This is a genomic window from Billgrantia saliphila, from assembly GCF_002930105.1.
Lineage (GTDB): Bacteria > Pseudomonadota > Gammaproteobacteria > Pseudomonadales > Halomonadaceae > Halomonas > Halomonas saliphila.
The window spans coordinates 54,455-112,125 of record NZ_PJRN01000001.1; the positions used below are offsets into that span (position 1 = coordinate 54,455).

Consider the following 57,671-nt stretch of genomic DNA (forward strand, 5'->3'; position numbering starts at 1 on the left):
CGCAACGCCTCAACAACGATGACAAAGAGTTCAGCATGTCACTGAGACTTGAAAACATCGACCATGTGGTCAATGGAGCCACCCACATCGAGGGTATCAGCCTCGAACTGGCGCCTGGCTCCTTCAACGTGCTGCTAGGCCGGACTCTGGCCGGCAAGACGACGCTGATGCGCATCATGGCCGGCCTCGAGACGCCGACCAGGGGCAAAGTCCTGATGCATGGCGAGGACGTGACGCGAACCTCGGTACGCAAGCGTAACGTCTCGATGGTCTATCAGCAGTTCATCAACTATCCGGGGCTCACGGTCTTCGACAACATCGCCTCGCCGCTCAAGCTGGCGCGGGTGGCTCGCGAGGAGATTCGCCAGCGCGTCCACGAGACGGCCAGCATGCTGCACATCGAGCACCTTCTCGATCGCTATCCCGCGGAACTCTCCGGCGGTCAGCAGCAGCGTACCGCCATGGGCCGGGCGCTGGTCAAGGATGCCGATCTGATCCTGTTCGACGAGCCGCTGGTCAACCTCGATTACAAACTGCGCGAGGAGTTCCGCGAGGAGTTGCGAGAGCTGTTCAAGGCGCGCAACTGCATCGCCGTTTATGCGACCACCGAGCCCAACGAGGCGTTGGCGCTGGGAGGCCATACCGCTGTGCTTCACGAGGGGCGACTGCTGCAATACGGCCCGACCGAGGATGTCTATCATCGTCCGCGCGACGTCCTCACCGCCGAGATGTTCTCCGAGCCGCCGATCAACGTCGTCCCGGCGATGGTCTCGGACTCGGAGGTCACCTTCGATCGCGACGTCCATTTTCCGCTCAATCGGGACCTGGCGAGCCTGGCCCCCGGTCATTACCAGTTCGGCGTGCGCGCCTCCCATATCGGGCTCGCGCCGCAGGGGGAGGATGACCTTGAGCTGACAATGAAGGTCGATATCGCCGAGATCAGCGGGTCGGAAACCTTCCTGCACGTGCACAACGATCTCTGCCACCTGGTGCTGCACCTGAGCGGTATCCATCCATTCGCCGTCGATCAAGAGATCAAGGTCTATTTCCCGACCCACAAGATCTACGCCTTCGACCGGCATGGCGACGTCGTGCATATTCCCGCACGCCCAGGAGCGCACTGATGGCCCAGATCACTCTCAAGTCGCTGGCGCACAGCTATGCGCCCCATCCCACCGGTCCCGAGGACTACGCCATTCGCGAGATGGATCATGTCTGGCAGCAGGGGGGTGCCTATGCACTCCTGGGGCCGTCCGGTTGCGGCAAGTCGACCCTGCTCAACATCATCTCGGGCCTGCTCACGCCCTCGGACGGCCAGGTGATGTTCGACGAGCAGGTGGTCAACGAGCTGCCGCCCGAAGCGCGCAACATTGCCCAGGTGTTCCAGTTCCCGGTGGTCTACGACACCATGACCGTATACGACAACCTGGCTTTCCCGTTGCGCAATGTAGGCAAGCCAGAGGCGAAAGTTCGCGAGCGTGTCAATGAAGTGGCCGCCATCCTCGACCTCACCTCGCTGCTCAAGCGCAAGGCGCGCAACCTCACCGCCGACGAGAAGCAGAAGGTCTCCATGGGACGTGGCCTGGTGCGCGACGACGTCTCGGCGATTCTCTTCGACGAGCCGCTCACCGTGATCGATCCGCAGTTGAAGTGGAAGCTGCGGCGCAAGCTCAAGGAGATCCACGAGCGCTTCAACATCACCATGATCTACGTGACCCACGACCAGCTCGAGGCTTCCACCTTCGCCGACAAGATTGCGGTCATGTACGACGGACAGGTGGTCCAGTTCGGTACTCCGCGCGAACTCTTCGAGACACCGGCTCATACCTTCGTCGGTTACTTCATCGGCAGTCCCGGCATGAACTTCGCCGAGATCGCGCGCACCGACAGCGGTGCGCGCACCGGCACCGTCGACCTCACCCTGCCGCCGGCCATGCTCGATATCATTCGCCAGACCCGCTCGCGCAATCTCAAGCTGGGCATTCGTCCCGAGTTCGTCGAGGTGACGAATGTACCCGGAGACGACACCTACGAAGTGGAAGTCGGCATGACGCAGGATCTCGGTACCTATCGAATCGTGTCGTTTACCTTCGCCGGCGAGACGTTTCGCGCCCGCCTGGGAGAAGACCAGCCTCCGCCGGGGCGCATCGCCCACGTTCGTTTTCCCGAGGCGTGGCTGAACCTGTACATCGACGAGTGCCGCGTGGAGGTGGGGCAATGAACAAGGTCCAGAACAATCGGGCGTGGTTCCTTATCCTGCCCATGCTGTTGCTGGTGGCCTTCTCGGCCATCGTGCCGCTGATGACGGTGGTCAACTACTCGGTGCAGGACGTTTTCGACGCCCACACGCGCTTCTTCACCGGCACCGAGTGGTTCGAGGCCACTCTCAACGACCGCTCCCTGCAGGCGGCGCTGCTGCGCCAGTTCGCCTTCTCCTTCACCATTCTGGCGATCGAGGTGCCGCTCGGCATCGGCATCGCGCTGCTGATGCCCAAGCGTGGCTGGCAGGCTTCCGCGGTGCTGATCCTGATCACGCTGCCGCTGCTGATTCCGTGGAACGTGGTGGGCAGTATCTGGCAGCTCTTCACTCGTGGCGATATCGGCCTGATGGGCGTGGGCATCCGCGAACTGGGCTACGCCTACAACATCACTCGCAACCCCACCGATGCCTGGGCCACGATCATCCTCATGGACGTGTGGCACTGGACGCCGTTGATCGCGCTGCTGTGCTACAGCGGCCTGCGCTCTATCCCGGATGCCTATTACCAGGCGGCGCGTATCGACCGCGCCTCGCGCTGGGCCGTCTTCCGCTATATCCAGCTGCCCAAGCTCACCAACGTGCTGGTGATCGGCGTGCTGCTGCGCTTCATGCACTCCTTCATGATCTATGCCGAACCGTTCGTGCTCACCGGCGGAGGACCGGGCAGTTCCACCACCTTCCTCAGCCAGTCGCTGACTACCATGGCCATCGCGCAGCAGGACCTGGGCCCCTCAGCAGCATTCTCGCTGATCTACTTCCTTATCATCCTGCTGGTCTGCTGGGTGTTCTACACCGCGATCATGAACAGCCAGAAAGACACCACGACCCAAGGAGAGGCCTGACATGACCGGTTCCTTGCCGACCACACCCGCGAGCGTACGCCAGCAGGCCGCGGCGGCGGCCGCCAAGCGTCGCAAGCGGGCGCGTTCCACCGGTACTCGCTGGCGCCGCCGCACGCTGCTGGCGCTCTATCTCGTGTTCGTGATGCTGCCGATCTACTGGCTGCTCAACCTGTCGTTCCAGTCGAATAGCGAAATTCTCGGCAGTTTCTCCTTCTGGCCCCAGCAGTTCACCCTGGGCAACTACGTCGGCATCTTCACCGACCCCAACTGGTACATGGGCTACGTGAATTCTCTGGCCTACGTGCTCATGAACATGCTGATCAGCATCTCGGTGGCGCTGCCGGCCGCCTATGCCTTCAGCCGCTTCCAGTTCATCGGCGACAAGCACCTGTTCTTCTGGCTGCTGACCAACCTGATGGCGCCTCCGGCGGTGTTCTTGCTGCCCTATTTCCAGCTCTACTACTCGGTGGGCCTGTTCGATACCCACATCGCCGTGGCGCTGGCTCACTGCCTGTTCAATATTCCACTGGCGGTGTGGATCCTGGAGGGGTTCATGAGCAGCGTGCCCAAGGAGGTCGACGAGACCGCCTATATCGACGGCTACAGCTTCCCAGCATTCTTCGTGAAGATCTTCATTCCCATGATCCGCTCGGGAATCGGGGTGACGCTGTTCTTCCTGTTCATGTTCTCCTGGGTCGAGCTGCTGCTCTCCCGCACCCTGACCGCCACCAATGCGCAGCCGATCGCCTCGATCATGACGCGAACCTCGACCGCCTCGGGGATCGACTGGGGCACCCTGGCCGCCGCCGGCGTGCTGACCATTCTTCCGGGTATCGTGGTGGTCTATTTCGTGCGCAATCATATCGCCAAGGGCTTCGCCCTGGGCCGTACCTGAAGGGGAGGAAGCCACAATGGAATGGATGGTCTGGACCCTGCCCACGGCAATCTTCTTCTCAGTCATCGCCGCCATTCTGCTCGGCATGACGGCTTGGGAGCTGGTCTCTCCGACAGTGGAGCGGCGCGGTTTCCTGCCGATCGCCACCACCCGCGGCGACCGGCTCTTCATCGGTTTACTTTCAGCGGCCTATATCCACCTGGTGACGGTCGGCTTCACCGAGCTCTCGATTTGGTTTGCCCTGGGGATCTCCGTCCTCTGGTTGCTGGTGCTGATGCGCTGGGGCTGAACCAAGGCAGTACGGACGATAACCGTGTCAAGGATGACGACCACACGCAGAACGAGGTCAACATGAAGAACAACAGGATCAAACTGACGGCGCTGGCGGGCAGTCTTCTACTTGCCTCCGGTGCCCTGCACGCCGACTCCCACGATGCGCGCGCGATCGCCGAACGACTGGTCGACGAGCACTTCCAGAACTCGACGCTCTCGCGCGAGGAGCAGATCGAGGAGCTGCTGTGGTTCGCCAAGGCCGCCGAGCCGTTCCGCGACATGGAGATCAACACCGTCGCCGAAGGTCTGACCACTCATGTCTGGGAGCGCGACGTGCTGGCGCCGGCCTTCGAGGAGCTGACCGGCATCCGGGTCACCCATAACATCATCGGCGAGGGTGATGTGGTGGACAACATGCAGACCCAGATGCAGACCGGGCGCAACATCTACGACGGTTACGTCAACGACTCGGACGCCATCGGCACGCACATCCGCTACGGGGTCACCATCAACCTGAGCGAGGCGATGGAGAACGAGTGGGCCGATTACACACTGCCGACGCTGGACCTCGATGACTTCATCGGTCTGCAGTACGGCACCGGACCCGACGGCAACCTCTATCAGCTGCCCGACCAGCAGTTCGCCAACCTCTACTGGTTCCGCTACGACTGGTTCCAGCGCGAGGACTTCCAGGAGCAGTTCCGTGAGATATACGGCTACGACCTCGGCGTCCCCACCAACTGGACCGCCTACGAGGACATCGCCGAGTTCTTCACCGAGCACGTGGGCGAGATCGACGGCGAGCAGGTCTATGGCCACATGGACTACGGCCGTCGCGACCCCTCGCTCGGCTGGCGTTTCCACGACTCCTGGCTCTCCATGGCCGGCATGGGCAGCCCCGGCGTGCCGTTCGGCAACCCGGTGGACGACTGGGGTATTCGCGTCGACGAGGAGAGCCGCCCGGTCGGCGCCAGCGTCAGCCGCGGCGGGGCGACCAACTCGCCGGCTTCGGTGTTCGCCGTGACCAAGATGGTCGAATGGCTCGACAAGTATGCGCCGCCCGAGGCGCAGGGCATGACCTTCGGCGAGGCCGGGCCGGTGCCTGCCCAGGGCAATATCGCCCAGCAGATCTTCTGGTACACCGCCTTCACCGCCGACATGACCGACCCGGGCCTTCCCGTTACCGACGAGGAGGGCAATCCCAAGTGGCGCATGGCGCCATCACCCACCGGACCGTACTGGGAGGAGGGCATGAAGGTCGGTTACCAGGACGTGGGCTCCTGGACCTTCTTCGACTCCACTCCCGAAGACCGGCGCACCGCGGCGTGGCTGTTCGCCCAGTTCACCACCGCCAAGACAGTCTCGCTGGAGAAACTCATGGCCGGCCTCACGCCGATCCGCGAGTCCGACATCTTCTCCGACCAGATGACCGAGCTGGCACCCAAGCTGGGCGGACTGGTCGAGTTCTATCGCAGCCCCAACGAGTCCAACTGGACGCCGTCTTCCACCAACGTGCCTGACTATCCGCGCATGGCACCGCTGTGGTGGCAGAACCTGGCACCCGCCGTCAGCGGCGAGGTCACGCCCCAGGAGGCGCTCGACAATCTGGCGGGAGAGCTCGACAGCATCATGGCGCGCCTGGCACGAGCCAACGTGTTCGAATCCTATCCCCCGGTGTTGAACGAGGAGCGCGACCCGGAGGAGTGGCTCTCCCAGGAAGGTTCGCCCAAAGCGAAGCTGGATGACGAGATGCCGCAGGGGACCACCGTTCCCTATGACGAGATGATGGAGGAGTGGATGGCCGCCGGTACACGTCAATAAAAAAGCCGGCGTCGGGCAGAGCGTCCGACTCGGCTCAGGCCCGGCACATTGCCGGGCCGCATCGAAATACGTGTTTCCGGTAGCCCGTCCGGGTCATCCCAGGCCCCGTTCGGCGCTCGCCGAGCGGGGCTTTTGCTTGCAGAAGGTCCGCACATGGAACTGCGTAGCAGCAACATCGACAGACTCGACGGCGAGGAGTTCGACGTCCTCATCGTGGGCGGCGGCATCAACGGGGCAGCCTCGGCGGCCGCCCTGGCCGGCAAGGGCGTGCGGGTCGCGCTGATCGACCGCGGCGATTTCGCCGGCAGCACCAGCATGCACTCCTCCAATCTGGTCTGGGGCGGCATCAAGTACATGGAAAGCCGTGACTTCGCCCTGGTGAGAAAGCTGTGCAAGAGTCGCAATCACCTTATCAAGAGCTATCCCGCTACGGTGCAGGAGATCCGTTTCCTTACCACCATCGCGCAGGGCTTTCGCTACCACCCGCGCTATCTCTGGGCAGGCGCCTGGCTCTACTGGCTGATCGGCAACGGTTTCACCCGCATACCGCGCTTCCTCTCGCCGCGGGCGATCCGCGACAGCGAGGCGATCATCGACATCCGCGACGCCGTGGGAGGCTTCGAATACTCCGATGCCTACCTGCACGACAACGACGCGCGATTCGTCTTCAACTTCGTTCGCGGTGCGCTCAACTACGGCGGCGTGGCGGTGAATTACGTCGAGTCGCGGGGAGCCCGGCGCCAGGGGAACGTCTGGGTCACCAGGGCGCGCGACGTGATCGACGGCAACGAGGTCGAAATCCGTTCGAAGGTGCTGATCAATGCCGCCGGCCCCTGGGTCGACGAGCACAACGGATTGACCGGCCAGGCCACGGATCATCGCCATGTCTACTCCAAGGGCATACACCTGATCGTGCCGCGGCTGACCGACAGCCGGCGCGTGCTGGCGTTCTTCGCCGACGACGGTCGACTGTTCTTCGTCATTCCCATGGGGCCGAGGACCTGCATCGGCACCACCGACACCCGCGTCGAGCGCCCCGAGGTGACGGCTACCGACGCCGACATCCGCTTCGTCCTCGACAACATCAACAAACGGCTGCGGCTCGACGAGCCGCTGGGCAACGAGGACATCATCTCCATTCGCTGCGGTGTGCGTCCCCTGGCGGTCAAGGCCAGCGGCGGCGGCGACCGCGACTTCCTACAGCTCTCGCGCAAGCACGCCATCGACATCAACCGGGCCGATGCTCACCTGAGCATCTTCGGCGGCAAGCTCACCGATTGTCTCAACGTGGGCGAGGAGATCGTCGCCGCCGTCGAGCGCATGGGAGTGCGCGTGCCCCATGCGAAGCATCGTTGGTACGGCGAGCCGCCCGCCGAGGTGCGCCGCGAGTTCCTGCATCAGGCCCGGCTGATGCGGCTCGATGCACTGACAGTGGCGGAGGCGTCGGAACCGTTGTCGACTCGGCTATGGCGACGCTACGGCATTCATGCCCTCGGCATGCTCGAGGAGATTCGCGAGGACCCACGCCAGGCCGAGGTGCTGATCGAAGGCACCGAGTACCTGCGCTGTGAGCTGCGCCATGCCAAGCGGCGCGAGATGGTCACACGGCTCGAGGATTTCCTGCGGCGTCGCTCGAAGATCGCGCTGGTGGTACACGAGGACACCATGCGTCGCTCGCCGGGGCTGCGCGAGGCCTGCACCATCCTGTTCGGCGACCAGGCCGATGCCCGACTCGAAGAGTACTTCGCCACCACGAGACGCGAGCGCGGCGAGAACGCCATCGATGCGTCCGGCGAAGCGCTAGGCTCCGCAACGCCACGGGTTTGAGGCGAGCCGCACCGCATCAGCGCGTTGAAGCGGAGCAGCATGTGCGTATAATGCCCCGTCAACTTTCATGATCCAAGAGGTTAACCGTGGGCTATCTCATCGGCGTCACCGCGCTCTGGGCCTTCTCGTTCTCGTTGATCGGCGTCTACCTGGCGGGCCAGGTCGACAGCTACTTTGCGGTCCTGGTGCGCGTTTCGCTGGCGGCGCTGGTATTCCTGCCGTTCCTGCGGCCCTCGCTACTGGTCGGGCGCCAGCGCCTGGCCCTGATGGGGCTGGGGGCGGTGCAGTTGGGCATGATGTACATCTTCTTCTATCAGTCCTTCCTGCTGCTGACGGTGCCGGAAGTGCTGCTGTTCACCATTTTTACGCCGCTCTACGTGACGCTGCTCGACGATGCGCTGTTCGGTCGCTTCACGCCGTTCTACCTGCTCACCGCCGCCCTGGCCGTGCTGGGAGCCGCCGTGATCCGCTACAACGGTGTCGATAGCGGCTTCTGGCTCGGTTTCCTGGTGGTGCAAGGGGCCAATCTCTGCTTCGCGCTGGGGCAGGTAGGCTATCGTCGCCTATCCGCGTCGCTGCCGGCCTCGCTGCCGCGCCATAGCGTCTTCGCCTGGTTCTATCTGGGCGCTCTGGTCGTGGCCCTGCCGGCTTTCGCCCTGCTCGGCAATGCCGCCGCGCTGCCGAGCACCGGTGTGCAATGGGGTGTGCTCGCCTGGCTGGGGCTGGTGGCCTCGGGGCTCGGCTACTTCCTTTGGAACCTGGGGGCGACCCGCGTCGATGCCGGTGCCCTGGCGATCATGAACAACGCGCTGATCCCGGCCGGGCTCGCGGTCAATCTGGTGATCTGGAACCGCGACGCCGACCTGGTGCGGCTGGCGCTGGGCGGCGCGATCATCGTCGGTTCGCTCGTGCTCAACGAATGGTGGCTGCGTCGCCGCCAGCCCGCCGCTGCCTGAGCGGTTTGCCCGGCTTGCGGCCAGCCTCCATAATGAGCGGCCATGATCCGAGAGGCGAGGGCATGCAAAAGCAGCACGGCGGGTTCAAGAATATCGGTCTGATCGGTCGCCTGGGCAGTTCCAAGGTGGTCGACACGCTCAAGCGGCTGATGCGTTTTCTCGATGATGGCGGGTATCACGTCATCGTCGAGGATCGCACCGCGACCGTGCTGCTCGACCATGGCCATCCCGAGGCCAGCCGGCGCACCCTGGGCGAACTCTGCGACTTGGTGATCGTGGTGGGGGGCGACGGCAGCCTGCTGGGCGCGGCGCGCACGCTGTGTCATAGCGGTACCCTGGTTCTGGGGGTCAATCGCGGACGGCTAGGCTTTCTCACCGATATCTCGCCCGATGAGCTCGAGGAGCGCGTGGGCGAGGTGCTGGCCGGTCGCTTCGAAGTCGAGGAGCGCTTTCTGCTCGATGCCGAACTCTATCGCGACGGCACCCAGGTGGGCAGCGGGGACGCCTTGAACGAGGTGGTGCTGCACCCCGGCAAGGCGGTGCGCATGATCGAGTTCGAGCTGTTCATCGACAACCAGTTCGTCTACAGCCAGCGCAGCGATGGCCTGATCATGGCCACGCCCACCGGTTCCACCGCCTACGCGCTGTCCGGGGGCGGTTCCATCATGCATCCCAAGCTGGACGTGATCGAGCTGGTGCCGATGTTCCCTCACACCTTGTCCAGCCGGCCCATCGTCATCGACGCGGCCAGCGAGATTCGCGTGCACATCGGCGAGACCAACCAGACCTACCCGCACATCAGCTGTGATGGGCAGACCCGCGCCGTGGCCAAGCCCGACGACGTGCTGATCGTGAAACGCAAGCCGCAGCGGGTGCAATTGGTCCATCCTCTGGGTCATAACTTCTATGAGGTCCTGCGTAGCAAGCTGGGCTGGAGCAACCGGCTGGGGAATTGATGTGAAGCAGGCGGCAGTGGAAGGTTACGATCTGATCGGCGACGTGCATGGCTGCGGGGCGACCCTGGCGGCCCTGCTGGAGCGGCTCGGCTATCATCAGCGCGGGGGTGTGTATCGTCATCCGCGGCGGCGGGTCATCTTTCTGGGCGACCTGATCGATCGCGGACCGCGGATTCGCCTGGCAGTGAACATCGCCCGGCGCATGGTGGAGGAGGGCGAGGCGCATATCGTCATGGGCAACCATGAGTACAACGCCTTGGCCTACTGTCAGCATGCGCCGCACCATCTGGGGCGCGAGTGGCTGCGCGACCACAGCCCGCGACACAATCGGATCATCAAGGAGACCCTCGATCAGTACCGCGACCACCCCGCCGAATGGGAGGACACGCTGGCCTGGTTCATGGAGATTCCGCTGTTCCTGGAGTTCCCCGGTTTTCGCGTGGTCCACGCCTGCTGGGACCAGGCGCTTATCGATTTGCTGCGCCGCGATTACCCGGATGGCCGGGTCGATGAGGCGTTCCTGCAGCAGTCGGTGACGCCGGACACGCTGGCCTATCGTGTCTTCGATCGCCTGACCCGCGGTGTGCACTTGTCACTGCCCAAGGGGGTGGAGATCCACTCCGGCGACGGTTTCACCCGGCACAGCTTCCGTGCGCATTTCTGGGCCCGAGAGCCACTGACATGGGGCGACGTGATCTTTCAGCCCGACAACCTGCCCGGCGAACTGGAGCAGCGCGCCCTGAGCGACCGTGAGCGACAGCGGCTCTGTCACTACGGGCTCGATCAGCCGCCCTTGTTCATCGGCCACTACTGGTGCGAGGGCATCCCGGCGCTGCCGACCGCCAACATCGCCTGTCTGGACTACAGCGCGGTGAAGTTCGGCAGGTTGGTGGCGTATCGTTGGAGCGGCGAACAGCGTCTTGATGCCAACCACTTCGTCTGGGTGCGGGTGCCTCGGGACGAGGCGGCTCGGCCCAGGCCCTGGGAAATCGATTTCGATTGAAGTGGGGATACAAAGTTTTACAACTTTTTTTTCAACGGTCCTGAACTTCCTTGCGCCGCGCCGCTCTGAATAGGTGTTCCCTTGAATGATCCCTTGCTCTTGTCCGGCGGCCCCCCTTCCGCCGGATTTTTTATGCGCGCTCGCCACCCGGTCCGGCGGGTGGCGTTGAGAAACGCCCGGGCGCAGCGCAAGATGCTCGTCAACCACTAGTTCAGAGAGGGCTCATGTACCGCATCATGCTGTTTCCTCACGAGACCGATACGCGAGAGTTGCGCCGCGCGCTATGGGCTCATCGGATCGGACACCGTTTCACCGAGGAGGAGGAGGGGCAGGCGTTGTGGCTGGCCGATCCCGCCCAACACGATGCCATGAAGCAACTGCTGGTTCGCTGGCAGCGCGGTGAGAAGATCATGCCGGAGCGGCGCCGGCGGGTACGAAACGGCGCCTCGCTGACCGTTCCCTTCCGTCTGGCACCGGTGACGTCGGTAGCCATTGCGATCTCGCTGGCGGTCTTCGCCCTGATGGGGCTGCTGGGTGACATTGTGGTCGCCATGCTCACCATCGTGCCGGTCGCCGTCGTGGGGGGCGGCCTGGCTTTCGGCAGCTTGACCGAGGCGATGACATCGGGCCAGGTATGGCGCCTGCTCTCGCCGGCTTTCCTGCACTTCGGCTGGATGCACCTGATCTTCAACATGATGTGGCTGTGGTACTTCGGCCGCCAGGTCGAGACCCTGCAGGGCAGCGGAAGAATGCTGACGCTGCTGCTGGTGGCCGGCGTCGGCGCCAATCTGGCCCAGTATTTCACCGGGACCGTACTGTTCGGCGGCATGTCCGGCGTCGACTTCGCGCTGCTCGGCTATGTCTGGCTGATGTCGCGCCGTGCCCCGGCGAGCGGTTTCTTCGTTCCGCAGATGCTGGTGGTGTTCATGCTCGGCTGGATGGTCTTCACCATGACCGACATGGCCACCGCGGTGGGATTCGGCAACGTCGCCAACGAGGCCCATCTGGGCGGGCTGGTCGTGGGGCTGCTGTTCGGATGGTATTATTCGAACCGTGCTCGCCGCCTTCCCTGAGCCGCCATTTAAAGAGATTCCCCATGAGCGATATGACCTTCGAACGCATGATTCGGCAGATGACGCCGGCCATTTACGAGAGCCTCAAGCAGGCGGTGGCGCTGCGCAAGTGGCCCGATGGACGCATGCTGACCGCCGAGCAGACCGAACTCTGCCTGGAAGCGGTGATCCGCTACGAGTGGGAAAACAACGTGCCCGAAGAACAGCGGGTCGGCTATCTTCAGCAGCGTACCTGCGGCAGCGCCAGCAGCGGCGCCGACGTGCCTCCCGAATTGGCCGGACTGGCCCGGGATGCCTCGCGTGACTGAGTATGGCGTGACGGAATTCGACCGGATAGATGCCGCTGCCTCGGTACAGGGGTGCTTGAGCAAGATGACCATCGCCCCGGGCGAACGGGGCGGGCCGGTGAGGTACACCCTGCGCGCGGGCGAGCAGCGGCTGGATCTCAACGCGCGCCTCGGCCAGCCGCTGCGCCTGAGCTGGACAGGTGCCATCGCCTGCACCCACTGCGGGCGGGCGACGAAGAAGAGCTTCGCCCAGGGCTATTGCTACCCCTGCTTCAAGCGCCTGGCGCAGTGCGACACTTGCATCGTCAAGCCCGAGACCTGTCATTTCGACGCCGGCACCTGCCGCGAGCCGGCGTGGGCCGAGCTCCACTGTTTCCAGCCCCACGTGGTGTATCTGGCCAATTCCTCGGGGCTGAAGGTCGGTATCACGCGGGGTACCCAGGTGCCGACCCGCTGGCTCGACCAGGGGGCGATCCAGGCGCTGCCGATACTCTCGGTCGAGACACGCCAGCATTCGGGGCTTGTCGAGATGCTGTTCAAGGAGGTGGTGGCCGACCGTACCAACTGGCGTGCCATGCTCAAGGGCGAGGTCGAGCCGTTGGATCTCGTGGCGGAGCACGACCGGCTCTTCGCGCGCCTTTCAGGAGGGCTGGGCGGCCTGCGCCATCGCCTGGGCGACGATGCCATCCGTTCTCTCGACGAGGCGCCGGTGAGCTTCGAGTACCCCGTACTCGAGTTCCCCCGCAAGATCGCTTCGCACAACTTCGACAAGCAGCCGGAAGTGGCCGGTACGTTGCTGGGTCTCAAGGGCCAGTACCTGATCCTCGACAGTGGCGTGATCAACCTGCGCAAGTTCACGGGTTATGAGGTCGTGGTGAGCTGAGCCCTGCGGTTGGGCTGTGCGACGCTCGGCATGGGCTTCGGTTGCCCGTTAGCACTCAGGCGTCGCTCCCGGGTCGGCACGACTTCCGCGCGATCCGCGTGGCGGGAAAGGATAGTGGCAGGCTATGCTGCTATTCCTCTCTCCGTTGACGGGTCCTGACATGTATCGCCTCCATATTGCCAACAAGAACTACTCTTCCTGGTCGCTACGCCCTTGGGTACTGATGCGTCAGCTGGAAATTCCGTTCGAGGAGCGACTGACTCCTTTCGAACCCGAATCGAACTGGACCGCGTTTCGCGCGTTCTCGCCCTCGGGGCTAGTGCCTTGTCTGGAAGATGGCGAGCGTGCCGTGTGGGAATCGCTGGGGATCGTCGAATATCTGGCCGAGCGCCACGCCGGCGTATGGCCTGACGACGACGGCGCGCGCGCCTGGGCGCGTTGTGCCAGCAGCGAGATGCACGCCGGCTTTGCCGCGCTGCGCACCATATGTTCGATGAACTGCGGGGTGAGGGTGCGACTGCACCGCATGCCGGACGCGCTCGTGCGCAACCTGTCCCGCATCGACGAACTCTGGCAACAGGGCCTCGCGCGTTTCGGCGGCCCCTTCCTGGCGGGAGAATCCTTCTCGGCGGTGGATGCCTTCTTCGCTCCGGTTGCGTTCCGCGTGCAGAGCTTCGGGCTCGAGCTCGGGTCGCCCTCGATGGAATACGTCTCGCGGTTGCTGGCGCTGCCGGCCATGCAGGAGTGGTACGAGGCGGCGCTGGATGAACCGTGGCGCGAGGCCGGACATGAGGCCGAGATACAGGAGAACGGCACCGTGCTCGAGGATCGGCGGCGCACTCCCTGACCGTCGCTCGGCTTCCTTTCCTTTCGCTGGGTGTACTCCCGGCTCAATCGAACAGGTCGCCCTGGCTTCGGGGCGGCCGAAAGGCCGTTGTGTCGAGTTCGCGCGCCGCGCGTGTTTGTGGGTCGTTGAGTCCCAGCCGGCGGCAGGCCTTGTCGAAGCGCTGGGCAATGAGCTCGGCAAAGATACCCTCGCCGCGCATGCGCTTGCCGTAGCGAGAGTCGTAGTCGCCGCCGCCGCGACACTGGCGCATCAGGCTCATGACCTTCGCGGCCCGCTCGGGGTAGTGTTCGTGGAGCCAGGCCTCGAACAGCGGAGCCACCTCACGAGGCAGGCGCAACAGGACCCATCCCGCACTGTCGGCGCCGGCCTCCCGCGCGGCATCGAGCAGACTCTCCAGCTCGTGATCGGTCAGGCCGGGGATCACCGGTGCGACGATGACACCCACCGGCACGCCCGCCGCCTTCAGCCGCTCGATGGTACGAAGACGGGCGGTGGGGGACGCCGTGCGCGGTTCCAGACTGCGCTTCAGGTCGGTATCCAGGCTGGTCAGGCTGATCGACACCCGCGCCAGGCGCAGACGGGCCAGCTCGGCGAGCAGGTCCAGGTCGCGCAGGATCAGCGCACTCTTGGTGATGAGGGAGACGGGATGGCGGCACTCGAGCAGGAACTGCAGCAGTCGGCGGGTCGAACCGCGCTCCGCCTCCAGCGGCTGGTAGCAGTCGGTGTTGCCGGAAAGGGCGATCGGCCGACATACGTAGCCGCGCTTGCAGAATTCTTCGCCGAGCCGTTCCACCAGGCCGCTGCGGGCGATCAGCCGGGTCTCGAAGTCGATTCCCGGGGAGAGGTCCCAGTAGGCGTGACTGGGTCGGGCGTAGCAGTAGATGCAGCCATGCTCGCAGCCACGATACGGATTCAATGAACGGTCGAAGACCAGATCCGGCGAATCGTTCCACGACAGGGCGCTGCGTGCCCGTTCGTCGCTGACGACCGTCGCCAGGCGCGTGGGCGTGGCTTCCTGCCACCAACCGTCGTCCACCGCTTCGCTGCGGGTCGGGGCGAAGCGGTTGTCGGGGTTATAGGTGGCGCCGCGGCCCTTGCGTATTAACTGCTGGTCGAACTGGGGCATGGGGGCAACCTTATTCTGTATTTATATACAGTATAAGATGTGCTTTCGTGACATGCCAATGCGATTCGTCCGCGCAGGCATTCGCGGCGCGGTTGTTTTACGCTTCGTGTCATGATGCCTAATCCAAACCGCGACACCCCGAGCGTCGACGAAGCGCTCTACTCGGTGCAGGGGCTGTGGTGCACCAGCTGTGCCCTGGCGGTCGAGGCCCAGCTGCAACGCTTGGCGGAGGTCGAGTCGGCCAGCGTGCATTATCCCAGTGCCACCCTGCTGGTCACGGGGCGCCGGGGCGCGCTCGACGAAGCCCGCCTGGCCGCGGCGCTGTGCCGAATCGGGTACGGTCTCGGGCCGCCCGAAGCGGTGGCAGATGCCGAAGCGCGGCTGGAAGCCGAAAGCCGCTACCTCATGCTGCGCCTGCTGACGGCGGCGGCCTTCGGCATGTGGACCATGATCGCCTCATTACTGATCTATGCCGGCGCCATGCCCAGCCCCGAACTGGAAAGCGTCATGGCCTGGGTGTCGGGCGCCTTTGCCGTGCCGGTGGTCGCCTACGTGGGGCTGCCGTTCTATCGCGCCGGCTGGCGCACGCTGAGGGCCAGGCGCCCGGGCATGGATGCCCTAGTCTCGCTGGGTGCGCTGGGTGCCGTCGGTGTCTCCCTGTGGTTGCTGGTGCGCGGCTCGCCGCATGTCTACTTCGATACCGCAGTCATGCTGATCGGTCTGCTGCTGGCGGGGCGACTGGTGGAAACCCTGTCCCGGCATCGGGGCCTGCAGGCGCTGCGCAGCCTGCATGAGCCGCCCCGCGAGGTGGAATGCCGGGTGAATGGCGGTTGGCAGCCCCGCGCCCTCGAGGCGGTACGCGAGGGAGATCGGCTGCGCGTGGCGAGTCGGGAGGTTCTGCCGCTCGATGGCCGCCTGTGCGATGACGAGGCGCTGCTCGACCTCTCGCCGCTGACCGGAGAAAGCGCCCCGCGCCGCTGCCTGCGCGGCGAAACCGTCGCGGCGGGGTGTCGCAACCTGGGGGCCGTGCTGGAGTACGAGGTCACCGCCCGGGCCGGTCAATGTCGGCTGGATCGACTGCGCGAGCGGATGTGGTGGCAGCAGGCACGCAAGGGCGAGCTTCAGCGGCTGGCCGATCGCTTCGCGGCATGGCTCAGCCCGCTAGCGCTGGGACTGGCGCTGCTCACGCTGACAGTCGCCTGGCTGGCCGGCGTGCCGCCTGATGAGGCCTGGGTCCGGGCGTTATCGGTGCTGGTGGTGGCCTGTCCCTGCGCCGTGGGGCTGGCGATTCCGCTGGCCGGGCTGGCGGGCGGCAGCCAGGCGCTGGCCGGCGGCGTGGCGCTGCGCGATCCGAGCGTTCTCGAGGTGCTGGGACGGATCCGCAGTGCCGCCTTCGACAAGACCGGCACCCTCACCCCCGGCGAGCCGGCGCTAGTTGGCGTGCGGCCCGAGCCGGGAGGCGCCGAGGCCGACCTGCTGCGCCTGGGGCTGTTGGCGGCCCAGGGCAGCGAGCACCCGTTGGCGCGTGCCCTGGGCCGTGGCGCCCGGGATGCCGGGATCACCGCTGGCGCGGCCGTTCTGGACGCCGAGGAATTCAGTGGCCAGGGGCGACGGGTTCGGCTGGCGGACGGTCGAGTCCTGCTGCTGGGCAGCCGCGCCTGGCTGAACAAACGGGGCGTGCCGGTCGGGGGCGCGGAGTACGGTGAGACGAGCGAGGTGCTGTTGGCCTGCGATGGCGAGCTGATGGGACGCTTTGCCTTAGGCGAGCGGCCCCTGCCCGGCACCGCTGAGGTACTCATGCGGCTGCGTCGGCAGGGGCTTGGCCTGGCCCTGATCAGCGGCGATGGTGCCGGGCCCGTTCGGCGCATTGCGCGCGAGGTCGGACTGCGTTCCGAGGAGTGCTATCCGCGGCGCGACCCCGAAGCCAAGGCCAGGCTGCTCGCGGCCATGCCACAACCCTCGCTCTACGTCGGCGACGGGATCAATGACGTGCTGGGACTGGCCACCGCGAGCGTGGGCGTGGCTCCGCTGGGCGCCAGTCCGGCGGCTCAAGAGGGCGCGAGTGTCGTACTGCTGCGTCCCGGCATCGAAGGCGTCGAGACCGCCTGGCGGGTGGCGCGACGCACCCGGCGTGTGATGCGCCAGAACCTGTTGCTATCGAGCGTCTACAACCTGCTGGCGCTGGGACTGGCCGTCAGCATGCCGATTCCCCCGCTCGTCGCGGTGTTGGCCATGGTGGCCAGTTCGCTCAGCGTGGTGGTCAATTCGGCGCGGCTCGCATGGCAGGACGAACGGCCACGGCGGGTGCCTCCGCCCCCCGCCGTGCCCCGGGCGGCCGAACCGTCGCCGTGACAGCGGGCGGCAGCCTGTTAAGATGGCGCTCTTCATGTCATATCGGGATCCGCTCATGCTTGCCGCTACCCTGGCGCGAATCGCGCCTGTCGACGATTCGCTCACCGCCGATGTGCAGGAGCACCTGGACGCTCTCACCAAGCCGCCCGGCAGCCTGGGTCGGCTCGAGGCGCTGGCGATCCAACTGGCCGGGATCACCGGCGAAGCCTTTCCCGCCGTGTCGCCGCCGGGGGCCATGGTGTTCGCCGCCGACCATGGTGTCGCTGCGGAGGGCGTGTCGGCCTTTCCCCAGGAAGTCACCGCCCAGATGGTGGCCAATTTCGTCGGCGGTGGGGCGGCCATCAATGTCTTCGCCCGCCAGATCGGGGCGCGGCTCGAGGTCGTCGATGTCGGCGTCGCCGCGGCGCTGGAGGGAGAGAGCGTCGTGCACGACAAGGTGCGTTTCGGCACGGCCAACTTCGTCCAGGAAGACGCCATGAGCCGCGACGAGGCCGTGCGCGCCATCGAGGCGGGCATCCGGGCCGCCGAACGTGCCACGGAGGCCGGCTGTCGCAGCCTGATCGTCGGCGAGATGGGAATCGCCAACACTACGGCGAGCAGTGCGCTGCTCGCCGTACTCAGCGGCGAGCCGCTGACGCGCCTGGTCGGGCAGGGCACCGGTATCGCCGCGTCGCGACTGGCGCACAAGATCGCCGTGATCGAGCGCGCTCTCGGCGCTCGCCGGGCCGACCCGAACGACCCGCTCGACGTATTGGCCAAGCTCGGTGGACTCGAGATCGCCGCCATGGTGGGGGCTTGCCTGGGTGCGGCAGCCCGCCGCACGCCGCTGCTGGTCGATGGCTTCATTGCCACCGTGGCGGCGCTCGTTGCCTGTCGCCTGTGTCCCGGTGCACGTGGTTACCTGATCTTCGCGCATCGCTCCCGCGAGCCGGGGCATGATGTCGCGCTGGCCCAGCTTGACGCCAGGCCGCTGCTCGACCTGGAGCTGCGCCTGGGCGAGGGCACCGGCGCTGCGCTGGCCTTCCCTCTGCTCGAGGCGGCGACCCGCATGCTCGTCGAGATGGCGACCTTCACCTCGGCCGGCGTAGCCTCGGGCAATGCCTCGACATGAGCGGTGAGCCGCTCAGCCTGACCCTGCTGGGCCTGGTGTTGTTGGCGATCGTCCTCGACCTGCTGATCGGCGATCCGCCCGTCTTGCCGCATCCGGTGGTCGGCATGGGGCGGCTGATCGAGGCGCTGGAGCGCGCCTGGAATCGTGGCTCGCCAAGGGCCCGGCGGCTCAAGGGTTTTCTGCTCGTCGCCTGTGTCGTGCCGCTCGTGTATGGCCTTGTCCGAGGGGCGCTCGAACTGCTCGCCAGGTTGCATCCGTGGCTGGAGGGGCTGGCCGAACTCTGGCTGCTCGCCTCGGCGCTGGCCATCAAGGGGTTGCGCGATGCCGCCCTGGCCGTGGCCCGCCCTTTGGCGCGAGGCGACCTCGAGACGGCGCGTCAGGCCGTGGCGATGATCGTAGGGCGCGATACCCATGGGCTCGACGAGGCCGAGGTGACCCGCGCCACCGTGGAGACCGTGGCCGAGAATACGGTCGACGGCATCACCGCACCGCTGTTCTGGGCGCTGCTCGGAGGCGCGCCGCTGGCGCTGACCTACAAGGCGGTGAACACGCTCGATTCCATGGTGGGGCATCGCAATGCCCGCCATGCCGACTTTGGCTACGCCTCGGCCAGGCTCGACGATCTGGCCAACTGGCTGCCGGCACGCTTGACCGCACTGACGATGTGGCTATTGGCTCCGTCTGTCCAGCATGGCCGCATCGACTGGCGGCGCTGGCGCCGGGCGCCGGCCGGTACGCTGCGCGACGCGCCGTCCCACCCCAGCCCCAACGCCGGTTGGCCCGAGTCGATGACCGCCTGGTTGCTCGGCGTGCAGCTCGGCGGGCTCAATCACTATGGCGGCGAGCCCTCTCGCCGCGCGACCCTGGGCGTGGCGGACGCGCCGCTGTGCGGCGAGCATATCTCCCGCGCCATTGCGCTGATGCATGCGGGCTGGGTAGGCTTCGTGCTGCTGATGGCATGGGCGGTGTGGCTGCGAGGGGGCATGACATGACACAGGCGGGAGTCGCGGCATGAGCGAGTGGCCGAGCCACGGCGGGCAGCCCGAGCGTATCCTGGCCCGTTTCGGCCTGGCGCCGGGACGCGAGATGCTCGACTTCAGTGCCAACCTCAACCCGCTGGGACCGCCGGAATGGCTGGCGGCGCACATCGGCGTTCACCTGGCCGTGATCGAGCGCTACCCCGATCCCGATTACCGCGAGGCGTGCCGCAGCATCGCCCGCGCCGAAGGTATCGACGTCGACCAGGTGCGTCTTACCAATGGCGGCGCCGAGGCGATCTTCCTCGCTGCCGCGCTTCATGCGGCTCTCGATGGACCCCGTCGGGCCGGCATCGTCCAGCCGACCTTCGGGGAATACGCACGGGCCTGCCGCCATTACGGCCTCGACGTGTTCGATGTGCCGCTTGCGCCACCCGCGTTCGAGCTGGATGCGAGCCTTGCCGTCGCCGCCATGGCGCGGGCCGGCGTGGTCTTCCTGTGCCGGCCCAACAACCCCAGCGGCACGCTGGTGTCGCGCGAGCTCGTCTCGCGAATGCTCGAGGCGGGCCAGGCGCACGGCAGCATGCTGGTGGTGGACGAGGCGTTCGTCGACTTCGTGACGCCCGACGAGCGTCTGACGCCGTTGCTCGCCCACTACGACAATTTAATCCTGCTGCGCTCGATGACCAAGCTCTACGCTCTGCCGGGATTGCGGCTGGGCTACCTGCTGGCAACGGCCGAAACGATACGCCGCATCGCCGGGCGTCAGATGCCGTGGAGCGTCAATGCCCTGGCCGCAGGCCTGGTCGCGCCGCTGCTGGAGGATGTCGACTACCCGGCGCGAACCCACGCCTGGCTCGAGGCTGAGCGGCCGAGGCTACAGCAAGCGCTGCAAAGGCTGGGCCTGCGCGTCGCGCCGTCGCGGGCGAACTTCTTGCTGTTCCGACCGGAAGGCATGGCCGCTGACGCCGAGCGGCTGTTTGAGGATCTGCTGCGCGAGAGCATTCTCCTGCGCCATACGCAGACGTTCCCCGGTCTCGACGGTGCCTGGCTGCGCGTCGCGATACGCGGCCGCGACGACAACCGACGCCTGCTGGAAGCGCTGGCGCGCGTGAGGATGACGCGATGATCGCCTTCATCAGCGGTGGGGCGCGCTCGGGCAAGAGTGCCCATGCCGAGGCGCTTGCTTGTCGCTGGCAGGCCCGGCGTGGTGGGAAGCGCTACTATCTCGCCACCGCCCAGGCCTCGGATGGAGAAATGCAGCAACGCATAGCCCGCCACCGCGACGATCGGGGCGAAGGCTGGACGACACTGGAGGCACCGATCGATCTCCTCGCCGCGCTCACCCGGGCCGAATCGGGTGCCACGCTGCTGCTCGACTGCCTGACGCTGTGGGCGAGCCAGTGGCTGTATGCCGGTCCGAACAGCGAGCAAGCGGGCCTCGACATGATCGAAGGGCTGCTGGCCGAGGCCAGGCGTCGCGACATCGCCCTGGTGATCGTCTCCAACGACATCAACGAGGGCATGCCGCCCGAGAATGACGAAGTGTGGCGCTACCTGGCCTTCCTGCAGCGGATCCATCGTCTGGTGGCCCGCGAGGCGGACACGGTGATCCAGGTCGCTGCCGGGCTGCCCCAGGTATGGAAGGGCCGCCCATGATGAACGCCCTCTACGGCCTGCTGCTTGCCGTGCAGTTCCTCACCCGCCTGCCGGTGCCGGTCGCCTGTCCCTGGGAGCCCGCCACGCGCCGCTGGGCAGTGCGCTGCTACCCGCTGGTGGGCCTGTTGCTCGGAGGCCTGCTGGCGAGCGCGGCGCTGCTGCTGACGCCTTGGCTGCCTGCGCCTCTGCTGGCGCTGGCGCTGTTGACGCTATGGGTGGCGCTTTCCGGCGGCCTGCACCTCGATGGCCTGATGGACGTCGCCGATGCACTGGGCAGCAACGCCCCGCTGGAGAAGCGCTGGGCGATCATGAAGGATCCCCATGTGGGCAGCTTCGGCACCCTCGCGCTGGTCCTCCTGCTGCTGTGGAAGGCAGCGCTGCTGCTTACGCTGATCGAGGCGGAAGCGAGCCTGGCGCTGCTGGTGGCGATTCCGGCTCTGGGCCGTCTGGGAGCCGTCGCGCTGTTGGTACTGGCGCCGGCGGCGCGGCCGGAGGGGCTAGCGGTGAGCTGGAAGCGCGATCTCACGCATCGGGATCTGATCTGGGCCGCGCTGCCGCTTCTGCTCCTGGCTCCGGTGGCACCGGGCTGGGGCTGGCTGTGCCTGGTCCTGGTAGCGTTTCTTGCGCTCTACGGCTGGCTGGCGGTGCGCGGGTTCCACGGCATCAATGGCGATATCGTCGGTGCCGCCATCGAAGGAGGAGAACTATGTCTGCTGCTGGCCGCCTGGAGCTGGTGGTCGTCCGTCACGGGCTGACGAGCTGGAATCGCGAGCGCCGCTACCAGGGGCAGCGGGATATCCCGCTTTTGCTGCCCGACGCCCTGGCCGGGCTCGACCGGCTGCGCGAGACACTTGCGCCGCTCGCCTTCGACGCCATCCAGTGCAGCGACCTGACCCGTTGTCGCCAGACCCTGGCGCATGTCATCGAGGGGCATGAGCGCCACGGCCCGCCATGCTACGACCCGCGCCTGCGCGAGCTCGACTTCGGCGATTACGAGGGGTACAGCTACGACGAGCTCAAGGATCTCGCCGCCTATCGTGCCTGGATCGACAGCGAGGGCGAGCAGGCGCCTCCCCGGGGAGAGTCCACCGCGGATCTGCGCCGGCGACTGGATGCCTGGTTCGATGACCTGCTCGCCGGCTGCGCACCCGGCTCTCATCGGCGCATTCTCACGGTGACTCACGGCGGGGTGATCCGGGCGCTGCGCCAGCGCTTCGAGACCATCGGCTTCTGGGAAGGGCATGTCGACCAGGCCGCAGGGCGCTGTTTCCTCTTCACGCACGACGGACAGGAGCGCTGGCAATGCAGCTCTTCCTCGGCGGTGCCTGCGCCGGCAAGCGCAGCATCGTAAGGCAGCGGTTCGCCTCGCCTCGGTGGCATTCGGCCTACGCGGGTTGCCGGCTCGAGGCGTGGCCGTCTGTTGGCGTCTCGCCATGTTGCCTGGTTCTGGAGGGCTGGGAGCACTGGCTCTGGGCCGCACTGACCGACGAGCCGGACAATGAGCGCTTGCGACGCCGCATGATCGGCGAGCTCGATGCGCTGCGTGACTGGGAGCTCAAGCATGGCGGCGAAGTGATCCTGATCCTGCTCGAGATGGGCCGGGGCATCGTGCCGCTGGCTCCCGAGGCGCGGCGCCTGCGTGATCTCAACGGCTGGTTGGCTCAGGACGCGGCCGCGCGATGCCGGCGGGCCTGGTACGTCTGGAACGGACTCGTGAAATCGCTAACTCATTGATCTGTCTCAAGCTGAGCCGATCCCTCCATTGACGAATCGCAGCCGGATTGTTAGCTTACCTGCGCTCTCAGGTGCCTCACTGCTCCATCGAGGTTAAACGGGAAGTCGGTGGCCTCTCCCTGTCGGGAGAAGAATCCGACGCTGCCCCCGCAACGGTGATCGAGTCAGGGTCCGTCATACGCCACTGTGCCACGGCATGGGAAGGCGACGGTCCCGAAGCAGCTGGCTGCCAGCCAGCTGCTTCGCTCGTCAGCCCGGAGACCGGCCGGAGAGAGGAAACGCCGAACGCACTGACGAGCGATCATGCGCGCAGACATTTGCACGGTGTTTCCCTCATGCCGGGTTGCGGTGGGCAACCAGGGGCAGGGCAGAAGCCGCCGTTCACCTCTCCCTTCCTCGACCCTTCTCACCGCCCCGGTTCCGTGACGAAAGACCGTGCGGGAAGGCACGGCGAGCAAGGGAATCAGAATGAAAACCAAGTATCACCTGGCCGCGCAGGGCCTTGCGGCATTCGGCCTGGTCGCGCTGCCTGTAACCATTCAAGCCCAGACATCCGTCACCCCCTCCGCTCAGGAGCTCAATCCGCTGGTGGTCACCGCCACGCTGGCGCCGCGCACCGCCGACGAGACACTCTCATCGGTTACCGTGCTCGACGAAGCGACCCTGCGGCGACAGGACCCCACCAGCCTGACCGAGGTCCTGCGCGGCCAGCCGGGGGTGGATGTCAGCAGCCGCGGATCGTTCGGCAAGGAGAGTAGCGTCTACCTGCGCGGAACCGGCAGCGAATCGGCAGCGTTGATGATCGACGGCATCCGGCTGCGTTCCGCCACGGCAGGGGGGGCGGCCTGGCATTATCTCGATCCGCGCATGTTCGAGCGCGGCGAGATCGTGCGAGGTCCCCGCGGCAGCCAGTATGGTGCCGATGCGGTGGGTGGTGTGGTGCAGCTATTCACGCGTGAGTCGGAGGAGGGAGGTCCGCATCCCTGGGTTTCGGCGGGTGCAGGCAGCTTCGACTCACGCCGCCTTAGCGCCGGGCTCACCGGCAGCGTGGGCGGCACGCGCTATAGCTTTGCCGGCAGTCACTTCGCCACCGACGGCACCCCGGTGCGTCGCGGCCACGAGGACCGGGGCTACGACAATACTTCGGCCTTGGCCCGTATCGCCCATACCTTCGATGACGGCGCCGAGGTCGGCGTCCTGGCCTTGCGCGCCCGTGGCAACAACGAATTCGACAGCGGTGAGAGCGACTTCGTACAGCAAGTGGCAGGCATTTATGGCGAGCTGCCGGTGACCGAGCAGTGGACCAGTCGCCTGACCTTGAGTGAAGCGCGGGACGAACTCGACACTTTCAATACTGACTTTCCCTCGATCTTCGATACCCGTACCCAGACCGCACGCTGGCAGAATACCCTGAGCTTCGGTCTGCACGAGCTGGTAGCGGGCGCCGAGTACAGTGAGGACAGGGTTTCCGGCAGCACCGATTTCGATGTCTCGAGTCGCGACAATGCCGCCATCTTCGCCCAGGGGCTGCTCGATTTCTCTCCCGTCGCGTTGCAGGCCGGCCTGCGCTACGACGACAACGAGGCCTACGGCGACGAGGTCACCGGCAGCCTGGCGCTGGGCTATGACGTGGACGGCTCGCATACGCTGCGAGCGAGCTACGGTACTGCGTTCCGCGCGCCGACGTTCAATGACCTCTACTGGCCGGGGTCGGGCAACCCCGAGCTCGACCCGGAGACCTCTGGCACCGTCGAGATGGGAGTGCGCGGCCAGTACCGGCGCTGGTATTGGGACCTCGCGGCCTACCAGACCGACCTCGAGAACATGATCGACTGGGCGCCGACCGAGAGCGGCATGTGGGCGCCGCAGAACGTGGCCGAGGCACGTATACGCGGCATCGAGCTATCGGGGGGGGCCGAGATCGACGACTGGACAGTGGCGGCGGCGCTGACTTGGACCGATCCCGAAGACCGCGAGACCGGCAATCGTCTTCGGCGGCGTGCCTCCCAGAGTGCACGCTTCGATGTGGACCGGGAACTGGGCGACTGGTCACTGGGCGGTTCCTGGGTAGTGCAGAATCACCGCTACGACGATGAGGCAAACCAGGACCGCATCGGTGGCTTTGGCCTGCTCAACCTGCGTGCCGGCTGGGAATTCGCGCCGCTATGGTCGGCCCGGCTGACGCTGGAGAACGCGCTGGACAAGGAGTACGCGACTGCCAGGTTCTCCAATGGCGATGACTACCTCAGCGCCGGCCGAGCGGCCTTCCTCAGCGTCAGCTACGGTGCCCAGTGACGCTGCCTCGCACCATGGCCCGTCTAGTCGCCTTGATCGTGCTGTTCCTGCTGCCGACGCTCGCGTCGGCAGCCACCGTGGTGGGTATCGTCTCCGAGCGCTCGGCGGCCGAGCTCGCCGCCGGAGCGCATCGTTTCCTCGAGGCGCATCCCGAACACGAGGTGATCCTGCGTACCCCGGAGCAGCTCGCGGGGGCCAGTGACGGTGAACTTGGCGGTCTTTTCGGTGAAGCCGACGCCATCGTGCTTGCCGCGGTATTCGGCGACCAGGTGGGGCGCATCGCCGAACAGCTGGAACGGCGGGTGGCGACGGCAGTACCGGTGCTGGCCATCAACGGCGACCGGCGCCTGACGCAACTGTCCCGGCTCAGCGGCAATCGAGTCCTGGCCGGGTTGAGCGAGGAGGCGCTGGGAGAGTTGGTGGCCGGGCCCGAGCCCGGCGAGACGGCCCGCGAGCACTTCGATGCCCAGCGAAAGCGCTTCGCAGAGCAGCGCGACTGGTTGACCGGGCGCGCCTACTACCAGGGCCGCAGCCCAGCGCACCTCGACGGCCTGCTGCGCTGGCTGCTGGCCCAGGCCGGGCACGAGTTCGAGGTCCCCGCGCCCAGCCCGCGCGAGTCGATTCGCTACTATCGTCCCGCGCGCATGGGAGAAGCGAGCGGCGATCCGGCCGCCATGGCGCTGGAAGCCGGACCGGCGGTGGCGCTGCTCGATCTCGACAGCGGCGACCGCCCCGGCGACCGGGCGCTGATCGAGACCGCCTGTGCCGCACTCGAACGGCGTGGCATTCAGTGCGCCGCCGTGCTCTCGCGCTGGGGTGGGGCGACGCTGGAAGCGGTCCGCACCCTGCCCGATGCGCTGGGCGATGCCAGCCTGGCCGGCATTCTCAGCCTGCAGGACTTCACCTTGGGCGGCGGCGAGGGCAGGCGAGGTGTGACCGAGGCGCTCGAAGCGCTCGACGTGCCCGTGCTCAAGGGCATACGCCTGGCCGACCGCCGCGAGGCGCAGTGGCGCCTCTCCAGCGATGGCCTGCCGCGCGAGGCCGTCCACTATCAATTGGCGATGCCGGAACTGCAGGGGATCAGCCAGCCGCTGGTGCTGGCGACGGCAACGGCGCCGCGCATCGACGAGACGACCGGCGTGGCGCTCACCCTGAGCGAGCCATTGCCCGAACGCATCGAGGCGGTCGCGTCGCGCCTGGCGCGATGGCAGTATCTGCGCGAGGCGGACAACGCCGACAAGAAGATCGCGCTGATCTACTACAACCACCCGCCGGGGCGCCAGAACATCGGCGCCGACAATCTCGACGTACCCGCCTCGCTGTTCGAAATGCTCACCCAGCTGCGGGCCGCCGGCTACGATACCGGCGATTTGCCCGAGAGCCCCGAGGCGCTGCACGCTCTGATCCAGCAGCGCGGCGTCAACCTGCCGGAAGATCGCCAGGCGCTGGCGGACATGGCCGACGAGGTCGCCTCGCTGAGCGACGCCGACTATCGCACCTACTTCGAGACGTTGCCCGCGCCCGTGCGGGCCGAGTTGGAGCATGGACCGCTCGGTTACCTGCATGCCCGCCTGAATGAGGCCGATGGCATGGGCGAGCCGGATCTCGTGCGCGAACTGCTCGAGCGCAGCGCCGAGGACCTGAGGCACCTGCTCGAGCAGCACGAGCACGCCGCCCAGTCGCGGGCGCTGGACCTACTCGACCAATACGTCGAGGGGTGGCGCCGTCAGCTCGCCCATGAAGGCGAGCCAGGTGAACTGGAGGCACTGCGCGATGCGCTGATCGCTACCGGCATTCCGGGGCTCTCGGGCTGGGGCGAGGCGCCGGGACGCTCGATGGTCCACGGGAAGCGCATGCTGTTCCCCGGGCTGCGCTTCGGCAACGTCTTCGTCGGCCCGCAGCCGCCGCGCGGCTGGGAGCTGGACGAGGAGCTGCTGCACGCCAACACCACCTTCCCGCCGACCCACCAATACGTGGGCTTCTACCACTGGTTGCGCGATCACTTCGGGGCCGACGCCCTGGTCTATCTTGGCCGCCACTCGACACGGGAGTTCCTGCCGCGGCGCCGCGCCGGGCTGACCGAGGACGACTATCCCGACCTGCTTGGCGGCGATCTGCCTCTGATCTACCCCTACATCGTCGACGGCGTGGGCGAGGGCATCCAGGCCAAGCGCCGGGCGCTGGGCGTGATGATCAGTCACTTGACGCCGCCGCTCGCCGCCACCGAACTCTACGATGAGCTTCTTGAGTTGCGCCAGCTGGTGGAGACCTTCGAGTCGGCGGTCTCGCCCGACAGCCCCACGCGACGCCGCGCGGTGAAAATGCTGCGTGAACGCATCGAGAGCCTCGACCTGGTCGACGACTTCGAGCGCGAGATCGCCGGCGACCTAGGCCTGAACGCCGACGAGGTGACGTTGGACGAGGTGTCCGAGGAGCTGCTGGTGCATGAGGCGGGCCACTACGTGACCGACATGCAGGAGCGCTTCATGCCGCTCGGCCTGCACGTGTTCGGGCGTGATTGGTCCTCCGAGGCGATCGATACCATGCTCGCTTCGATGGGCGGCGACGCCGAGCGTGAAACAGAACTTGAGACTGAGCTTGAGAACGAGTGGCGCGATTTGCTCACCGCCTCGCCGGGCCATGAGCGCGACGCCCTGCTGGCCGTCTTGGACGGCCGTTTCGTGGCGCCCGGCCCGGGTAATGACCCGCTGCGCACACCGCAGGTGCTGCCCACCGGACGCAACTTCCACGCGCTTTCCAGCGACCTGATCCCCACGCGGGTGGCCTGGTCGCTGGGCCGCGAGCTTGGCGCCAGTGCACGTTCGCGTAACTCGGATCAGAAAGCCGAGGGTGAAGAGAGCGAGGCGGTGGTGCTGTGGGCTTCCGATACCGTGCGCGACGAGGGCGTGATGATAGCCTTCGGTCTCGACATGCTGGGCGTGCGTCCGCAGTGGAACTCGCGCGGCATCGTCCAGGGGCTCGAGCGGCTGCCGTTGGACGAGGCATATCCCCATCGTCACGATGTGCTCTTCACCACTTCGGGACTGTTCCGCGATCTCTACGAGGACCAGCTCGTGTGGCTCGATCTCGCTGTGCGCCTCGCCCTCGACGGAGCCAGCGAGACGATACGCGTCGAGCATCCCCAGCTCGTCGATGCGCTGGAGGCCGCTCTTGCCCCGCTGCCCCACGACATGCGTGATCCGGGCGACGAGAGCCTGGCCGAGAACCGAGTCGCTGCACGCTGGGTGGCGGATAGCCGGGCGCTGCTGCAGAGCGGCGCTTCAGCGGAGCGCGCCGGGGAGGAGGCGGCGCTGAGGGTGTTCGGTACCGCTCCGGGAGCCTACGGGGCCGGCGTCAATCGCCTGGCCTCGCGCTCCGGCGCCTGGGAGAGCCGCGACGAACTGGGCAGCGCCTATCGCCGCCGCATGGGGCACGCCTACGGCAGCGGCCAGCACGGCGAACCGGCCCACGCCGCCTTCGACGCCAACCTGGCACGGGTGGGGCGCACCTACCTGGGGCGCGCCAGCCACCTGTATGGTCTGCTCGACAACGACGACGGCTTCGATTTTCAGGGCGGTCTCTCCAACGCCGTGGAGCAGCTGCGGGGGCGGGCACCCGACAACCGCGTATTGCAGCACGCCGATAACGCCAATCCGCGGGTCGAGAGCCTGGAGCGCGCGCTGCTCGGCGAGCTGCGCGCGCGCAACCTGAACCCGCAATGGCTGCGTCCGTTGATGGATCACGGCTACGCGGGGGCGCGTACCATGGCCAGCGATTTCCTCGACAACCTGTGGGGCTGGCAGGTGACCAGCCCCGAGGTGGTCCGCTCCTGGGTATGGGACGAGGTCGATGCCGTCTATTTCCAGGATCGCCATGAGCTGGGACTGGACGAGTTCCTGGCCGAGTCGCACAACGCTCACGTCAAGGCGCACATGCAGGCCATCGCCCTGCTCGCCGTCCAGCGCGGCTATTGGGATGCCGAGGCGGCGACCGTGGAGCGCCTCGCCGGCGAATTCGCCGAACTGGTGGTGGCCAACGGCCTGCCCGGCAGCGGCCACGCTCACCCCGACCATCCGCTGCTGCCCTGGGTTGCCGAGCGCCTCGACGATGACTTGCGCGAGGCCTTCGAGGCGGTGATCGAAGCCGCACGTATCGAACACAGCACGAGCCCGGCGGCACCCACGAGCATCCGCGAGGTGCAGCCCCTCGAGGCGGACCGGGTAGGGGAAGAGCGGGGCGATGCGACCGCTGCACCCGAACCGGATGTCGAAACCCCTTCGACGGCTCGCGAGATCGATGCCGATGCTTCGGCCGAGGGGGAAGTGAATCTGCTACCTTGGGCGCTGGCCGCCCTGGCACTGTTGCTGCTGTTGGGTGGGTTTGGCTACGGGAGACGCATGCAATGAATCATTTCCTGACCGCCGCCACGCTGGATGTCATGGACGCCGTCGTCGGCTGGTTGCTGGCGCCGGTGATGCTGGCGCTGCTGGCCTTGGTGGCACTGTCGCTGTGGGAGCTGGGAATCGCCATCGGCGAGCGCGGCGGAGGGATCCGCGGGTTGGTGGAGTTGGACAGGCGCGACAGGCTGGCGAGCCGGGCGCGCCGTGCCATCGATCGCGCCGACCTGCTGGCGCGTATCGGCCCGATGCTGGGGCTGATGGGCACGCTGATCCCGCTGGGACCGGGGCTGGCCGCCTTGGCCAACGGTCATCTCGACGTGCTGGCCCAGGCCGTCACCGTCGCCTTCAATACCACCGTGCTGGGGTTGTTCATCGGTATTCTCGGCTACCTGCTCGGTCGCCTGCGTCGACGCTGGTACGACGCCGCCATGGCCCAGCTGGAGAGAACGCCGTGAGCGTGCCGGAGTATCGCCGCAGCCGTTTCGACTCGGCCGACGAAGAGCCCATGGGGCCGCTGGCCAACCTGGCCGACATCATGCTGGTCTTCGCTGTCGGCCTGATGGTGGCCCTGGCCGCCTCGCAGGGAACGGATGCGCAAGGCACCGACACCCCCGGCGGCGTGGATGTCGAGACCGGGCGCGAGATGCCCGAACTGCCAGACGGCATGGGCGAGGCGGGCAGCGGCTTCGAGAGCGTCGGGCGGGTCTATCGCGACCCCGAGAGCGGGCGGCTGATCCTGGTCGACGATTGATCGGGCGGGGCGAACCGAACCAGAAGACAACGGAGAAATACACAAGGAGCCACCGGTGACGAACCACCGCAACACGGCAATCGGGTACGGCTTCACCGCCCTGGGCTTCGCGCTTGCGTCGCTGGCGCTGAGCCAGCCGGCGCTGGCCGAGGTCTGCGCCATCGACGATCGCGACCGGGAGGTCTGCCTGCCGGCTCCGGCGAGCCGCATCGCGGCGCTCTCGCCGGGGGCGACCGAGCTGGTCTATGCCGCCGGGGCGGGGGAGAAGGTGGTCGCCGTGGTGGCCTACAGCGACTATCCGCCCGAGGCCAGGGACGTGCCGTCGGTGGGCAGCCATACGCGCATGGACCTCGAGACCCTGGTTTCGCTGCGCCCGGACCTGGTGATCGGCTGGACAACCGGCAACCCGCCCGAGCAGCTCGAGACCATCGAGGCGCTGGGCATGCCGGTGTTCTATATCGAGCCGCGCGAGTTCGAGGACGTCTCCGGCGCCATCGAGCGCCTGGCCCGGCTCGCCGCTACCCGCGAGGAAGGCGAACGGGCGGCCGAGGAGTTTCGCACCGGCATGGCCGAACTTGCCGAGCGCTACGCCGACGCCGAGCCGGTCTCGGTGTTCTATCAGGTGTGGGACGAGCCGCTCATGACCATCAACGACGAGCACCTGATCGGTAAGGTGCTGACCCTGTGCGGTGGCGTCAACGTCTTCGGCGAGCTGTCGCGGCTGGTGCCGCGCATCGGCGACGAGGCGGTGCTCGATGCCGACCCCGAGGCGATCCTCGCCGGCGGCATGGGCGAGGAGAATCGCGACTGGCTGACCCACTGGCAGCGATATACGGAACTGACGGCGGTGCGTCGCGACAATCTCTATTTCGTGCCGCCGTCGCTGATCCAGCGCCCTACGCCGAGGCTGCTGGAAGGCAGCCGTCTCTTCTGCGAGAAGCTCGACGATGCCCGCGGCAGGCGCTGAGGCGATGGCGATGCCGGGCCGGCGTTCGCTGTTGCCTCCCCTCGCGGTGCTGGCGCTGCTGGGCCTGGCGGCGCTGCTGTTCTCGGTCACGCTGGGCAGTGCGTCGCTCATGCCCGGCGACGTCTGGGCTGTAATACGCGGCGAGGGCAGCCCCCTGGCACGCACGCTGATCCTGGAGCTGCGCATACCACGGGCCCTGGCCGCCTTCGCCACCGGCGGGCTGCTGGCCGTGGCCGGGGCGCTGATGCAGGTACTGCTGCGCAACCCCCTGGCCGATCCCTACGTGCTGGGACTCTCCGGGGGCGCCTCGGTGGGGGCGCTGGCGGCGATGCTAGCGGGCCTGGGCGGGGTGGTGATCACCGGCTCCGCCTTCGCCGGTGCCTTCGCCTCGACGTTGCTGGTATTCGGCTTGGCCCACGGCACCGGCAGCTGGACACCGGCGCGACTGCTGCTCACCGGCGTGGTGGTCGCCGCCGGCTGGGGCGCGGTGATCACGTTGATGCTGGCCATCAGCCCTGCCGAGCGTCTGCCCGGCATGCTCTACTGGCTGATGGGCGATCTTTCCTATGCGCGAACGCCATGGGCCGCCCTTGGCCTGCTGGGAGTGGTGTGTCTGGCGCTGCTCCCGCTGGGCCGCAGTCTCAACGTGCTGGCGCGCGGGCCGCTGCAGGCGGCGGCGCTTGGGGTCAACGCGCGACCGCTGGAGTGGACGATCTATCTCGCTGCCAGCGGCCTCACCGCCATGGCGGTCACCACCGCCGGCAGCATCGGCTTCGTCGGCCTGGTAGTGCCGCACATGCTGCGCCTGGTACTGGGCAACGACCAACGCCTGATCCTCCCGGCCTGTGCGCTGGCCGGCGGTACGCTGCTGGTGCTGGCCGACACCTTGGCGCGTACCATGATCGCGCCGGAGCAACTGCCGGTGGGGGTAATCACTGCGCTGCTCGGTGTCCCGACGTTCCTGTTCCTGCTCTACCGGAGCCGTTGATGAGTACGCTCGAGACACGCCAGTTGATTATCGACGTGCCGGGACGCAGCGACGGGCGTGCCCTCGAGCTTCACGTCGAACCGGGCCAGGTGTGGGGCGTGCTCGGGCCCAATGGTGCGGGCAAGACCACGCTGCTGCATACCCTGGCCGGGCTGAGGGCGCCGCGGGCCGGCGAGATTCGGCTCGACGGCCGGCTGCTGGCGGCCTTCAAGCGCCGCCAGGTGGCCCAGCGCCTCGGCCTGGTGTTTCAGGAGCGCCAGGACGGTTTTCCGGCCACTGTGCTGGAAACGGCGCTGATCGGCCGCCACCCCTATCTTTCGCCGTGGCGCATGGAGGGAGGCGAGGATCTGCGCCTTGCCCGGGCGGCACTCGAGCGCCTCGACGTAGCCCACCTGGCAGATCGTCTGGTGAGCACGCTCTCCGGCGGCGAGCGCCAGCGCGTCGCCATCGCCACGGCGCTGACCCAGGCGCCGCGGCTGTGGCTCGCCGACGAGCCCACCAACCACCTCGACCTGCATCACCAGAGCGCGGTGATGGCCCTGTTGGCCGAGCAGGCCCGAGCGGGACGGGCGGTGCTGATGTGCCTGCACGATCTCAACCTGGCGGCGCGCTGGTGCGACCACCTGCTGCTGCTCTATCCCAACGGCGAGGCGTGCTGGGGGCCCGCGGCGCGCATGCTGGTGACGCCGGCGCTCGAGCGCCTCTATGGCCAGCGCCTGGCCACGGCCGAGGTCGACGGCGCCCCCGTTTTCGTTCCCGTGAGGTAACATGACGACCACGACGATTCGCGGTGACGCCCACGCCGCCCTGATCACCGCACCGGGCTCCGGCCAGGGGAAATCCATGGTGACCGCTGGCCTGGCGCGCCTTCACCGCAACGCGGGGCGCCGGGTGCGCGTCTTCAAGCACGGCCCGGACTACCTCGACCCGATGGTACTGGAGCTGGCTTCGGGCGCACCCGTCTATCAGCTGCATCCCTGGATGACCGGGGAGGCCGAATGCCGCTGGCGGCTGGCCGAGGCGGCCTGCGAGGCCGACGTGGTGCTGGTCGAGGGCTCGATGGGCCTGTTCGATGGCGACCCCTCCAGCGCCGACCTCGCCATTCTCGCCGGGCTGCCGGCGCTGCCGGTGATCGACGCCCGCGGCATGGCGCAGACCTTCGGCGCGGTCGCCCAGGGGCTGGCTCACTATCGTCCCGACCTCGCCATTCATGAAGTGATTGCCAACCGCGTGGGTAGCGCGCGCCACGCCGAGATGCTGCGCGGGAGTCTGCCGCCGGGGATCCGGCTGCTCGGCGCTATCCCGCGCAGTGAGGCCATGAGCGTACCCGACCGACACCTGGGGCTGATCCAGGCCGCCGAGATCGTGGGGCTGGACGGCCAGCTCGACGCCGCCGCCCAATTGCTCGCGGAAACCGGGCTCGAGCGTCTACCGAGGCGGGTCATGCTGGCCGCCGAGGCGCCCGAGCCTCCGCCGCGCCTGCTCGAGGGCCTGCGCCTGGGCGTGGCTCGCGATGCCGCCTTCGCCTTCCTCTACCGCGCCAACCTCGATCTGCTCGCTGCCATGGGCGCCGAGCTAAGATTCTTCTCGCCTATGGCCGATGCGACGCTACCCGACTGCGACGCCCTGTGGCTGCCAGGCGGCTACCCGGAACTGCATGCCGCCAGGCTCGCTGCCAATGCGCCGATGCGGGAAGCGATCCGCGCGCATCACGCTGCCGGCCGGCCGATTCTCGCCGAGTGCGGCGGCCTGATGGCCTGCATGGACTCGCTGACGGATGGCGATGGTGTCGAACACGCCATGCTAGGCCTGTTGCCCGGCCGGGCATGCATGGCCGGCAAGCTCCAGGCGCTGGGCCTGCAGTGCCTGGGCACGCCCAAGGGAGAGCTACGCGGCCATACCTATCATCACTCGCGCCTGGAGACGCCGCTGGTGCCGGTGGCCCACGCCCGCAAGCTGGCCGGCACCGAGGCCGAGCCGGTCTATCACCAGGGCGCCCTGGTGGCCAGTTACTTTCACGGCTATTTCCCCTCGGCGCCGCGGCTGGTGGCGGATCTCCTCCGGGGCGACGGGTTGTGACATGCGGATACGCAAGCTCGCCGCTTGGCCGACTAGACTCCCTGACAGGCAGGCAGCATCGCTGCGTGGCATTTCGCCATGCCGTCTGCCACGTGGGAAGCCAGTTACCAGGGAGGTGCACCATGACACGTGACACACTGAGCAATGTCTATATACCCATGACATCCACCAAGAGCGGCACGCTCTACGACATACTGCCGGACGTCATGGGCCTGACCGTCAAGATCGTCAACGTCTACTTCGTCGGCGACACCGAGAGCAACGAGGACTGGGTCCTAGTGGATGCCGGATTGCCCCACGAGAAGAACACCATTCTCGAAGCGGCCGTGCGTCGTTTCGGCGAACAGGCCCGCCCCCGGGCGATCGTGCTCACGCACGGTCATTTCGATCACGTGGGCTCCGCGGTGGACCTGGCCGAGCATTGGGACGTGCCGGTCTACGCGCACCCACTGGAAATACCTTATCTGACCGGCGAAGCGCGCTACCCCGATCCCGACAGCGAAGTGGAAGGCGGCATGGTGGCCAGCATGTCGCGCTTTTTTCCCACCCGGCCGATCGACCTGCGCCCGCGGGTACAGGCGCTTCCGGAGGATGGCAGCGTACCCGCCATGCCGGGTTGGCGCTGGGTGCCGACCCCCGGTCATAGCCCCGGCCATGTCTCCTTCTTCCGCGAAGCGGACCGCGCTCTGATCGTCGGCGATGCCTTCGTCACGGTGCGCCAGGACGAGCTGTACCAGGTGCTGACCCAGCACCAGGAGCTCAGCGGTCCGCCGCGCTACTTCACGCCCGACTGGGATACCGCCCGCGACTCCGTGAGACACCTGGCCGAACTCGAACCCGAAACCGCGATGACCGGCCACGGCGTTCCCATGAAGGGCGAGGCGATGCGTCGCGACCTGAATGAATTGGCCGCCAACTTCGATCGCGTGGCGCGGCCGGCCTATGGCCGCAGCGTCGATAACGGTCCCGATACGGGATCATGACCCGATACCGAGGAGAGCATGCCGATGCACGACAATGCCAAGAATCTCCAGCGCCACGCCGAACGCATGGCGCGCAAGCAGCGCATCATGCAGGCGCGCATCGCCGGAGCTCGCAAGGAGCAAGGCGTGCTGCTGGTGCTCACCGGCCCGGGCAAGGGGAAGAGCAGTTCCGGCTTCGGCATGCTCGCCCGTGCCCTCGGCCATGGCATGAAGGTGGGGGTGGTGCAGTTCATCAAGGGACGGCGGGAGACCGGCGAGGAAGCCTTCTTCCGTCGTCAGCCGGGGGTGGCGTATCACGTAATGGGTGAGGGGTTCACCTGGGATACCCAGGACCGCGAGCGCGACATCCAGGCCGCCGAGGCGGCCTGGGAGGTGGCGCTCGGCATGCTCCAGGATCCCAGCTTCGATCTGGTGCTGCTCGATGAACTCAACATCGCCCTGCGCTACGAGTACCTCGACCTCGATCGCGTGCTCGACGATCTCGAAGCCCGTCCCGACATGCAGCACGTCGTCGTGACCGGCCGCTACGCCCCCCAGCCCTTGCTCGACCTGGCCGATACCGTCACCGAGATGAAAGTCGTCAAGCACGCCTTCAAGGAGCAGGGCATCAAGGCGCAGAGAGGCATCGAGCTGTGACGGCAGGATGGGTCGTCAGCGGCCGTGTCACGACGAATCGTCCGTTATCTCCCTGTGCTGTCTCCGGTATGTCTCGTAGTCGGGAGGGAGGTGCTCGAGACACTCCTCCCGCTGCGCACCGGGCAACTGGTTGCACTCGGTCAGGTGGCTCTGCTTGATACCTTCGTAAACGCCGCGTGTGGTGCAAGAGGTTAGCAATAGCGCTACCAGGCCCAGCAGAATCAGTTTCCTGTTGCTTAGTTTCATTGACTGTCCCTGTCGGCAAGCGGGGGCAGGTACTTGCCCCGAATGGGCTCCAAATGCCGCTTCAACCTGCAAGAATTTCTGGTGCCGAATGACGCTCCGCAGGCTCCATCGCGGGCCAGCATTGATAAAGGATAGACAGGCGACTGCCATGACGACACTGATGATTCAGGGCACCACCTCGGATGCCGGCAAGAGCACAGTAGTGGCAGGGTTATGCCGGGCACTGGCTCGGCGTGGGGTGTCGGTGGCGCCATTCAAGCCGCAGAACATGGCGCTGAACAGCGCCGTGACGATGGACGGCGGCGAGATCGGTCGCTCCACGGCGCTGCAGGCGCTGGCGGCGGGGGTCGAGCCCCATAGCGACATGAACCCGGTACTGCTCAAGCCGCAGAGCGATCGCGGTGCCCAGGTGATCCTGCGCGGGCGGGTACACGGCAACATGGACGCGCTGGATTACCATGCGTTCAAGCTCGAGGCGCGCGCCAGCGTGATGGCGGCCTGGCAGGCGCTTGCGGCGCGCCATAACGTGATCGTCGCCGAGGGGGCAGGCAGCCCGGCGGAAATCAACCTGCGGGAGGGCGATATCGCCAACATGGGCTTCGCCGAGATGGTCGACTGTCCGGTACTGCTGGTGGGCGACATCGACCGCGGCGGCGTTTTCGCTCAGTTGGTGGGTACCCTCGAGCTGCTCAGCGAGAGCGAGCGCTCGCGTACCCGGGGCTTCATCGTCAATCGCTTTCGCGGTGACATGGCGCTGCTCGAGCCGGGACTCGACTGGCTCGCCGCGCGTACCGGCAAGCCGGTGCTCGGCACGCTGCCGTATCTCCAGGGACTGCTACTGGACGCTGAGGACAGCGTGGGCCTCACCGGCCACGTGGAGGAGGGCGCCACGCTCAAGGTGGTGGTGCCGGCGCTGCCGCGCATCAGCAACCACAACGATTTCGATCCGCTGCGTCTGCACCCGCGGATCGAGCTCACCTTCGTGGGGCCGGGACAGGCGATTCCCGCCGCGGACCTGATCGTGCTGCCGGGAAGCAAGAGCACACGGACCGACCTGGAATGGCTGCGCGAGCAGGGTTGGGACACGGCGATACGGCGCCACCTCCGCTATGGCGGCAAGCTGCTGGGCATCTGCGGCGGCTTTCAGATGCTCGGTCACGCGATCCACGACCCTGAAGGGCTCGAGAGCGCGCCCGGCACGACGCCGGGCCTGGGATTGCTTGCGTTCGAGACCCGCATGGTTGTCGGCAAGCAGCTGCGCAACGTGAGTGGGCGCTTGCTTCCGGGGGGCGCTCCCGTCACCGGCTACGAGATTCACAACGGGGTAAGCGAAGGACCCGCGCTGGCAAGCCCCCTGATGGAGCTGGACGAACGCCCGGATGGGGCGGTAAGCGCCGACGGCCAGATAATGGGTACCTATCTGCATGGCCTATTCGATCGCCCCGTGGCGTGCCAGGCGCTGCTCGAGCGCTGCGGTCTCGAGGGGCACGGCGAGGCGGTGGACTACCTGGCGCATCGCCAGCGCGAACTGAACCGGCTGGCCGACTGCCTGGAGACGCACCTGGACATGACGGCCATCGAGAGCTTGCTGCAGAGCTAACCGGCACGGGCCGACACTTCGGCATCGACCCGTTCCGCCATCAAGTGTACGAGCCGGGGGCGATGGGCAGGTTGCGCTTGTGCTCGGTGCGGCGATAGGTGGCCACGATGGTGTCGTAGGCGCGGTCGGGAACGGGACGGCCCTCGAGGAAATCGTCGATTTCGTCGTAGGTGACCCCCAGAGCCTCCTCGTCGAGTTTCTGCGGTGCGAGTGATTCCAGATCGGCCGTGGGCGCCTTGTCGACCAGCTCGGCGGGAGCGCTCAGGTCGCGTCCGAGCAGGCGCACCTGACGCTTGGTCAGGCCGGTCAGCGGCGCCACGTCGCATGCGCCGTCCCCGTACTTGGTGAAGAACCCCATCAGCGCCTCGGCGGCCTGGTCGGTGCCGATGACCAGACCGCCGCGGGTACCGGCCACGGCGTATTGAGCCACCATGCGCTGGCGCGCCTTGATATTGCCCAGCACGAAGTCGCGCTGGCCTGCATTTTGAAAAGTCAGTCCGCCAGTTTCCAGCGCCGTCAGCAGAGCGTCGCTGCCGCCCTGCACGTTGACCTCGAGCACCTCGTCGGGCCGAATGAAGGCTAATGCCCTGTCGGCATCATCGGCGTCCATCTGCGTGCCGTAGGGCAGGCGCATGGCAACGAACGTCGCCTGCTCGCCCCGTTCCCGGGCGTGCTCGACGGCAAGCTGCGCTAGCCGCCCCGCCACGGTCGAGTCGACCCCGCCGCTGATGCCCAGTACCAGGGTCCGCTGGCCGCTTTCGCGCATGGCGCGGCAGAGAAAATCACGGCGACGCTCGATTTCTCGCTGCGGATCGATATCCGCTTTGGCCATCAATTGCACGCCGATGGCCCGCTGTACGGCCCGGCGCGAGCGCTCGTCTTCGCCGCCGCTCGCACCGGCTTCGCGGCACAGCCGATGGTAGTGGGGCAGACGCTCCAGCGCATAGTGCGCCGCGGCCAGGCGAACCTCGTTGCGTTCGCCGTCGAAGCGGCGTGTTTCGCAGAAGTGGTGATGATGCCCATCGTGTCGGAAGGCCCAGGCGAAGCACACCGTGCCAACGGGCGTGTCGTCGTCGCCGGGGCTGGGCCCGGCAATGCCGGTGTTGGCCAGGGCCACGTCGGCATCGTTGTTGTTCAGTGCTCCGGCGGCCATCTCGCAGGCGACCGCCTCGCTGGTCAACCCGTAGGCGTCGATGGTATCGAAGCTCACACCCAGGTAGCGGTGCTTGGAGGGCGGTGAGTAGACCGCGAGCCCACAGTCGATGCTCTGGCCGCTGCCGGGAACGCGGGCCAGCTCCGAGGCGATCAGCCCGGCGGTGCAGGACTCGGCGGTGGCCAGCTTCAGCTCGTGGTCGATGAGGTAGTCCGTGATCTTGTCGAGCAGTTCCATTGCTTCTTCTCCTGTCGTTGCGTCTTTTCAGGCTAGACCAACCTTGGTCTTAATGTTCCAGCAGGCACGCCCCCTCAAGCAGGCGGTGGTGATATACCGGCGAACAGGGTTGGATCATCGCTGATGGCACTGTCCACGCCCCAGGCCCAGCGCGTGGTGAAGGCGGCTGGATCGTTCGCGGTATAGCACAGCAGACGATAGCCGGCGGCCTTGATCTCGCCGGCGCGCCGGGCGGTCAGGCGCGTCCAGTCGGTATGGATGCTGAAGGCCTCGAGCGCCTCGCAGTGAGGCTGCCACTTCTGCGGCACGCTCTCGGTCAGCAGGCCGATGGGGAGCAAGGAGGCATCGGCGATGGCACGGGCGTGACGCAGGGCGAGCGGGTCGAAGGAGGAGACGACCAGCCGTTCCGTCGACAGCGCCTCGAGCAGGCGCGGCACGACCACTTCGGCCAGCTCGGTGCCGCTGCGGTTGCGCTCCACCTTGAGTTCCATGTTGACGCCCATGGTGAGGTGGTCCAGCAAATCGAGCATGTCGTTCAGCGTAGCCATGCGTTCGCCGCGGAAGGCGTCGCCGAACCAGCTGCCCACATCGAGCCGGCGCGCGGTCGCCAGGTCCAGCGTGGCCAGCCTCCCTTTGCCGTCCGAGCAGCGCTGGACACTGGCGTCGTGCCAAATCACCGGCGTGCCGTCGCCGAGCAGCTGCACGTCGAGCTCGACCCATTGGCAGCCGGCCTCGTGGGCGGCACGCACGGCAGCCAGAGTATTCTCGGGGGCGTGGGCGGACAGGCCGCGATGGGCGATCAGTCTGGGCAGCGCAATGGCGGGGTGGGGTGAGGACATGCGTGAGGGCTCCGGTCGCGATCGGGATACGGCTTACGATACGACATGACAGGTTAACGGTTCGACATGACAGGATAGCGATTCGCCGGGCTCCTGCACGAGTGGAATCGGTCGTGACTATGCTAGGCTTGCAGGCTTTGACGAGGCAACGAGGCAAGGCATGAAGGTGATGACCCCCGAGCGTGACGAGCAGCGCGATGCCTGGCTCGCGCGCCTGTGCGCCGACATCTATGGTAGGGAAGCGGGGCTGTCGCCGTTGGTCACGTTCACCGGCACGCGCCAGGTGCTATTCGCCCAGGAGGCGGCCCGGCTCTGGGCGCTGGTGGACGACCAGGGCCGCCCCGGGGCGCTGGCCCTGCTGGCGCTCGATGCATCCGGCACGGGAATGACGTTGTGGCTCCACGCCTCGCCGGGCGGCGATCGAGAGAGCCAGCGGCGGCTGATCCGAGAACTGGCGCAGAAGGCTCCGCTGCGCGTCAATGCGGCCGACAAGGACGACGAGGAGTTTTTTCGCCGCTGCGGCATAAACCGTTGGTTTGCCGCCCCCGGCGGGCGTCGCATCGGACTGTCCCGGCATCATCCGGCGCAGGGCGTGAACGAGCTGGAGCCGGCGCTCGAGTACGATGACGAGGCGATCCTGCGTCGCTTCAAGCACGATACGCACTTCTTCGACCAAGAGAAGGCCCGCTTCGTCGAGCGACTGGCGGCTTTCCCGGGTTGAGGCGACTCGCGTGCCCTTGACCGGGGCGGCGTTCGAGAGTTGGATGAGGCACACCTATCGTTAGCCAACAAAGGACACGAACCATGGCCAAGCGTATCCAGTTTGCCCGCACCGGCGGCTCCGAGGTGCTAGAACTCGTCGACGTGACGCCGGCCGATCCGGGGCCCGGCGAGGTGCGGATCAGGAACCAGGCCATCGGCCTCAATTTTATCGATATCTATTTCCGTACCGGTCTTTATCCCGCTCCGGCACTGCCATCGGGTTTGGGAACCGAGGGCGCCGGGGTGGTGGATGCCGTGGGGGAGGGGGTCAGTCAACTCAAGACAGGCGACCGGGTCGCCTATGCCCAAGGTCCGCTCGGCGCCTATGCGGAGCTGCATGTCCTGCCCGCCGAGAAGGTTGTGGTGCTGCCCGATGAGGTCGATGTCGAAACCGCCGCCGCAAGCATGCTCAAGGGCTTGACCGTGCAGTACCTGCTGCGTCAGACCGCTCCGCTGAAGGGAGGCGAGACGATCCTGTGGCATGCCGCCGCCGGCGGGGTCGGTTCCATTGCTTGTCAGTGGGCCAAGGCATTGGGGGTGAGGCTGATCGGCACCGTGAGCTCATCCGAGAAGGCCGAGCTGGCGAAATCCAATGGTGCCTGGGCGACCATCGATTATACCCGCGAGGACGTGGTCGAGCGCGTCCGCGAGCTGACCGACGGCGCGATGTGCGACGTGGTCTACGACTCGGTGGGCAAGGACACATGGGAGACCTCGCTGGACTGCCTCAAGCCGCGTTCGCTGATGGTCAGCTTCGGCAACGCTTCCGGCCCGGTCGAGGGGGTCAACCTCGGCATTTTGAACCAGAAGGGCTCGCTATACGTTACCCGCCCGAGCCTCAACGGCTACGCCGATACACGTGAACGGCTGGAGACGATGTGTCGCGACCTGTTCGACATGCTGGGCAGCAACAAGGTGAAGGTCGATATCGGCCAACGCTTCGCCCTGGCCGATGCCGGCAAGGCCCAGGACGCTCTGGCCGGGCGCAAGACCACCGGTTCCACCATTCTACTGCCGTAACCGCGCCCGCACGTTCCAAGCCGACGCCCGCTCTAGCGGGCGTCGCTGTTTCCGCACCCTCTGCGCTCCCGCGTCGATGCCGCTAGGCATACTCCACGGGCGACTCGATGCCGAGCTGAGGCAGGATGGCATCGAGTTCGAACTGAGACTTCGGCGTCAGGGAGCCGCTGCGGGACTCACCCAGCGAGGGTGAGGCTAGCTCGAAGCCATCGGCATGTGCCCTGAACTGCGTAATGTCGCCATCGAAAGCGTCGAGTGAATTGTGCAGGTTGTCACGTAACGCGCTGAGCATGGTCGCCCCGTTCTCCCCCTGGGGGATCGAGTTGACCCATGCCACGGTCTGCTCGGGCGTGAGCCCGTGGAGTTCGCCATAGCGGATCAGCAGTGGCACCGCGCTGTACCCTTCGCCGCTCTGGTCGATCAGCACTTGGGCGGCCTCCTCGCTGAAGCCGGCATGCATCAGGAAGTCGGCGGTGGTCTGGGTCTCGAAGCGGCTGTTGTGCTGGGCCGTTTGATAGGCGTCACGGCCGAACTGGACCAGGGTGGCCAGGGTGGCGATGCCGAAGCCGACAGGGCCCGCAAGGGACGAGCTGCTGAATACGGCAAAGCCGACTCCACCGGCCACCGCCGCGTTGAGCCCCGCGCCGAGGACGTCGCCCTGGCTCAGGCGAGCCAACGCATCGGCGCCGGCGAGCCCGGCCCCGAACAGGTGCACGAACTTGCCTCCGAGCTTGAGGCCGTGAGTGATCCGTGAGCCTTCGGCTGGGTTGAGCAGTGCATCGACCAATTGCGCGCCGTCGACGCCCACTCGGGCCGTCTCGATCGAGACCTGCAACGCGCCGCGCAGTGACGGGGCTTCCCCGTAGGCTTGCATGGCGTTGGCCAGGCCGGAGCCGACGATGGCCAGGGCGGAGGCTCTGAAGCCCCGATTGTACGGTGACTCGCGGAAGACGCCATCGATCTTGTCCAGCGTGTTGTTGAGATTGCGTGCCACATCGATGGCGTAGCGCTGCGAGTCGAAGTCGTCGGTGAACTCCGGCACCAGATCATCGAAGGCACTGGCGATTGAATCGAGTTCCTGCTCCGTGACGCCGAGCAGTTCGGCGAGCTGCGGATTGTCGCGCAGCGCCTCGTCCAGCCCGGCCTGGGCATCCGCCAGCGACTGAGGGTCGCTGGGATCGATATCGGCCGCCGGCACGATCACGTTCTCGCGCAGGTAGGCGCCGGCCAGATTCACCGCCAAGGGATGGTCCCGCGTGATGCCCAGTTCGTTGAAGGACTCGATCAGAGCGTCACCGGCCTCCCCGGAGACCAGCTCGGGTCTTTCCTGGAAAGCTGTCGATACGGACAACTGGGCGTTGGGATCGTCGAGCAGGGCATCGATGCGTGACTGATGATCAGCACGCACGTCGTCGGGCAGCGTCTGCAGCTGCTCGATCTGTTTCAGCAGCCCGGCACCGCTGTCGGCCAGTCGTTCCTGAAGCGCCTCGAACTCCACCTCCCAGTCGGGATTCGAGGCGATGTAATCGTCGATCGCCGCTTCGAGCTGCTCTTCCGACATGGCCGCACCGCCGTTGAGAATTAAAAAGCTCAATTCGTCGAGATGCCCATGATAGTCCTCGGCCTGTCCGGCGACGGTGTGGTCGCGGAATTGTTCCACCGCGCTGAAGACCTCGTCACGAAAGCCTTCCACGCCTTCCAGCGAGGCGATCTCGAGGGCCAGGCTGGGAATGGCCTCGCCGGATGAAACCGCCTCGTGCATCTCGTTGCGCACCGTGTTCATGTCCACCGGCAACTGCTCGGCGAGCCGGCTTGTCGCCCGATCCCCCGCTTCCGTACCGGCGATGCGGTCGAGAATCGGCATCAACAGTGCCGTGCCGTTCGGCCCGGCCATGGCCCCGCCATAAGCCTGCAAATCACCTTGGTTGGCCGCTTCGATCTCATCGACCAAGGCGTCCACTACCTCGCTGACGAGTTCCGGGCCCAGCGCTTCGGTCAGGGTATCGAGGCGTTCGATCGTCTCGAGCGTGCGCCGCTCGGGCGTGTCCGCTCCCTCCAGCTCGCCGGAGAGAGGTTCGGCGACCCATGCGGCGGCGTCATCGACGAGTTCCCGGGCTTCGCTGGAGCGGTCCAGCGCATTCTGCACCCGCTCGGGTGCATCGGCGCGTCCCGCCTCGAAGGTGCGCAGCGCACTGGCCGGATCGTCCGCGGCGCGGGCATCGGCGATGATCCCGGCTCCCGCCTCGGCGGCAATCTCACGGGCAGCACTGGAGCGGTCCAGGGCGGCGCGTACCGTCGGCGAAGCTTCCTCATGTCCCTCTTCGAGAACCTCGAGAGCTTCCTGCGGATCGCTGTGCTCGCGGGCTTCGTCAATGATCTCGCGTGCCGCTGCCTCTGCCTCCGGGCCGGTGTGGCTACTCGGCTGCAGGGCCAGCCCGCTGTTCTGCGCGGCCTGCTCGATCGCCATCTGGGCAGGGCCGGCATCCACCCAGTCGTGATCGTAAATGCGCTGCAGGGCGGCCTGCCGCTCATCCGCCGGCAGCGCCCACAGGTAGGCCTCGGTGTCCTGGGAAAGCGCATCGACCTCGGCATCGTAATCGATCGCGGCCGGATCCTCGGCGTATTCGAGATCGTTGCCCCGTTCGCGCAGGTCAATGAGAAAATCGTCCTCGCCAACGGGCACGCCTTGGGCGTCGCGCGGCGATTGGGCCGCCTCCTCGGGGGAGGTGTGAGGAACGAACACCACGTCGCCGGGGTCGACCCCGCTCGGGTCGGGCATGTCGTCACGCTCGTTGAGGGCGATGAGTTCGTCGAGGGCGACGTGGCGCTCCTCGGCAATCTCCCACAGGCTGTCCCCCTCTTCGATCACGAAGACCCGCTCCGTCGCTTCGTCGAACTCGCCCGGGCCGCCTGCTGCTGCCCGTGCTCTGAGCGCCTCCTCGACGGCTTGCTCGAAGCGCTGACGCTCCGCTTGGGTCAATGCCTTCGATGTCACGCCGTCGGCATGATAACGGCGCAATGATTCGATATCGATCCGGTACGACATGCTCCGCTCCTCCCTGGTAAGGCTTAACCATAGGGAGGCGTGGGGAGTGCGTGTCTGAAGTTTTAGTGAATCTTTTATGGCACCAGAGCGAGGTGTGCGGCAGCGCCCTCATTCGTGGCTGACGTAGGCGCCCATGGCTCGCATGCGCGACTCGAAGCGCGCAACGTTGTCGACCAGACCGTCGGGACCGAAGGCCACGCACTCGGCCAGCAGCACTTCGATCAAGGTGATCGCGGAGAGAATCGAGGGAAAGAAGTGCGGCGTGGCGTTGGCCACGGTGAAGGTCATGGCGGCGCCGGGTACCAGCGGCGAGCGTAGGGTGTCGGTGACGACGATGGCCCTGACCCCTCCCGCGCGAGCGATCTCCAGGGCGCGCATGGTTTCGGCGCAGTAAGGCTCGAAGCCGAAGGCGACCACCACGTCGTTTTCGCCGAAAGGGGCCAGCTCGGTCAGCAGGCCGCCCTCCTGGCCGCGGATCAGCTGAATGTTGGGCATGGCAATGCGACCCACATAGGCGAAGTGGTAGGCGCAGGCGAAGGTGTCGCGAAAGCCGACCACCGCGATCTTCTCGGCCTCGAGCAGTATCCGGGCGGCGTCGCGCACGCGGCTCTGGTTATCCGCGGTGAACAGCCGCCCGATGTTGTCGAAGGCGGCGTCACCCACGTCGAGGAATACCTGGTCATCGGTCTGGCTGGCCAGGGTGCGCAAGTCGCTGGCGCGCCCCGAGAGTTCCACCGGACCGGCCTGCACGGCCGACTGGAACACCTCACGGAACTGCTCGTAGCTGTCGAAGCCAAGTCGTTTGGCCAGGCGCACCAAAGTCGAGGCGGTCACCCGTGCCGCCGCGGCCGATTTACGTATCGACTGGAAGGCGATTTCCATTGGATGCTCCAGCACGTAACCGGCGGCAAGCTTGAGCTGTGGGCTAAGCTCGGGATAGGCGGCGGCCAGCTGCTGATTGACAGCATCCAATCCCGATGGGGGCATGGCGTCGTCATTCGGCGTTTCGGCAACGCTCTGCGATTCCTGTTCCAGCACGGCGTACTCCTCGGTCGGGTCATGGCTCAGCGCATGTGACAGCGTCCGATAGGGAAGGGTGGCGTATTGTAACGCATGCGTTTGGTGAGGAAATGAAACGATTGTTTCCTTTTCGTTTGTTTCTTGGTACATGTGTATTGACGGCATGGGCGTCGTTGGCTAGGATGCCGATAAAACAAGTGTATCGCATGATTTTAAATGACGGTACGTTTGTTTCTGTCTGGCGCCACGCGCGCTGGGCGTTATGCAAGCCAACGCCATCGTTTCGTCGAGAGTGCCCGAACCGCCCATGAATGCAACCAGTCCCGAAACCCTCAATCTCGTTCGCCAAGACGCTGTCCTGGAGATCCGCTTCAACCGCCCGCATCGTCTCAACGCCGTGGTGGAAACCTTCTATGTCGAGCTGCTGGAAGCCTTGGCCGATGCCGAGAGGGACACCGACATTCGCTGCGTGATCCTCACCGGCGAGGGACGGGCCTTCTGTGTGGGCGCCGACATGAAGGAGCATGGCGGAGCGCAGCGAACGCTGTATCAGCGTCGCCAGTACCTGCAGCTCGGCAACGACGTGTGCGAGGCGATCCTGCGTCACCGCAAGCCGGTGATCGCCGCCGTCAACGGCTATGCCCTGGGAGCCGGGGCTGAAATGGCGGTGGCCTGTGACTTCCTGGTCATGGCCGACGAGGCGCAGCTCGGTTTTCCCGAAACCAGTATTGGGACATGCGTCGGCGGCGGCGTGTCGAAGCTGCTGCCGCAACTGGTGGGGCTGAGCATGGCGCGCCAGTTGCTCTATACCGGTCGTCGCATCGACGGCCACGAGGCCGCGCGTATCGGTCTGGCCACCTCGAGCCATGCGCAGGAAGCGCTGCTCGAGGAGGCCCATCACCTCGCCGCTACCCTGGCCAGGCAGGCGCCCGTGTCCATCGCTATGCTCAAGCGCCTGGTCAATCAAGGCAGCGATACAGGTCTTGAGAGCCAGCTGCAGCAGGAGCTGGATGCGGTGTTCACCTGCTCGACGACCGACGACTGGCAGGAGGGGGTCGATGCCTTCGCCGAGAAGCGCTCCCCCGAATTCAAGGGCCACTGAAGACTCAAGGATGCGAGACATGAACCCGATCGAAGGACACCTGCCCGCCCGCAGCCCGCTGCACGACATCCTCGCGCCCACCGGCATCGCCGTGGTCGGTGCATCCAGCGACCCCACCAAGCGTGGCTACAAGGCCATGGTCGGCCTGATCAAGGACGGCTTTCGCGGCGACATCTATCCGATCAACCCCAAGGCCGACATGATCCTGGGGATCAAGGCGTGGCCGAGCGTCTCGGCCATCCCCGGCACTCCCGAGCTGGCGCTGATCTGTACCCCGGCGCCCAGCGTGCCGGGGCTGATCGCGGAATGTGGCCGGCATGGCATCAAGGGCGCGGTAATTCTCGCCAGCGGCTTCGCCGAGATGAGCGAGGAGGGCGCCGAACTCGAGCGCGAGATGATGCGCCAGGCCGAAGCGCATGGGGTGCGCGTCATCGGCCCCAACACCTCCGGGGTGTTCAATCTGCACCATCGGCTCAATCTGCTGGCGCTGGACAACGTCAAGCCGGGCGACGTGGGCATCGTGTCCCAGTCCGGCAACATGCTGCTGTCACTGGCGCTGGAAGCCCAGTACAACGGCCAGGTGGGTTTCTCCACCTACGTGGGGCCGGGCAACCAGAGCGACATCGGCTTCAACGACTACCTGCGCTACCTGGGAGAAGACGAGCATACCCGCGTGGCCACTCTGTACGTGGAGGGCTTTCGCGACGGCCGCCGCTTTCTCGAGGTGGCGCGCGACGTCACGGCCATGAAGCCGGTGGTGGTCTACAAGTCGGGTTCCACCGAGGCCGGCCAGAAGGCGGCCAGCTCGCATACCGGGGCGCTGGCCGGTAGCTATGCCATGACCGTGGACGTGCTGCGCCAGGCCGGCGTCAGTGTAGTTCAGCGCTCGGACGAGATCCTGCCGGTGGCCGAGGGACTTGGTCTGCTGCAAAAAGCACGTGGCAAGCGCGTGGCGGTGGTTTCCGACGGCGGCGGCCAGGCCACCATCGCCTCCGACCGTCTGGCGGAAGCGGGGCTGGAGCTGGCCGAACTCTCCGAGCAGACCCGCCAACGGCTGCGCGACGTGCTCTTTCCCCAGGCCTCGACGGTCAATCCGGTCGATGTGGCCGGTTCCACCGATGCCAATCCTTCCTTGCTTGCCACCTGCATGGAGATCGTCGCCGCCGACGACAACGTCGACAGCGTATTCCTGGTGGGCATGTTCGGCGGCTACAGCATCCGCTTCGCCGAGTCGCTGCTGGGCGACGAGATGCGCGGTGCCGAGGCGATGGTCGAGCTGTCCAAGTCTACCGACAAGCCGCTCGTCATCTACAGCCTCTACACACCGATCAAACCGCCGGCCCTGCGCCGCCTGCACGAAGCCGGTCTGCCCATCTATTCCTCGATCGAGCAATCGGTGCGCGTGCTGCGAGCGCTGGGCGAGCGCGGTGACTACCTGGCGCTGCGCGAGGCGTATCCGCGCGAACCGGCACTGCAGCCCAAGCCCGAACTCGGCGAGCTGTTCGAGCGGGCTCGGGCCGAGGAGCGCGATCTGTTCGAGTACGAGGCCAAGCGATTGCTGCGCGAGCACGGCATCGACGTTCCGCTGGAAATCGTCGTGCGCAGCGAGGCGGAGCTCGACGAGGCCGCAGCGACCTTCGGCGACACGCCCTTGGCGATGAAGGTGGTCTCCAAGGACATCCTGCACAAATCCGACGCCGGCGGAGTCAAGCTCGACCTGGTCGGCGAAGCGGCGCTGCGCCGCGCTCGCGAGGAGATCCTCGCCGCCTGCCGCGCCTACGATGCCAATGCCGACATCGAGGGGGTGCTGATCACGCCGATGGCGAAGAAGGGGGTCGAGGTGATCGTCGGTGTGATGCGCGATCCCATCTTCGGCCCGGTGCTGATGTTCGGGCTGGGGGGCATCTTCGTCGAGATCCTCGAAGACGTTGTCTTCCGTTCGATTCCGCTCTCGCGCCACGACGCCCGCAGCATGGTGGAGCAGATCAAGGCGCGCAAGGTCCTCGACGGTGCCCGCGGCGAGCCGGCCGTCGACAAGGAAGCGCTGATCGAGCTGTTGCTCACCGTATCTCGCATCGCCGATGCCTACCCCGAGCTCGCCGAACTCGACCTGAACCCGGTGATCGTCAATGCCGACGGCTATGCCGTGGTGGATGCGCGCGTTATCGTGGAGCGTGAAGCCGCCATCGCTGCCAATGCCAAGGAGTCGATTGCATGAGCGAGAGTTCGCTACAACCCCCTCAGCCCGTGATGCAGGATTCGCTTCTCACGCTGGACGGGCATGTGGCAACCCTGACCCTGGATCGCCACGACGTGCGCAATGCGCTGACCGGCACCGCCCTTGCCGACGACATCGTCGACACGGCGGAGTGGGTCAATCGCTGCGACGACGTCTCGGTGCTGGTCATCACCGGGGCGGGCTCGGCGTTCTCCGCTGGGGGCAACGTCAAGGACATGGCCAATCGTGGCGGCGATTTCGGTGGCGACGTGGCCGAGGTGGCCGGACGCTATCGGCGCGGCATCCAGCGCATCCCGCTGGCGCTGCAGGCAGTGGAGGTGCCGGTGATCGCTGCGGTCAACGGGCCGGCTATCGGTGCCGGCTTCGATCTGGCCAATATGGCCGATATTCGCATCGCTTCGGCGAAGGCCAAGTTCGGTGAAACCTTCCTCAACCTAGGTATCATCCCCGGGGACGGCGGCGCCTGGTTCATGCAGCGGCTGATCGGCTACCAGCGCGCTTTCGAGCTGACGCTCTCGGGGCGGGTGATCGACGCCGAGGAGGCCAAGGCGTACGGCATTGTGCTTGAAGTGACCGAGCCCGAGGCGTTAATGGATCGGGTCGGTGAGCTGACGGCCCGCATTGCTGCCCAGCCGCCGCGGGCCACAAGGCTCACCAAGCGGCTGATGAAAATGGCTCAGCGCACCGAGCTCAAGGATTTCCTCGATGTCTGTGCGGTCTTCCAAGGCATGTGTCACAACGAACCCGAACATCTCGAGGCCGTCAATGCCATGCTCGAGAAGATGACGAAGTAAGCTTCTCCTTACGACGTGAACCCGGCCGAGGCCGGGTTCTTGCGTTTTGGCAAAGCCACGGCCTGGCACCGACTAACGATTCACAACGCATCGAAAAGTCTGGATTTTCGTGCCCGTCACTGGTGTGCTGGGGTCTTTGCGCCGACTTGGGAGCCGCGGAAGGGTATGGCCGACCACACGCTGATGTTCATCGTATTGGGCCTGACGCTGGCGGCTTTCGTCTGGGGCCGGTTTCGCTTCGATCTGGTAGCGCTCGGCGCGTTGCTGGTGTCGGTCATGCTGGGGCTGGTGCCGGGCGACGAGGCCTTCTTCGGCTTCGGTCACCCGGCGGTGGTCACGGTGGCGGCGGTGCTGGTGCTCAGCCGTGGCTTCGAGCGCTCCGGTGTGGTCGACGTCATCGCCGAACAGGTGCTGAGAGTGGGCGATCGGCTCCTCCTGCAACTGGTGGCGCTGACCGGTACCGTGGTGGTGCTGTCGGGCTTCATGAACAATGTCGGTGCCCTGGCGCTGCTGCTGCCGGTCGCCATGCGCCTGGCCCGCGAACACGATGCCTCGCCCTCGCTGTTGCTTATGCCGCTGGCCTTCGGTTCGCTGCTCGGCGGACTGATGACGTTGATCGGCACTCCGCCCAATATCATCATATCCAGCTATCGCGGCAGCCTGGCCGACGACAACTTCGGCATGTTCGCCTTCTTCCCGGTGGGCGCCGCCGTGGCCCTGGCGGGGCTCGTCTTCATCGTGCTGTTTGGCTGGCGCCTGGTGCCGAAACGTGCGGACAAGGCCTCCACCGCGGAGTTGTTCGATACCGCCAACTACCTGGTCGAGATGCGAGTCGGCGAGGATTCCAAGGCAGTGGGCTGGACCCTGCGCGAGCTGCAGCGGGAGCTGGAGGAGACCGTGCCGGTGCTGGCCGTGGTGCGCGGTGAGCAGCGCCGTGCCGGCCACGCCTTTCTCGGTGTGCTCAAGGAGGATGACGTTCTGTTGGTCGAGGCCGGTCCCGAGGAGATGAAGCTGCTCGAGGACAAGGCGGGACTCTACCTGGGAGTCGGACCGAAGGAGCAGGAAGTCCAGGAGAACGAAGCCCAGGTGGGCGAACCTTCTCCGGATGCCGTCCATGGCGCAAACGAGGCCGAGATCGATGAGCCGGTGGCGCGGGGGAATGACGGAGCGTTGCCCGAAGCGAACTCGCCGAAGCAGAACAGAGATGCAGCCCAGAGCAGGAACAAGGGGAGGGACAGCAGCAAGAAGAAAGCCACCAGGAGAACGGCCGATACCGAGGGGCTGGAGCTGATCGAGGCCGTGGTGCGTAACGATTCCATGATGATCAATCGCACCGTGACCCAACTGCGCCTTCAGAACCAGTATGGTCTGCACCTGGTAGCCGTGGCGCGCGACGGAGGGCGTCTCAAGCAACGCCTGCGCGATATCCGCTTTCGTCCCGGCGACGTGCTGCTGCTGCAGGGCGGCGAGAGCAACCTCAGCGAGAGCCTGGCGACGCTGGGCTGTCTGCCGCTGGCGCGGCGTAACCTGCCCATGGGGCAGCCGCGAATGCTGCTGGTGTCGATAGCCGTCTTTGCCGTGGCCATACTCGCCATGCTGCTGGATCTGCTGCCTGCCGCAGTGGCACTCACCGCGGCGGCCCTGGTCTCGCTGTTGGTCGGGGTGCTGCCGCTGAGGGAGGCCTACCAGGCCATCGACGGTCCCGTCGTCGTGTTGCTAGGCGCCATGATCCCGGTAGGCCAGGCGCTGGAGACCAGCGGCGGCGCGGCGCTGTTGGCCGACAGCCTGCTGGCGGCCGGCGAGCAATGGCCGGTGGTGGCGCTGCTGGTCGGCCTGTTTCTGATATCGATGCTGCTCTCCAACGTGATCAACAACGCCGCGGCGGCCTTGCTGATGGCGCCCATTGCCGCCAGCCTGGCGGAGGGCTTCGGTGCCTCGGTCGATCCCTTCCTGATGGTGGTGGCGGTGAGCGCCTCCTGCGCTTTCCTGACACCGATAGGCCATCAGTCCAACACACTGGTAATGGGTCCGGGCGGCTATCGTTTCGGCGACTACTGGAAGCTCGGCCTGCCGCTCTCGCTGCTGGTCATGGCGGTGGGGCTACCGATGATCCTGGTGGTGTGGCCGATCTAGCGCCCAATGGCAGGGTGCAACGAAAAACCCGGCCAGCTGGCCGGGTTTTTCCTATGCGAAACGGAGCTTACGCTGCGTCGTGACGCAACACTTTCGACTTGTCCATGGCGAAGGCGTCGTACTCGAAGTCGTCGACGCTGAGCAGCTCGAGCACCTCGGCCTCGAAGCGGCGCATGAACTCGGCATCCTCCTCGCTGACCAGTCCTTTCTCCAGTGCGGCTTCCAGGCGTACTTCGGGGTGCAGCGCCTGCCTGGGCAGCTCGCCCTTGGCATAGGCCTTGTTGACCGTACGATAGAGCGCCTCGGCGCGGTCGTACTCGGTCAGCAGAGCGTTGTAGCGGGCCAGTGGGTTGTCCTGGGCGCCGTCGTTGGCGGTCCAGGCACCGTCCAGCAGCTTGGTGCGCAGCGCGGTATCGCGCGACACGGCTTGGGCGATTTCGCGAGTCAGGCGGTCGGCGGGGCGTTTCCAGCGCCGGCCCAGCGGCATCACCATGGCACGTAGCACGCCGGCCAGCGCCCGGTTGGGTAAGTTGTCGAACAGCTCGTCGAAAGCCTGTTCGGCGCGCTGCAGCAAGTGAGTGCAGCTGTAGTGCAGCAGGGCAGCCTCGCCTTCGACCCTGTCGCCTTCATGCCACTCCTTGAGCACCATCGAGGCCAGGTAGAGATTGGAGAGTACGTCGCCCAGGCGCGCCGAGATCATCTCGCGCTGCTTGAGCGCAGCACCGAGGCTGGCCATGGCGGCGTCGGCACATAGGCTGAAACCGGCCGACAGGCGCGCCATGTCGCGGGCGTAGGGAGCCGCAACTTCGTCGAACGGCACGCTCGGCTTGCCGATGCCGAGCCCCATGGTGAAGGCGCGTGCGGCGTTGCCGAAGACCAGCGCGGCATGGCCGAAGAAGGCGCGATCGAAGGCCTCGAGATCGTTGCTGTCCGAGGCGGCCAGCTCCTTGAGCACGAACGGATGGCAGCGGATGGCGCCCTGACCGAAGATCATCAGGTTGCGGGTCATGATGTTGGCGCCTTCGACGGTGATTGACACCGGGTTGGCGCTGTAGCCGATGCCCAGATAGTTGCGCGGGCCCAGCGTCACCGCCTTGCCGCCGTGAATGTCCATGGCGTCGGAAAGCGCCAGGCGCTGGAACTCGGTGAGCTGGCTCTTGAGGATCGCCGAGGGCACCGCCGGTTTCTCGCCTCGATCGATGGTATTGGCGGTCTGATAGACTGCTGCCTTGGCGATGTAGCCCAGTGCGGCCATGCGCGCCAAGGGTTCCTGAACCCCCTCCATCTCTGCGACCGGTACGTTGAACTGACGGCGGATGCGGGCGAAACCGCCGGTCCAGCCCAGCGCGTAGCGCGTAGTACCGCTGGCACCCGAGGGCAGGGTGATGCAGCGGCCGATGGAGAGGCATTCCACCAGCATGCGCCAACCCTGACCGATCATCTCGGTGCCGCCGATGATGGTATCCAGCGGGACGAAGACGTCCTTGCCCCGGATCGGACCATTGAGGAAAGGGCTGCCGATGGGGTGATGGCGGCGGCCGATCTCCATGCCTTGGGTATTGCGGGGTACCAGTGCCAGGGTGATGCCGCGATCCTCCTCCTCGCCCAGCAGGTGGTCGGGGTCGAACAAGCGGAAGGCCAGCCCCACTACCGTGGCGATGGGTGCCAGGGTGATCCAGCGCTTCTCGAAATTGAGGCGCAGACCGAGCACCTCCTCGCCGTCGATCATCTGCTTGCACACCACACCGGTATCCGGCAGCGAGGTGGCGTCGGAGCCCGCGCGCGGGCCGGTGAGGCCGAAGCAGGGAATCTCGCGGCCGTCGGCCAGGCGCGGCAGGTAATGGTCCTTCTGCGCCTGGGTGCCGTACTTGAGCAGTAGCTCGCCCGGGCCCAGGGAGTTGGGCACACCCACGGTGACCATCAGCATCTCGCTGATCGAGAGCTTCTGCAGCACCAGCGACTGGGCCTTGGCCGAGAAGCCCAGGCCGCCGTACTCCTTGGGAATGATCATGCCGAAGAAGCCTTCCTGTTTCAGGTATTGCCACAGCTCCTCGGGCAGATCGGCACGCTCCTTGGCGATCTCCCAGGCGTTGCACATGCCCGCCGCCACCGAACATTGGTGATCGAGAAAGGCGCGTTCCTCGTCGCTCAGGCCATCGTCATGATAGGCGAGCAGCCGGCTCCAGTCCGGCCGGCCGGAGAACAGATCACCGTCCCAGGCCACGGTACCGGCTTCCAGGGCAGTGCGCTCGGTGTCGGATACCTTGGGCGAGACGCGCTTGAACATGGCGAACAGGCGCGGTGTAATCCAGCGGATACGCAAGGTGGGCAGCCCGGCCACCGCGACTGCCACCGCGCCGATCAACAGCAGCACCCCGAGCACGGGGGAACCCAACAGCAGGCCCACCAGGCCAAGCCCACCGAGCATGACCAGCGCCGGCACGGCGCCGGCTTCGCGGCGCATGATTGCCAGCAGGCCGACAATGGTGAGAATGAGCAGAATCAGGGTGAGCATGTCTCGTCTCCGTTTGCGCAGCGCGTTTCGAACGGGTGTTTGAATCAATAGCCTAGCCCATCTGGCCATGACTGACCAGCCCGCCCCGGGCGAGCGGACGCATGAAAACGCCCCGCCGAGGCGGGGCGTTGCGACGAGGCGAATGGCACTCAGGTCAGGCGGCGCTGCGGCTCACGCCGGGCAGGTTCATTCCCCGCGACATAGTAGGGCACGGAGGCGGGAGGCAGGGGCTCACGACCGCGAATGCGATCGGCGAGCTTTTCGGCCAGCATGATGGTCGGCGCGTTAAGGTTGCCGGTGGGAATCACCGGAAACAGCGAGGCGTCGACCACGCGCAGTCCCTCCAGGCCATGCACCCGGCCTTCGCTGTCGACCACCGCCATGTCGTCCTCGCCCATGCGGCAACTGCCGCAGGGGTGATATGCCGTCTCGGCGTGCTCTCTGACGAAGGCGTCGAGCTCGGCGTCGGACTCTACCCCGGGCCCCGGCGAGATTTCGCGACCGCGGTAGGCGTCCATCGCCGGCTGGGCGATGATCTCGCGAGTCAGGCGAATGGCATCGCGGAACTCCTGCCAGTCCTTCTCGGTGGACATGTAGTTGAATAGGATGCTCGGCGCCGCGGCCGGGTCGCGAGAGGTGAGGCGGATGCGCCCGCGGCTCTCGGAGCGCATCGAGCCCACGTGGGCCTGGAAGCCGTGCGCCTGCACCGCGCTCTTGCCGTTGTAGCTGATGGCAATGGGCAGGAAGTGGTACTGCAGGTTAGGCCAGGGTTCCTCGTCGTGGGTGCGAATGAAGGCGCATGACTCGAACTGGTTACTGGCACCGATCCCGGTGCCGCGAAACAGCCACTCGGCGCCGATCTTCGGCTGGTTGAACCACTTCAGCGCCGGGTAAAGGCTGATCGGCTGCTTGCATTCGTACTGGATATACATCTCCAGATGGTCCTGCAGATTCTCACCGACCCCGGGCAAATCGTGGACGACAGGAACGTCGAACTCGCGCAGGTGGTCGGGATTCCCCACCCCCGAGCGCAGCAGAATCTGTGGCGAGGCGATAGCCCCGGCGCACAGCAGGACCTCACGGCGCGCACGAACCCGCTGCGTCTGGCCGCGGCGCAGATAGCGCACGCCGATCGCGCGCTTGCCCTCGAACTCCACGACATCCGTGGTGGCGTGGGTCTCGATGGTCAGGTTGTCGCGCTGCTTCGCCTGGTCGAGGTAGCCGCGCGCGGTGGAGGCACGCCGCCCCTTGGGCGTGACAAAACGGTCCATGGGACCGAAGCCCTCCTGGCGATAGCCGTTGACGTCCTCGGTCTCGGCGTAGCCCGCCTGCACCCCCGCGTCGACGAAGGCGCGGTAGAGCGGGTTGTTGCCCGGCTTCGGCGTGGTCACGCTGACCGGACCGTCGCCGCCGTGGTAGGCGTCGGGGCCGATATCGCGGCATTCGGATTTCTTGAAGTAGGGCAGGCAGTCGACGTAGCGCCAGTCCGAGAGACCCGGCAGACTCGCCCAGTTGTCAAAGTCCAGCGCATTGCCTCGGATATAGCACATGCCGTTGATCAACGAGGAGCCGCCGAGCCCCTTACCGCGGCCACACTCCATGCGGCGGCCGTTCATGTGCGGCTCGGGATCGGTCTCGAAGGCCCAATTGTAGCGCTTGCCCTGCAGCGGGTAGGCCAGCGCCGCGGGCATCTGGGTGCGGAAATCGAAGCGGTAGTCGGGGCCGCCGGCCTCCAGCAACAGCACGCTGACCGCAGGATCTTCGGTGAGGCGGGCGGCCAGCACGTTGCCGGCGGAGCCAGCACCGATGATGACGTAGTCGTATTCGTTAATCTGGGACATGGATGTCTCCCTTAAAACACGGATTCGAAGGGACCCATCTCCACCTGTACCGACTTGGTCTGGGTATAGTGGGCCAGCGTCTCGATGCCGTTCTCGCGGCCCACGCCGGACTGCTTGTAGCCGCCCACCGGCATCTCGGCCGGCGACTCGCCCCAGGTGTTGATCCAGCAGATGCCGGCCTCGAGGCGGTGAATGGTGCGATGCGCCCGGCTCAGGCTTTCGGTGAACAGTCCTGCAGCGAGGCCGTAGTGAGTGTCGTTGGCGCGGCGGATCAGCTCTTCCTCGTCATCGAAGGCAAGGATCGACATCACCGGCCCGAAGATCTCCTCGCGCACGATGCGCATGTCGTCGGCGCAGTCGGTGAATACCGTGGCCGGTGCCCAGGCGCCGTTGGCGAAGTCTCCCTCGGCGAGGGGGGCGCCACCGATCAGCACGCGCGCGCCGTCCTGCTTGCCGGCCTCGATGTAGGAGAGCACCTTGGCCTGATGCTCGAAGCTGACCAGCGGACCGAAATTGACGCTCGGATCGAGCGGGTCGCCGGCGCGGATGCGTGCCACGCGCTCTACGATCTTCTCCTCGAAGGCGCTCTTTACCGAACGCTCGACGAAGACGCGCGTACCGTTGGTGCAGATCTGACCGCTGGAGTAGAAGTTGGCCATCATTGCGGCGTCGGCGGCACGCTCCAGGTCGGCGTCGGCAAACACGATCAGCGGTGACTTGCCGCCCAACTCCATGGTCACGTCCTTGAGGGTCGAGCCGGCGGCGGCGGCCATCACTTTCTTGCCGGTACCCACTTCACCGGTAAAGGTCACCTTGTCGATGCCCTCGTGGGCAGTGAGCATCTGCCCGACCCGGGCGTCGCCGTGGACGACGTTGAACACGCCGTCGGGTAGCCCGGCTTCGGTGAATATCTCGGCCAGTTTCATGGCGGACAGCGGCGTAACCTCGCTGGGCTTGAACACCACGGCGTTACCGGCGGCAAGTGCCGGGGCGGCCTTCCAGCAGGCGATCTGAATCGGATAGTTCCAGGCGCCGATGGCGCCGATGACGCCCAGCGGCTCGCGGCGGGTATAGACGAACGACGATTCGCGCAGGGGAATCTGCGCCCCTTCGATGGCCGGAGCCAGGCCGGCGTAGTACTCG

General features: G+C 66.4%; 48 protein-coding genes and 1 riboswitch (1 of these 49 cut by a window edge). Of the genes, 39 read left to right on the top strand and 9 right to left on the bottom strand.

Features of this window, described 5'->3' with window-relative positions; genetic code table 11:
* Nucleotides 1–35: 35 nt before the first annotated feature.
* From CYJ07_RS00290 to CYJ07_RS00355, 14 genes are all read left to right on the top strand, one after another.
* Nucleotides 36–1,124, top strand: a complete 1,089-nt coding sequence (locus CYJ07_RS00290) for an ABC transporter ATP-binding protein (protein WP_104201679.1) — start codon at nucleotides 36–38, stop codon at nucleotides 1,122–1,124.
* Complete coding sequence (locus CYJ07_RS00295; RefSeq protein ID WP_104201680.1) at nucleotides 1,124–2,221, top strand: ABC transporter ATP-binding protein; 1,098 nt, start codon at nucleotides 1,124–1,126, stop codon at nucleotides 2,219–2,221. The genes CYJ07_RS00290 and CYJ07_RS00295 overlap by 1 nt, the downstream gene beginning before the upstream one ends.
* A complete protein-coding gene (locus CYJ07_RS00300; protein WP_104201681.1) occupies nucleotides 2,218–3,102 on the top strand; it encodes a carbohydrate ABC transporter permease in 885 nt (294 codons plus the stop codon). The genes CYJ07_RS00295 and CYJ07_RS00300 overlap by 4 nt, the downstream gene beginning before the upstream one ends.
* 1 nt (nucleotide 3,103) lies before the next feature.
* Complete coding sequence (locus CYJ07_RS00305) at nucleotides 3,104–3,997, top strand: carbohydrate ABC transporter permease (protein WP_197038211.1); 894 nt, start codon at nucleotides 3,104–3,106, stop codon at nucleotides 3,995–3,997.
* Between the two features lie 16 nt (nucleotides 3,998–4,013).
* Nucleotides 4,014–4,286 (top strand): DUF2160 domain-containing protein, encoded by a 273-nt coding sequence (locus CYJ07_RS00310; protein ID WP_104201682.1) that lies wholly within the window; start codon nucleotides 4,014–4,016, stop codon nucleotides 4,284–4,286.
* Nucleotides 4,287–4,348: 62 nt separating this feature from the next.
* Nucleotides 4,349–6,091 carry an ABC transporter substrate-binding protein gene (locus tag CYJ07_RS00315; protein WP_104201683.1) on the top strand — a complete coding sequence of 581 codons (1,743 nt, stop codon included), beginning with the start codon at nucleotides 4,349–4,351 and terminating at the stop codon, nucleotides 6,089–6,091.
* A gap of 153 nt (nucleotides 6,092–6,244) precedes the next feature.
* Nucleotides 6,245–7,918 (top strand): glycerol-3-phosphate dehydrogenase/oxidase, encoded by a 1,674-nt coding sequence (locus tag CYJ07_RS00320; RefSeq protein ID WP_104201684.1) that lies wholly within the window; start codon nucleotides 6,245–6,247, stop codon nucleotides 7,916–7,918.
* An 86-nt stretch (nucleotides 7,919–8,004) separates the two neighbouring features.
* A complete protein-coding gene (locus CYJ07_RS00325; protein ID WP_104201685.1) occupies nucleotides 8,005–8,874 on the top strand; it encodes a carboxylate/amino acid/amine transporter in 870 nt (289 codons plus the stop codon).
* 62 nt (nucleotides 8,875–8,936) lie between these two features.
* Nucleotides 8,937–9,830, top strand: a complete 894-nt coding sequence (locus CYJ07_RS00330; RefSeq protein ID WP_104201686.1) for an NAD(+) kinase — start codon at nucleotides 8,937–8,939, stop codon at nucleotides 9,828–9,830.
* A gap of 16 nt (nucleotides 9,831–9,846) precedes the next feature.
* Nucleotides 9,847–10,833: a metallophosphoesterase gene (locus tag CYJ07_RS00335; RefSeq protein WP_104202010.1), complete on the top strand. Its 987-nt coding sequence runs from the start codon at nucleotides 9,847–9,849 to the stop codon at nucleotides 10,831–10,833.
* Nucleotides 10,834–11,057: 224 nt separating this feature from the next.
* A complete protein-coding gene (locus CYJ07_RS00340) occupies nucleotides 11,058–11,906 on the top strand; it encodes a rhomboid family intramembrane serine protease (RefSeq protein ID WP_104201687.1) in 849 nt (282 codons plus the stop codon).
* Nucleotides 11,907–11,929: 23 nt separating this feature from the next.
* Complete coding sequence (locus CYJ07_RS00345; protein WP_104202011.1) at nucleotides 11,930–12,214, top strand: YeaC family protein; 285 nt, start codon at nucleotides 11,930–11,932, stop codon at nucleotides 12,212–12,214.
* On the top strand, nucleotides 12,198–13,076 hold the full coding sequence (locus CYJ07_RS00350) for a DUF2797 domain-containing protein (protein WP_104201688.1): 879 nt from the start codon (nucleotides 12,198–12,200) through the stop codon (nucleotides 13,074–13,076). Before CYJ07_RS00345 ends, CYJ07_RS00350 begins: the two co-directional genes overlap by 17 nt.
* Nucleotides 13,077–13,236: 160 nt before the next feature.
* Nucleotides 13,237–13,923 (top strand): glutathione S-transferase family protein, encoded by a 687-nt coding sequence (locus CYJ07_RS00355; RefSeq protein ID WP_104202012.1) that lies wholly within the window; start codon nucleotides 13,237–13,239, stop codon nucleotides 13,921–13,923.
* A gap of 43 nt (nucleotides 13,924–13,966) precedes the next feature.
* Here the strand turns inward: CYJ07_RS00355 and CYJ07_RS00360 are convergent, their stop codons facing one another.
* Nucleotides 13,967–15,049, bottom strand: a complete 1,083-nt coding sequence (locus CYJ07_RS00360; RefSeq protein ID WP_104201689.1) for a PA0069 family radical SAM protein — start codon at nucleotides 15,047–15,049, stop codon at nucleotides 13,967–13,969.
* A 111-nt stretch (nucleotides 15,050–15,160) separates the two neighbouring features.
* On the opposite strand from CYJ07_RS00360, the gene CYJ07_RS00365 reads away from it, so the two are divergent.
* From CYJ07_RS00365 to cobO, 18 genes are all read left to right on the top strand, one after another.
* A complete protein-coding gene (locus tag CYJ07_RS00365) occupies nucleotides 15,161–17,401 on the top strand; it encodes a heavy metal translocating P-type ATPase (protein WP_331280915.1) in 2,241 nt (746 codons plus the stop codon).
* Nucleotides 17,402–17,435: 34 nt separating this feature from the next.
* Nucleotides 17,436–18,512 (top strand): nicotinate-nucleotide--dimethylbenzimidazole phosphoribosyltransferase, encoded by a 1,077-nt coding sequence (gene cobT, locus CYJ07_RS00370; RefSeq protein ID WP_422666928.1) that lies wholly within the window; start codon nucleotides 17,436–17,438, stop codon nucleotides 18,510–18,512.
* Nucleotides 18,509–19,504 carry an adenosylcobinamide-phosphate synthase CbiB gene (gene cbiB, locus CYJ07_RS00375; protein WP_104201691.1) on the top strand — a complete coding sequence of 332 codons (996 nt, stop codon included), beginning with the start codon at nucleotides 18,509–18,511 and terminating at the stop codon, nucleotides 19,502–19,504. The genes cobT and cbiB overlap by 4 nt, the downstream gene beginning before the upstream one ends.
* A gap of 19 nt (nucleotides 19,505–19,523) precedes the next feature.
* Nucleotides 19,524–20,618: a threonine-phosphate decarboxylase CobD gene (gene cobD / locus CYJ07_RS00380; protein ID WP_104201692.1), complete on the top strand. Its 1,095-nt coding sequence runs from the start codon at nucleotides 19,524–19,526 to the stop codon at nucleotides 20,616–20,618.
* Nucleotides 20,615–21,148, top strand: coding sequence for a bifunctional adenosylcobinamide kinase/adenosylcobinamide-phosphate guanylyltransferase (locus CYJ07_RS00385; protein ID WP_104201693.1), 534 nt, complete (start codon nucleotides 20,615–20,617; stop codon nucleotides 21,146–21,148). Before cobD ends, CYJ07_RS00385 begins: the two co-directional genes overlap by 4 nt.
* The gene (gene cobS, locus CYJ07_RS00390; protein ID WP_104201694.1) at nucleotides 21,145–21,903 is read left to right on the top strand and encodes an adenosylcobinamide-GDP ribazoletransferase; all 759 of its coding nucleotides are present in this window, start codon (nucleotides 21,145–21,147) and stop codon (nucleotides 21,901–21,903) included. Before CYJ07_RS00385 ends, cobS begins: the two co-directional genes overlap by 4 nt.
* Entirely contained in the window at nucleotides 21,855–22,499 is a 645-nt protein-coding gene (locus tag CYJ07_RS00395) for a histidine phosphatase family protein (RefSeq protein WP_104201695.1), read from the top strand. Before cobS ends, CYJ07_RS00395 begins: the two co-directional genes overlap by 49 nt.
* Nucleotides 22,451–22,882, top strand: a complete 432-nt coding sequence (locus tag CYJ07_RS00400; protein ID WP_104201696.1) for a bifunctional adenosylcobinamide kinase/adenosylcobinamide-phosphate guanylyltransferase — start codon at nucleotides 22,451–22,453, stop codon at nucleotides 22,880–22,882. Before CYJ07_RS00395 ends, CYJ07_RS00400 begins: the two co-directional genes overlap by 49 nt.
* Before the next feature lie 52 nt (nucleotides 22,883–22,934).
* A riboswitch (cobalamin riboswitch) is annotated at nucleotides 22,935–23,166 on the top strand.
* 184 nt (nucleotides 23,167–23,350) lie between these two features.
* Nucleotides 23,351–25,177, top strand: coding sequence for a TonB-dependent receptor domain-containing protein (locus CYJ07_RS00405; RefSeq protein WP_104201697.1), 1,827 nt, complete (start codon nucleotides 23,351–23,353; stop codon nucleotides 25,175–25,177).
* On the top strand, nucleotides 25,174–29,583 hold the full coding sequence (locus CYJ07_RS00410) for a cobaltochelatase subunit CobN (protein WP_197038212.1): 4,410 nt from the start codon (nucleotides 25,174–25,176) through the stop codon (nucleotides 29,581–29,583). The genes CYJ07_RS00405 and CYJ07_RS00410 overlap by 4 nt, the downstream gene beginning before the upstream one ends.
* Nucleotides 29,580–30,032 carry a MotA/TolQ/ExbB proton channel family protein gene (locus tag CYJ07_RS00415; RefSeq protein ID WP_197038213.1) on the top strand — a complete coding sequence of 151 codons (453 nt, stop codon included), beginning with the start codon at nucleotides 29,580–29,582 and terminating at the stop codon, nucleotides 30,030–30,032. The genes CYJ07_RS00410 and CYJ07_RS00415 overlap by 4 nt, the downstream gene beginning before the upstream one ends.
* Nucleotides 30,029–30,328: a DUF2149 domain-containing protein gene (locus tag CYJ07_RS00420; RefSeq protein ID WP_104201698.1), complete on the top strand. Its 300-nt coding sequence runs from the start codon at nucleotides 30,029–30,031 to the stop codon at nucleotides 30,326–30,328. Before CYJ07_RS00415 ends, CYJ07_RS00420 begins: the two co-directional genes overlap by 4 nt.
* 55 nt (nucleotides 30,329–30,383) lie before the next feature.
* A complete protein-coding gene (locus CYJ07_RS00425; RefSeq protein WP_422666929.1) occupies nucleotides 30,384–31,295 on the top strand; it encodes a cobalamin-binding protein in 912 nt (303 codons plus the stop codon).
* Entirely contained in the window at nucleotides 31,276–32,283 is a 1,008-nt protein-coding gene (locus CYJ07_RS00430) for a FecCD family ABC transporter permease (protein ID WP_231489490.1), read from the top strand. Before CYJ07_RS00425 ends, CYJ07_RS00430 begins: the two co-directional genes overlap by 20 nt.
* The gene (locus CYJ07_RS00435) at nucleotides 32,283–33,050 is read left to right on the top strand and encodes an ABC transporter ATP-binding protein (protein WP_104201699.1); all 768 of its coding nucleotides are present in this window, start codon (nucleotides 32,283–32,285) and stop codon (nucleotides 33,048–33,050) included. The genes CYJ07_RS00430 and CYJ07_RS00435 overlap by 1 nt, the downstream gene beginning before the upstream one ends.
* Nucleotide 33,051: 1 nt before the next feature.
* The gene (locus CYJ07_RS00440; RefSeq protein ID WP_104201700.1) at nucleotides 33,052–34,362 is read left to right on the top strand and encodes a cobyrinic acid a,c-diamide synthase CobB; all 1,311 of its coding nucleotides are present in this window, start codon (nucleotides 33,052–33,054) and stop codon (nucleotides 34,360–34,362) included.
* A gap of 122 nt (nucleotides 34,363–34,484) precedes the next feature.
* Nucleotides 34,485–35,345 carry an MBL fold metallo-hydrolase gene (locus CYJ07_RS00445; RefSeq protein WP_104201701.1) on the top strand — a complete coding sequence of 287 codons (861 nt, stop codon included), beginning with the start codon at nucleotides 34,485–34,487 and terminating at the stop codon, nucleotides 35,343–35,345.
* Nucleotides 35,346–35,369: 24 nt separating this feature from the next.
* Nucleotides 35,370–35,981 carry a cob(I)yrinic acid a,c-diamide adenosyltransferase gene (cobO, locus tag CYJ07_RS00450; protein ID WP_104201702.1) on the top strand — a complete coding sequence of 204 codons (612 nt, stop codon included), beginning with the start codon at nucleotides 35,370–35,372 and terminating at the stop codon, nucleotides 35,979–35,981.
* Nucleotides 35,982–36,008: 27 nt separating this feature from the next.
* On the opposite strand, the gene CYJ07_RS00455 is transcribed toward cobO, so the two are convergent.
* Nucleotides 36,009–36,227 (bottom strand): hypothetical protein, encoded by a 219-nt coding sequence (locus tag CYJ07_RS00455; protein ID WP_104201703.1) that lies wholly within the window; start codon nucleotides 36,225–36,227, stop codon nucleotides 36,009–36,011.
* A 148-nt stretch (nucleotides 36,228–36,375) separates the two neighbouring features.
* Between CYJ07_RS00455 and CYJ07_RS00460 the strand changes: the two genes are divergently transcribed.
* Nucleotides 36,376–37,827 (top strand): cobyric acid synthase, encoded by a 1,452-nt coding sequence (locus CYJ07_RS00460; protein ID WP_104201704.1) that lies wholly within the window; start codon nucleotides 36,376–36,378, stop codon nucleotides 37,825–37,827.
* Nucleotides 37,828–37,867: 40 nt separating this feature from the next.
* Here CYJ07_RS00460 and nadE read toward each other — a convergent pair whose 3' ends face one another.
* Nucleotides 37,868–39,217, bottom strand: a complete 1,350-nt coding sequence (nadE, locus tag CYJ07_RS20825; RefSeq protein ID WP_104201705.1) for an ammonia-dependent NAD(+) synthetase — start codon at nucleotides 39,215–39,217, stop codon at nucleotides 37,868–37,870.
* Between the two features lie 74 nt (nucleotides 39,218–39,291).
* Nucleotides 39,292–40,056: a glycerophosphodiester phosphodiesterase family protein gene (locus CYJ07_RS00470; RefSeq protein WP_104201706.1), complete on the bottom strand. Its 765-nt coding sequence runs from the start codon at nucleotides 40,054–40,056 to the stop codon at nucleotides 39,292–39,294.
* 160 nt (nucleotides 40,057–40,216) lie between these two features.
* On the opposite strand from CYJ07_RS00470, the gene CYJ07_RS00475 reads away from it, so the two are divergent.
* Both CYJ07_RS00475 and CYJ07_RS00480 read left to right on the top strand, forming a co-directional pair.
* Complete coding sequence (locus CYJ07_RS00475; protein WP_104201707.1) at nucleotides 40,217–40,777, top strand: hypothetical protein; 561 nt, start codon at nucleotides 40,217–40,219, stop codon at nucleotides 40,775–40,777.
* 83 nt (nucleotides 40,778–40,860) lie between these two features.
* Complete coding sequence (locus CYJ07_RS00480) at nucleotides 40,861–41,838, top strand: NADPH:quinone reductase (protein WP_104201708.1); 978 nt, start codon at nucleotides 40,861–40,863, stop codon at nucleotides 41,836–41,838.
* A gap of 82 nt (nucleotides 41,839–41,920) precedes the next feature.
* Here CYJ07_RS00480 and CYJ07_RS00485 read toward each other — a convergent pair whose 3' ends face one another.
* A complete protein-coding gene (locus tag CYJ07_RS00485; RefSeq protein ID WP_104201709.1) occupies nucleotides 41,921–44,884 on the bottom strand; it encodes a LysM peptidoglycan-binding domain-containing protein in 2,964 nt (987 codons plus the stop codon).
* Between the two features lie 108 nt (nucleotides 44,885–44,992).
* Nucleotides 44,993–45,922, bottom strand: a complete 930-nt coding sequence (locus CYJ07_RS00490; RefSeq protein WP_104201710.1) for a MurR/RpiR family transcriptional regulator — start codon at nucleotides 45,920–45,922, stop codon at nucleotides 44,993–44,995.
* A gap of 289 nt (nucleotides 45,923–46,211) precedes the next feature.
* Between CYJ07_RS00490 and CYJ07_RS00495 the strand changes: the two genes are divergently transcribed.
* The 4 genes from CYJ07_RS00495 to CYJ07_RS00510 all read left to right on the top strand — a co-directional run bounded on the left by CYJ07_RS00495 (nucleotide 46,212) and on the right by CYJ07_RS00510 (nucleotide 52,172).
* Nucleotides 46,212–47,006 carry an enoyl-CoA hydratase/isomerase family protein gene (locus CYJ07_RS00495; protein ID WP_104201711.1) on the top strand — a complete coding sequence of 265 codons (795 nt, stop codon included), beginning with the start codon at nucleotides 46,212–46,214 and terminating at the stop codon, nucleotides 47,004–47,006.
* Nucleotides 47,007–47,025: 19 nt separating this feature from the next.
* A complete protein-coding gene (locus CYJ07_RS00500) occupies nucleotides 47,026–49,224 on the top strand; it encodes an acetate--CoA ligase family protein (protein WP_104201712.1) in 2,199 nt (732 codons plus the stop codon).
* Entirely contained in the window at nucleotides 49,221–50,039 is an 819-nt protein-coding gene (locus CYJ07_RS00505) for an enoyl-CoA hydratase-related protein (RefSeq protein WP_104201713.1), read from the top strand. The genes CYJ07_RS00500 and CYJ07_RS00505 overlap by 4 nt, the downstream gene beginning before the upstream one ends.
* Nucleotides 50,040–50,204: 165 nt before the next feature.
* Nucleotides 50,205–52,172 carry an SLC13 family permease gene (locus CYJ07_RS00510; protein WP_104201714.1) on the top strand — a complete coding sequence of 656 codons (1,968 nt, stop codon included), beginning with the start codon at nucleotides 50,205–50,207 and terminating at the stop codon, nucleotides 52,170–52,172.
* Nucleotides 52,173–52,239: 67 nt separating this feature from the next.
* On the opposite strand, the gene CYJ07_RS00515 is transcribed toward CYJ07_RS00510, so the two are convergent.
* From CYJ07_RS00515 to betB, 3 genes are all read right to left on the bottom strand, one after another.
* On the bottom strand, nucleotides 52,240–54,687 hold the full coding sequence (locus CYJ07_RS00515; RefSeq protein WP_104201715.1) for an acyl-CoA dehydrogenase: 2,448 nt from the start codon (nucleotides 54,685–54,687) through the stop codon (nucleotides 52,240–52,242).
* A 149-nt stretch (nucleotides 54,688–54,836) separates the two neighbouring features.
* A complete protein-coding gene (gene betA, locus CYJ07_RS00520) occupies nucleotides 54,837–56,528 on the bottom strand; it encodes a choline dehydrogenase (protein WP_104201716.1) in 1,692 nt (563 codons plus the stop codon).
* 11 nt (nucleotides 56,529–56,539) lie between these two features.
* Nucleotides 56,540–57,671, bottom strand: the 3' portion of a protein-coding gene (betB, locus tag CYJ07_RS00525) for a betaine-aldehyde dehydrogenase (protein ID WP_104201717.1). It continues 338 nt past the right edge of the window; 1,132 of the gene's 1,470 nt are visible here — the last part of the coding sequence; its start codon lies beyond the right edge, outside the window — the gene reads right to left on this strand; the stop codon is at nucleotides 56,540–56,542.

Coding starts and splice junctions, on each gene's coding strand:
- CYJ07_RS00290 (WP_104201679.1), top strand. CDS start 36: ATGTCACTGAGACTTGAAAACATCGACCATGTGGTCAATGGAGCCACC.
- CYJ07_RS00295 (WP_104201680.1), top strand. CDS start 1,124: ATGGCCCAGATCACTCTCAAGTCGCTGGCGCACAGCTATGCGCCCCAT.
- CYJ07_RS00300 (WP_104201681.1), top strand. CDS start 2,218: ATGAACAAGGTCCAGAACAATCGGGCGTGGTTCCTTATCCTGCCCATG.
- CYJ07_RS00305 (WP_197038211.1), top strand. CDS start 3,104: ATGACCGGTTCCTTGCCGACCACACCCGCGAGCGTACGCCAGCAGGCC.
- CYJ07_RS00310 (WP_104201682.1), top strand. CDS start 4,014: ATGGAATGGATGGTCTGGACCCTGCCCACGGCAATCTTCTTCTCAGTC.
- CYJ07_RS00315 (WP_104201683.1), top strand. CDS start 4,349: ATGAAGAACAACAGGATCAAACTGACGGCGCTGGCGGGCAGTCTTCTA.
- CYJ07_RS00320 (WP_104201684.1), top strand. CDS start 6,245: ATGGAACTGCGTAGCAGCAACATCGACAGACTCGACGGCGAGGAGTTC.
- CYJ07_RS00330 (WP_104201686.1), top strand. CDS start 8,937: ATGCAAAAGCAGCACGGCGGGTTCAAGAATATCGGTCTGATCGGTCGC.
- CYJ07_RS00340 (WP_104201687.1), top strand. CDS start 11,058: ATGTACCGCATCATGCTGTTTCCTCACGAGACCGATACGCGAGAGTTG.
- CYJ07_RS00345 (WP_104202011.1), top strand. CDS start 11,930: ATGAGCGATATGACCTTCGAACGCATGATTCGGCAGATGACGCCGGCC.
- CYJ07_RS00350 (WP_104201688.1), top strand. CDS start 12,198: ATGCCTCGCGTGACTGAGTATGGCGTGACGGAATTCGACCGGATAGAT.
- CYJ07_RS00355 (WP_104202012.1), top strand. CDS start 13,237: ATGTATCGCCTCCATATTGCCAACAAGAACTACTCTTCCTGGTCGCTA.
- CYJ07_RS00360 (WP_104201689.1), bottom strand. CDS start 15,049: ATGCCCCAGTTCGACCAGCAGTTAATACGCAAGGGCCGCGGCGCCACC.
- CYJ07_RS00365 (WP_331280915.1), top strand. CDS start 15,161: ATGATGCCTAATCCAAACCGCGACACCCCGAGCGTCGACGAAGCGCTC.
- cobT (WP_422666928.1), top strand. CDS start 17,436: ATGTCATATCGGGATCCGCTCATGCTTGCCGCTACCCTGGCGCGAATC.
- cbiB (WP_104201691.1), top strand. CDS start 18,509: ATGAGCGGTGAGCCGCTCAGCCTGACCCTGCTGGGCCTGGTGTTGTTG.
- cobD (WP_104201692.1), top strand. CDS start 19,524: ATGAGCGAGTGGCCGAGCCACGGCGGGCAGCCCGAGCGTATCCTGGCC.
- CYJ07_RS00385 (WP_104201693.1), top strand. CDS start 20,615: ATGATCGCCTTCATCAGCGGTGGGGCGCGCTCGGGCAAGAGTGCCCAT.
- cobS (WP_104201694.1), top strand. CDS start 21,145: ATGATGAACGCCCTCTACGGCCTGCTGCTTGCCGTGCAGTTCCTCACC.
- CYJ07_RS00395 (WP_104201695.1), top strand. CDS start 21,855: ATGTCTGCTGCTGGCCGCCTGGAGCTGGTGGTCGTCCGTCACGGGCTG.
- CYJ07_RS00400 (WP_104201696.1), top strand. CDS start 22,451: ATGCAGCTCTTCCTCGGCGGTGCCTGCGCCGGCAAGCGCAGCATCGTA.
- CYJ07_RS00405 (WP_104201697.1), top strand. CDS start 23,351: ATGAAAACCAAGTATCACCTGGCCGCGCAGGGCCTTGCGGCATTCGGC.
- CYJ07_RS00415 (WP_197038213.1), top strand. CDS start 29,580: ATGAATCATTTCCTGACCGCCGCCACGCTGGATGTCATGGACGCCGTC.
- CYJ07_RS00430 (WP_231489490.1), top strand. CDS start 31,276: ATGCCCGCGGCAGGCGCTGAGGCGATGGCGATGCCGGGCCGGCGTTCG.
- CYJ07_RS00435 (WP_104201699.1), top strand. CDS start 32,283: ATGAGTACGCTCGAGACACGCCAGTTGATTATCGACGTGCCGGGACGC.
- CYJ07_RS00440 (WP_104201700.1), top strand. CDS start 33,052: ATGACGACCACGACGATTCGCGGTGACGCCCACGCCGCCCTGATCACC.
- CYJ07_RS00445 (WP_104201701.1), top strand. CDS start 34,485: ATGACACGTGACACACTGAGCAATGTCTATATACCCATGACATCCACC.
- cobO (WP_104201702.1), top strand. CDS start 35,370: ATGCACGACAATGCCAAGAATCTCCAGCGCCACGCCGAACGCATGGCG.
- CYJ07_RS00455 (WP_104201703.1), bottom strand. CDS start 36,227: ATGAAACTAAGCAACAGGAAACTGATTCTGCTGGGCCTGGTAGCGCTA.
- CYJ07_RS00460 (WP_104201704.1), top strand. CDS start 36,376: ATGACGACACTGATGATTCAGGGCACCACCTCGGATGCCGGCAAGAGC.
- nadE (WP_104201705.1), bottom strand. CDS start 39,217: ATGGAACTGCTCGACAAGATCACGGACTACCTCATCGACCACGAGCTG.
- CYJ07_RS00470 (WP_104201706.1), bottom strand. CDS start 40,056: ATGTCCTCACCCCACCCCGCCATTGCGCTGCCCAGACTGATCGCCCAT.
- CYJ07_RS00475 (WP_104201707.1), top strand. CDS start 40,217: ATGAAGGTGATGACCCCCGAGCGTGACGAGCAGCGCGATGCCTGGCTC.
- CYJ07_RS00480 (WP_104201708.1), top strand. CDS start 40,861: ATGGCCAAGCGTATCCAGTTTGCCCGCACCGGCGGCTCCGAGGTGCTA.
- CYJ07_RS00485 (WP_104201709.1), bottom strand. CDS start 44,884: ATGTCGTACCGGATCGATATCGAATCATTGCGCCGTTATCATGCCGAC.
- CYJ07_RS00495 (WP_104201711.1), top strand. CDS start 46,212: ATGAATGCAACCAGTCCCGAAACCCTCAATCTCGTTCGCCAAGACGCT.
- CYJ07_RS00500 (WP_104201712.1), top strand. CDS start 47,026: ATGAACCCGATCGAAGGACACCTGCCCGCCCGCAGCCCGCTGCACGAC.
- CYJ07_RS00505 (WP_104201713.1), top strand. CDS start 49,221: ATGAGCGAGAGTTCGCTACAACCCCCTCAGCCCGTGATGCAGGATTCG.
- CYJ07_RS00510 (WP_104201714.1), top strand. CDS start 50,205: ATGGCCGACCACACGCTGATGTTCATCGTATTGGGCCTGACGCTGGCG.
- CYJ07_RS00515 (WP_104201715.1), bottom strand. CDS start 54,687: ATGCTCACCCTGATTCTGCTCATTCTCACCATTGTCGGCCTGCTGGCA.
- betA (WP_104201716.1), bottom strand. CDS start 56,528: ATGTCCCAGATTAACGAATACGACTACGTCATCATCGGTGCTGGCTCC.